The sequence below is a fragment of the Deltaproteobacteria bacterium genome (genome assembly GCA_026129095.1).
Lineage (GTDB): Bacteria > JAGRBM01 > JAGRBM01 > JAGRBM01 > JAHCIT01 > JAHCIT01.
In genome coordinates, this window is sequence record JAHCIT010000008.1 from 115,344 (window position 1) to 173,014 (window position 57,671).

The window sequence follows — 57,671 nt, forward strand, 5'->3', positions numbered from 1 at the left end:
AGGCCGGTCATGATCCTCCTCCATGAACGGGCCAGTCCCGCTGCCACTGTGGGAATATCCTTCGCCGTCAGCTTTCCGCCCGGATTGATGGAGGCGATGCTGCGCCCCGTCCGCTCCAGCAGCCAGTAGTCCATGGCGAGATGACGGGATTCATCGATGTCGATCCGGCGGAACACCTCTGCCTGCAGCGGATCGTTCATCATGGTCTTGAGAGCTGGTATCAGGATCGCATCAAGACCAATCTCGAACAGGATGATCTGCGAGCTGGTGAATTCATACAAATCCCTGGTGGGGTTATCAAAATTGCCCCGGAGGTACCGGAACATGATCCGCACGGAGAGCGGCAGATCCTTCCAGCCGACGCCGTACCGCTTGGCCATCAGCATCTCGGCGTCGGCGTGGCGGGTCTCGTCCCGCTCAAACAGACGGTAGATTGCCTTGGCGCGCGGATCGTCCACGTAGTCGGCGCACAGGGCGAATATCCGGGCAGCCTGGCGCTCAAGTCCCGCCGTGAAGACGATCATCAGCGCCGCATCGCGCAACTCCTGCTTCGACAGGCCTTCAGCGCCCTCCAGCGGACGGGACCAGTCGAAATCGTGGACGTCCCACTGTCCCTTGCGCGTGGCCTCCAGGATGTGGTCGAGGTCGATCTCGGCCGCTTTGGCTTCTGAAGTGCTGGCTCCCATGCCTGGTACTCCTGTTTCCGGCTGATTTCGTTCCGCCCCTCTGGAACGACCGTTACAGCACTACTGTAGCGATCGTTCCAGTTACCCGCAACAGAAAATAATAATTAGCTGTAATTACAGATATTTAGACGATATTACCCGGTGACTGGCGGGCGGTATTCACCTTTTTCGCCAGCGAACCAGGTTTCCCACAGAACGCACCACGCCGTGACCGCAAGCCCGCCCAAGGCAGCAAGAAACCCGGCCAGAAACAGCACGCCAAACACCGGCGACAGGTACCGGATCAGCCACAGGCTTGCGAGAAACGCCGCCAGCCCGCCGAACATCGCCGCGATTACCCAGACCTTGAACCGCTCGCTCCGGGCCGTGAGCGTCAGCATGTGCCCGTAGATATAGAGCAGCATCCCCATGCCGAACGCGTGAACATGGGTGATCCGCAGAAGGGTTTCGTAATCAATGGCGAAGTAGAGCTGGGTTCCCTCCGCCAGTTCGTCACCGCCGGCATAATGGGCCGTAAGCCCCTCGATACTGAGCCCGTTCTGCTTGTGGGCGAAGAAGAATGTGATGATGATGCCGATAAGAGTCAGAACCAACGCACCCGTTGTGAGCACCTTGATGGCCGGCGAGGCCCGCCCCAGCCGGTAGTGAACCACCGGCGGGCGCTTGCCGGAAGGATTCACCGGCGAGGCTCCGGACGGAGATAGCGGGCAAACCCCGGCGTCATGACCCGGCCGCCGGGAAGCGATGCGTCGGCAACCAGAAGCTCCCGGCCGGGAAGCGATCCGATCAGTTCCAGGCCGCGGGCCGCACCCATCACGAATACCGCGCTGGAAAGCGCATCGGCTTCAGCGGCCACCGGCGCGATGACAGTGACGCTGGCCGGGGGAGCCGCGACTGGTTCCTTCGTGCGCGGGTCAATAAGGTGCGACCGGCGTTTTTTTCCGAACCACAGGCCCTGTTCGTAGTCGCCCGAAGTTGAAACAGCCGCATCATCCAGTTCCAGCACTGCAAGGCTGCCGTCCGGGTCGTGCGGATCCTGTATCGCCACTTCCTGAACCGGCAGCCGGCCCACAACACGGATGTCGCCGCTCACGGCAACCAGCGCGCTTTCCACCCCAAGGGATTTCAGCGCTTCCGCCGCGCGGTCTGCGCCGTAGCCTTTCCCGATGGCACCAAAGTCCAGCCGGACCTGCGGGTTCGTAAGGCGCGCCCGCCGGTTCGCGGTTTCCAGTTCCAGATGGTCAAAACCCACCGGTTGCGCGGCGATCTCTGCCGAATAAGGCTCGGCACCACGGCGGGCGGCGGCCTTCCACAGCCTTACCGCCGCCCCGGCGGCCGGATCGAAAGCCCCGCCGCTCGAACGGTTCAGACGTGCACTCATACCAGATATCTCGATGAATCCGGCAGAAACATCCGTCCAGCTTCCATTGGCAAGAGCGAGCCGTCCCACGTCGCTCGTATCAGAAAAGTGTGACAGTCCCCTGTCCACGGCACGGAGCGCATCGAGAGCCGCCTCGGCGGCTCGTACGGCAAATCTCCGGTCCGGGTGGCGAATGAATATTTCGGCGATGGTTCCCATCACCTGATCGGCACGGGCAACCACTTCTCCGGTGATTTCAGCCGCCGCCAGCAGCCGGAAGGGACGGGCCGCAATTGCGCAAACCCCTGCGCTTGCAGCAAGTCCCAGAAAGTCGCGGCGGTGAAAGGACTTTTTCACTGGACGGTTCCTTTCGTTTCTCCCGTGACGGTTGTTCCTGCCCGGTACCGGGGGGCCGCCTTGAGAAACATCTCCTGGGTGAGAAGCAGAGCCTTCTTCACTCCCCCTGTCATCACCTCCGCCGAAACCGTCGCTCCCGATACGGAGCGGATCGACCTGCCGACTCTCAGTTCGTCGTCAATAGTCTTACCCTCATACTGCGCGTTGAACCGGCGAGCCTTTACCTGTTCACCTCTGGGTTCGCGGTATACCACCACCGCCGTGCGCGTGATTTCACCGGCAGGGCTTACCCCCACAATGAAGGTAATCGGCCGGAAACGGGTCTTTTCCGTGAGCAACCAGGCGTATCCGGCCAGTTCGCCGGTTTCCGGATCACGCCCCACCCGGACGGTCACTGTCTCGCCGGGCTCCACGCCCAAACCTGTAAACTCGAAAAGCCGGGCCGCCAGCTCGGCATCAATAGTCCGGCTTTCGGCGGTAACCTCCACCCCCTCACCGAGGGCGAAATGCACGGCTTCCTCATCGGACATGTAGCGGATTGCCCATGCCGGACGTACCGTCCCCACCACGGCCAGAAGTCCCAGCACTCCCCATAGGGCAGCCAGCATCTGGACCGTTCGCTTTCGTCTTGCTGGAATTACGACCGGCATCCTCACCACCTGTGCTGCACCGGGACGGGCCCAAACATTCCAGCGGGAATCCGCTGGTTTTGAATATAATTATCAATTTCCTGAGATTAAGTCAAAGAGCCGTCACAGAATTATTGCTGGCAGCCGCCCTACCCGTTTCCTGAAGAATGTGGAACAGTTGCTGGGGAAGCCGATTTAGCCCTAACCGTGTGAAATTGTCTCGTTATCCGGTAACTTCAGGCTGTGAAAAACGTTCCCTGTACTGAAGTCCAAATAGCTGAAACCGGCATTTGGCCTTTCCTTTCCAGCCCTTAGCGACTGTCCGCAGGAGCCCCCCTTGCCGCGCGCAGAAACACCATCAGCAGGAAACCCGGTCAGGCACCTCCGGGGAACGATTCGCGTACTGGGCCTTCTGGCGCTCCCGGTTGTCCTCCTTGGCGGTTGCAAGGGTGGTGACAGCACGACCCAGAAGGGCCCGCAAGGTGTCACCTACCCGGTCGAGGCAATCCGGGTGGAGGCCCGGGATGTCCAGTATTCAATCTTTGCCGTGGGCTCGGTGGATGCCTTCGAGCAGGTGGAAGCGACTTCCAAGGTCGAAGGCGTCGTGGAAAAGGTGCTGTTCACCGAGGGTGACACCGTGAAAGAGGGTCAGGTGCTGGTTGAGGTTGAACCCCAGCGCTACCGGCTCGCCGCGCAAGCGGCCCGCGCCGAATTCGACCGGGCACAGGTCGAATACCAGACGGCCGAAAGCATGTACGCCCGGCGGCTGGAACTGAAGGAAACGGCACCGGATATCATCTCTGAGGACGACCTGGACAGTCTTCGCCGGGAAGCGGAATCCAGAAAAGCTGCTGCCATGGCGGCCCGGGCCAATGCGGAACTGGCGGAACTCAAGTACCGTGACTCGCATGTCCGGGCCCCCCACAGCGGAACCATCGAAACCCGGTCGGTCCAGACCGGACAGTACGTGAAGTTCGGACAGGTGCTGTCCACGCTGATCCGGCGGGATCCGCTGCTCCTCCGGTTCCAGGTTCCGGAACAGGATGCGGGCCACCTTCGTCCGGAAATGACAGCCACGTTCAGCGTCCGCGACAACAGCTACCGGTTCGAAGCGGTCCTTGTGCATGTCGCAACCAAGGCCGATGAAACGACACGAATGACAGCCGTGATAGCCCGCGTGACCGATGCGAAACGCGATCAACTCCGTCCCGGCGCCTTTGCCGAAATCACCGTCCCCGTGGCCGCTCCCCAGCCCATGCCGGTCATCCCGCAAACGGCGATCCGGCCCACGGCACGAGGCTTCCTCGGATTCGTGGTCGAGGACGGCAATACCGCCCGTGAACGGCTCCTTACCCTGGGGCTTCGCACGCCGGACGGATGGGTTGAAGTTCGCTCCGGCGTGAAGCCGGGAGAGATGGTCGTGATCCGCGGATCGGAGGCCCTCCGTGACGGCGTAACCGTTTCCGTCGAACAGCCGGCACCCCCGGCCGGCACCGGTACACCCGCCCCTGCCAAAGAAAACCTCTAGGCCATGAACATCACCGAAGTCTGCATCCGCAAGCCGGTACTCGCGTGGATGATCATGGCGTCCACGGTGGTGTTCGGCATTGTGGCGGCCACCCGGATCGGAATCAGCCAGTTCCCGGACGTGGACTTCCCGAATATCTCGGTTTCCGTGACCTGGGAAGGGGCCGCGCCCGAGGCGGTCGAAAACGACGTTGTCGAGATTCTCGAAGAAGCCCTGGTCCAGGTCGAAGGCGTCCGGTCGATCTCCTCCAGTTCGCGGCAGGGTTCGGCCTCAATTTCCATCGAACTCGACCTGGCCCGCGACGTCGATGTCGCCATGCAGGAGGTCCAGTCGAAGGTCGTTGCTGCCCAGCGCCGGCTCCCGCGCGAAATCGACCCGCCGGTCATCTCCAAATCCAATCCCGAAGACCAGCCAATCATGTGGGTGGCCCTTTCTGGCCCCTACTCCCCGCAGATGCTTGCCGACTATGTGCGCTACCGGCTCAAAGAACGGCTCCAAACGATCCCCGGAGTCGGAGAAATCACCCTGGGCGGGTTCCTAGAACGGAACATCCGTATCTGGGTGGATGCTGCCCGGCTGGATGAAAAGGCAGTGACGGTCACCGAGGTGATTGATGCCATCGGCCGCGAGCATGTGGAACTTCCCGCCGGGAGGATCGAGACCGAAGGACGGGAGATCAACGTCCGTGTCATGGGCGAAGCCCTTGATCTGGAGGCATTCCGCCATATCGTCATCGCCCAGACTCCGGGCGGGCCGGTTTACCTGTCGGACGTGGCGCTGGTCGAGGATGGCTTCGAGGATATCCGGCGCATCGCCCGCGTAGGCGGTGTCCCGGCCCAGTCGCTTGGCCTGCGCAAGCAGCGTGGCACCAATGCGGTTGCCGTGGCCAGTGCGATCCGGGCAGAACTCGACAGGATCCGGCCCACGCTTCCCGAGGGAATGAACCTCGGCATCTCCTTCGATTCGACCCGGTTCATCGAGGAATCGGTGCACGAAATCCGTTTCGAGCTGATCCTTGCCGTCATCCTCACGGCATTTGTCTGCTGGCTGTTCCTGGGTTCTGTCTCCACAACGATCAATGTGATTCTCGCCATCCCCATGTCACTCATGGGGACCATTGCCATCGTCTATTTCTGCGGATTTACACTGAACACATTTACCCTGCTTGGGCTCGGGCTCGCCGTCGGCATCGTCGTGGACGATGCAATCATGATACTGGAAAATATCGTCCGGCGGTCAGAAGAAGGCGCTGACCGGGTAACGGCCGCCCGCGAGGGGACCGACGAGATCAAGTTCGCGGCGCTGGCGGCCACCCTCGCCGTTGTGGCCATTTTCCTGCCGGTCGTTTTCATGGGCGGAGTGATCGGCAAGTTTTTCATCCAGTTCGGCGTGACACTCTGTGCCGCTGTGCTGCTGTCGTACGTCGAAGCCATCACGCTGGCTCCCGCCCGGTGCGCCCAGTTTCTCAACACTTCCCGCGAGGACCGGAGCCGGGTCGGCAAAGCCGTGGATCATGTGCTGGACCGGAGTGCGAAGGTCTATACCAGGGCCCTCGACTGGGCCCTGAAGCGGCCGGTACCCGTACTCGCCGGAGCCGCATTCCTGTTCGCCGGAAGCCTGTTCGTTTACCAGCAGTTGCCCGGCGAGTTCGTGCCGTCACAGGACCAGAGCCGGCTGCTGGTGCGCCTTCAGACGGCCGTCGGTTCCGACATCACTGAAACCGACCGGATGTTCCAGCGGGCCGAGGCTTTCGTGAATGCACAGCCCGAGGTCGCCCGTGCCTTCGCCGTCGTCGGCGGATTCGGGGGTGGCTCGGTCAATACCGGCGTCATGTTCGTCACGCTGGTTCCGCCAAACAAGCGCAAGCTCACCCAGAACGGGTTTGCCGCCGTCCTGCGCAAGGAACTCAACTCCTATGCCGGACTGAAAGCGGTCGTGCAGGATCTTTCCCAGTCAGGCTTCACGGCCCAGCGCGGATTTCCCGTAGAGTTTTCCGTGCGCGGCCCCGACTGGGACAAGCTCGTCGAGCTGAGTACCGATGTCCAAGGCCAGATGGCTGCGAGCGGCCTCGTGATCGACCTCGACACCGATTACCAGCTCGGGATGCCGGAACTCCGGGTGATTCCCGACCGTGCGCGTGCCGCCGACCTGGGGATTCCCGTCGAACGGGTTGCCACCGCGGTCAATGCCCTGGTGGGCGGGCTGCGGGTAGGCAAGTACAACGCCGGCGGCCGCCGGCTGGACGTCCGCCTCCGGCTCATGGCTGGCCAGCGTTCGCGTCCGGAAGATCTGGCACGCCTCAAGGTCCGTACCGGCAGCGGCGCGCTGGTTCCGCTTTCGTCCGTGGTCACCACCCGGGAAGTCCCGGCCCTCCAGGCGATCACCCGCAAGGACCGCGAACGGGCCATCACCCTGTTCGCCAATATCGCACCGGGGCATTCCCAGAAGGATGCCATCGCCCATGTCGAAACGCTCCGCAAGACAATGCCGCCGGGCTATTCGCTGGTGCTTGGCGGTTCGAGTGTCGCATTCCAGGAGTCGATGGGAAGCCTGATATTCGCACTCGTTCTGGGCGTCCTCGTCGCCTACATGATTCTGGCCTCGCAGTACAATTCGTTCCTCGACCCGGTGACGGTTCTTACCATCCTGCCCCTGTCGGTCACGGGTGCGGCGGCCGCCCTGTGGATCGCGGGCAAGAGTCTCAACATCTTCAGCATGATCGGCCTCTTGCTGCTGATGGGACTGGTGAAAAAGAACTCCATTATTCTCGTGGACTATACCAAGCAGGCCCGCGAACGCGGACTCAGCACGCTGGAGGCGCTGAAACTCGCCGGGAGCGTCCGGTTCCGGCCGATCATCATGACCTCGGTCACGACCATGATGGCATCGGTCCCCGTGGCGCTTCAGCTTGGCGCCGGATCGGAAGTCCGCAGCCCCATGGCGATCTCGGTGCTGGGTGGCATTTTCGTCTCGACGCTGCTCAGTCTCGTCGTCGTTCCTTCCTTCTATCTGGTCTCTGACCGGATCAAGGAACGGCTGACCGCCCGGCTGTTTCACAAAAAGAACAGCGCCTCCATCCCCGCACCCCGCACCGGCTCTCCCCAGGAGAACTGAGCCCCTTCGGCATCTGGCTGCCGTAGCGCTATGCTGCACGGCACACGATGAAACCCGCCGCCAGCCCCTCGCTTCCTTCACGGCACTACTGGAGTCCACGTCTCTACCTGCGAGGGTTTGGCGCCCTGATGACCTGCGTTTACCTGTCGCAACTTTCACAAATCAGCCTGCTGATCGGCCCCAATGGCCTGCTCCCTGCCGGTATCTACCTGGACCGCCTGCGGGATGCGGGACTGAACCCGTTCATGGATGCTCCAAGCCTCTTCTGGTGGACGGGAACATCGGACTTCGCCATTCATCTCGTTGTTTGCATGGGTCTCGCCGCCTCCCTGTGCCTCCTTGCCGGTCGGCTCACACACCTTGCCCTGGCGGTGCATCTGGCCTGCTACCTGTCGGTCGTCACCGCCGGACAGCGGTTCTTCACCTTCCAGTGGGACAACCTCGTTCTGGAGGCGACCTTCTTGTCGTTCCTCCTCCCCTCTATCCGGAGCGGCAAAGAGGCAAACCGGCTGGTGATCTTCCTCTTCCGGTTTTTCCTGTTCCGGCTGCTGTTTGAAAGCGGTGTTGCCAAGCTCCAGGGCGGTACCAGTTCATGGCACGAGTGGATAGCCATGGACCATTACTACGAAACAGCCCCGATCCCGACAATCCTCGGCTGGTGGGCGCATCAGCTGCCGCATGGTTTCCACCGCTTCGAACAGTGGATGACCTACGTGGCCGAACTGGCCGTGCCACTCCTGCTGTTCGGCCCCGCCGTGGCGCGCAGGCTTGCGTTTGTCCTGTCGGTGGGCCTTCAGGCGGTGATCGTCGCCACCGCCAACTACGGGTCTTTCAACTACCAGTCGGCGCTCCTGTGCCTGTTCATTCTCGATGACCGCGACTGGCGCTGGACCCGGAAGCTCGTCACCCGTGCCCTGCCGCTGCTCTCAATGCTCTGGCCTCACGCACCCCGCACTGCCACCATCCGCCGGGGTATCCGGCGGATGGCGGTGATGGCCGGAGCCTCCGTGATGATGCTGGCCGGCCTGCAGTCGAATTTGCGTTTCGTGAGCCGGGGGATCGAAGCCATGCACGAGAAAATCCCCGTGCTGCCGGAAACTTTCGGTTCCTTCCTGCGTTCCTGGCGGGTCGTCAACAACTACCATCTCTTTGCCGACGTGACATTGACCCGGCCGACCACCGAGATCGAGATCCAGACTGCCGGCGACGGATGGTATCCCGTCTCCTTCCGGCACCAGGCCACCCGCCCCGACTGGCGGCCGGAGTTTCTCGCCCCGCATCATCCCCGGATTCCGTTCCAGCACTGGTTTCTCGCACTGGGGGCGCGGCCACCGGTTTCCGAGCCATGGTTCGCCTATCTGCTGGAAAAGATATGCCTTGATCCCGACCGGGTGGCTCCGGTGTTCGATACGCTCCACCTTGCGCCCGGAGAACGCCCGAGGGCGCTGCGCATCCATGTGCGGGATTACCGGATGACCACACCGCCCGAACGGTCTGCTACCGGAAACTACTGGAAGCGTACTTCGGCCGGAACGCCGACCCTGGTTTCCTGCTCGTTTTTCAGGTCAGAGCGCTGGGAGAAGATGCGGGGGAAGTGAGGCGGGCGGGATTCCAGCGATGCCGGGTTCAGGGCCTGCCTGCGCGCACGATACGGTTCGCCACCTGGCCCTTGCGGAACAGGCCGAGCACCAGTTCCTCCGCCTCTTCCAGAAGCTCCATCGAATCCGGGATCTCGTGCAGCGCATAGCCGATCGCATCCAGGCGTCCGAAGCGCGCAGGATCGAGTTCAAGCGCAACCGGCAACTCTTCCAGTGCGGCTTTGGTCAGGGATATGTATCCGCCGGACATCGTCTGCGATCCGTACAGTTCCCTGAATATCCCCTCGATGGTCCGTGAATTGAGGAGCGCCGACAGCGCGCCCAGACCGATACCGGTCCCCTCACGGGGCTGGACCACAAACACGCTCACGGCAGGAGCAGCTGCGCCGTCCAGATCAAGCGCCGCCTCAACCTTGCGGCCCATGCCACTTACGAGAAGTTTGGGCGATCCGGCTACCAGGCGCCGGCGCTCACTGAGAGCACCGGCTGGAATCCGCGGATGCTCCATCTCCCTGCCGAGGAACCGTTGCCGCCCGCTCTGCCTGATCCGGTGGGGCTCAATCGCACCCGCCGTCACCAGATGATAATCCCCGGCCTCGCCTACATGCGGACGGAGCGCATAGGCCTCACCCGTCGTCTGGCCTGCATGAACGGTGGCAATGTCGCAAAGCCGCACAGGTCCGGCTTCGAGCAGTTCCATCGCCGAGGCGGACAGGGCAGCGCCCCAGCTCCGCCCTTCAAGCAGACGCGTCTGCCAGTGGAACATTCCCGACGGCTGGCCATTGGATGTCCGGCCCTCACCCCGGCGGTCGCGATCCAGGGTCAGCACCACGGGATACACCGACACGGAGGCGAAAGGCTTTTCCCTGCTGAAATCCCTCAAGCGGACCGAGTCTCTCCGCCGGATGGCCGCGTCCCTCAGCCTGGCGGTATATCCAGCCGACAGAAGGCGGTTGGGAACGATCAGCACCGTGCGGCTGCAGCACATCTCCTCGCCCAGCGCCCAGAATGCCGCAGCGAGGTCAAACGGGCCACGAAGCAGGGGGAACCTTTGCCGCAGAACTTCCCGCTCTGCGAGAACTTTCTCTCCGTGATCCGCAACGCCCCGGACGAAAGGAGGATTCGTTACCATCACGTCTGCCGCAATCACCGGGGTTTGCAGTGAATCTCCCGAGTCCACCTGGAGGCAGATACGTTCCCAGTCCATTGGCCGCCCGCCCGCGGCAAGCCAGAGGTTCGTTCGCGCGAGGAACGCCGCCGCCGGATCCAGTTCCCGTCCAACCAGACGGGCCGCGGGGATACGGCCAAGGAGAACCAGTGCCGCCAGCAGGTTGCCAGTTCCGCAGGCAGGGTCGAGGAAGGTCGAACGCTCCCGTCCGGCGGCCGCCTCAAGCGCCGCGTGGCGGGCGACCACCACCGGAGTGAAGTAGCTCCCGCCGGACCTGCGTCCATCTTGATCAGTTGCCTGAAGGGCTGCTTCATACAGCCGTCCGGCCCGAAACAGACGGTCCAGCGGATCGCCGGCACTCGCGATGCTGGCAAAGACCGACTTTTCGATGCGCCGGGCGATGAACTGACCGGAGGTTTCCGGCTTCTCGGGCAGCGCCTTCCCAAAGGCCCGGGCCGCCGCCGCAGCTATCGCGCCAGCCATCAGCATCCGGAACTCACCGGAAGCAGGGACCAGTCCAAGTGTTCTGGCCGCACCGCGAACGAGCGGGCCGATCAGTCGGCTGGCTGCTGTGGCCGGTACGGCAGTGGAGCTATCCGTCATTCATCAGGTCCGTTGATTCAGGAGGCCGCAAAATGCCGGCGGGCGACGTCCAGCAGTTCGTCGCTCTTCCGCCGGAACACCGGGAGGGTTTCCTTGTGGGCGTAGACCAGCTTCCCGTCACGGCCAACGAGGAAGTTGCCCCGGTCGGTCATGCCAAGAAAGTTCCGCATGCCGTAGGCCTTGGCTATCCGGCCATCCTCGTCGGCAAGCAGCGGGAACGGGAAATGGTGTTTCTGCGAGAACTTGTCCTTGGAACTTGCCGATCCACCACTGACGCCGACGATCTGGACCCCGAGCTTCCGGAACTCGCCGTACTGGTCCCGGTAGTCGCAGAGCTGGGCCGTGCATACGGCCGTTTCGTCTTTCGGATAGAACACGACCATCACAGGACCGTTTTTCAGCAGTTCGTCGAGCGATACGCGCTGGCCATCACCAGACACGCCTTCAAACCGGGGAGCCAGCTCCCCTTCACGCGGACGCGCCATTTGCATTCTCCCACACACAGATACAGGCGGGCCACCACGCCCGCCAGCCGAACCAGAGTCTACTGGCAGAATTACCCGCTCGAAGGCGGTTCGTCTACTGGTCCTGCCCGTAGTTCGCGGTGGGCAAAGAATGCCCGCACCACAAGCAGTACAATAAGCAGAACCGCCGCTATCAGGATGTAGTTCTGTATTTTCCGGGCGAAACCAAAGCCCTCATCGATTTCCGGACCGAAGTAATAGCCGACACTGACGAAAAACGGCACGCTGATGCAGGCGCCCAGACCATCGGCAAGCAGAAACCGCCGGGGCGTCACGCCCAGCATGCCGGCCGTCAGGAACACCACGAACCGGAACCCCGGTGCGAACCGTGCGAACAGGATCGCCTTGTGCCCCCAACGATCGAAGAACCGCTTGGCCCGCTCGACCTTTTCGGGACGGGCGAACTTCTGGACCACCCGGAGATAGAATACCCGCTCGCCGTACCGGCGGCCGATGAAGTACGTCAGGGTATCGCCTCCGAGCACACCCGGAAGAACCCCAAAGATGGCCAGATAGTAAGCCGCATTCGGCCCGCCGAAACCCGGGTGCAGGCTCCCATGGTAAGCCGCATAGCCGGCAATAATGACGAGCGCGTCTTCCGGAATGGGGGAACCGATACCGCACCAGACCAGCATCAGCGTCAAGACGGTAAGAATAACGACGGGCGGTTGATTCTGAAGGAAGTCGATCAGAGCGTCGATCATCTGGGGGTTAACACCGTCCGGGCCTTCTCTTTAGCTTGGCGGCAGGATTACAGCCAGCGGCCAGCCACCTTTTTCCAGAAGCCGGGCCGTCCCGGCTCCACTTCATTAACACCCTCGGGCTTTCCAGCCAGCCAGCCATGTACAAGTGCGATCCGCCCCGGTTCAGGCGCTGTGCCATCCCGGCTTTTCCAGAAAACAGTCTCAACCGGCAGTCCGGCCGCCTGAATCCGGACCCATTCAAACCGGCGGCCAGTCAGGCTGTTAATGAGCGTCCGGTGCTCCACGATCCGTCCGGCTATCAATGCCGATGCCATGTCCGAAAGGCGGGGCCGGGCCCCGGATTCTCCCAGAGATCCTGTTGGCAGGAGAAAATCCGGCGGCAGATCGAATGCCTCGCCCCTCTCATTTGGCCCCCAGAACTCATGCTGGGCCGCGTGAAACTCCTTTTCACCCGGAAAAATTCGGACATCGCCGCCCATTATCGCCATTTTGAGATCAAACCGGGTGCCTGCCTTGAGTGCCGGCCGGAATGGACCGAACTCCCGGAGCTGGACGATGACCCCTGAAACGGGACCTGCCGGGGCATTGATCCTGAACCTTCCGCCTGACCAGTGCACGGTTTCGGCGTCGATCAGTTCACCTTCGGCCTCTACCGGCCAAACCGTCCCGGATTCGAACCACGGTGTCATGCACACCAGCCTTCGCTTTTCCAGATGCACGGCGATTCCCGCGCCGCTCCCGTCAAGCCACAGGCGGTGCTGCTCGCCACCAGAAGTGCCCCAGACGGGCCGGGACCGCTCGGCTGCAACTGACAGCAATGTATAAAGCTCCTGGTCGTTTCCTGGCCGGAAACCGATGGCGGCAAGCTGGAAATTCACTTCCCACCGCGGACCTTGTGGAAGCGTATCGTGTTGGTTTCTTTCCCCTCGCCGAGGGGAATTGCCGCCACTACGACCACCGTGTCACCGGGTGCTGCCCATCCGTCCTGGACCAGAAACCGGTCGGCTGCCTCAAGCTGGCGTTCCATGCCGGCCCGCTCGCCGATCGCCACCGGAATAACCCCGCGCAGCACATTCATGCGCCGGAGTGTCGGCACATGGGCGCTCATGGCGAGGATCGGAAGCCGCGGCTTCCATTTGGAGACGAGCAGCGCCGTCAGCCCCGACCCTGCCAGCGCAACAATGGCCCTCGCATTGAGACGTTCGGCCGCGCTCACCGCCGCTCCGGCCGCCCCGGCGGCGAACGACATGATGTCAGCTTCGAAACTGACGCTCGCCGTGTGTGTCACCGTTTCAGCCTCGCGGGAAATGCGTGCCATCGCCTCCACCGATTCGACCGGATGATTCCCCGCAGCTGTTTCCTCTGACAGCATCACCGCATCGGCGCCGTCAAGAACCGCATTGGCTACATCCGAGACCTCGGCACGGCTCGGGCGGTGATTCAGCACCATCGAGCCCAGCATCTGCGTCGCCACGATCGCCCACTTTCCGCGCACGGCCGCCCGCGACAGGATACGTTTCTGGAGTATCGGAACCCGCTCGAAGTCGAGTTCCACGCCAAGATCTCCCCGCGCCACCATGACGCCATCGGAGGCTTCCAGGATTTCATCCAGATGGTCGAGCGCCTCGGGCCGCTCCAGCTTGGCCATGACCGGAATCTTGGAATTGCCCAGGAACTCGCGGGCCCGGTGGATGTCGGCCGCCGAACGGACGAAGGAAATCGCCACCATGTCGAGCCCATTCCTGCCGACATAAGCCAGATCCCGCTCATCCTTGGCCGTCAGGGTTTCCACCGACAGCCTTGTTCCGGGCAGGTTAAGTCCCTTGTTCGAATACAGCCGGCCGCCGGTCATGATCCGGCAGATCACATCCGGTCCCTCGATCCGCTCGGCCATCAGTTCGATCGAACCATCGGCGAGCAGGATGCGCGACCCCGCCTTCACGTCCCGGGTGAGGAACTCATAGGGAGAGTGCACCTCATGCACGCTTCCCTCGACCGGGCGTTCGGTCAGGGTTATCCGCTCGCCTTCGAGGAGCGTCACCCCGTCCTTGGGCATCTGGCCAATCCGGAGCTTGGGCCCCTGAATATCGGCCAGTATGGGGATGTGCGCCTTCGCCGTTTTTTCAGCCTGCCGGACCGCTTCGATCAGCGGCGCCAGTGCCGGACCATCGCCGTGTGAAAAATTAAGACGGAAACCGTCCGCCCCGGCCTGGATGAGCTGCCGGATGATCTCCACGGTACCGGACGCTGGTCCCAGCGTGGCGACGATCTTGGTCTGGTTAAACGATTTCATGCGGCGTATTGCCAAAGCTTACACAGGTGAAGGCGGTAGGCCCAACTGGAGGCGGCCTAAATCCGCCTGATTCCTCCACTTTTTCCCCGTTTGACCACGGGCTTTGAACGGTGCTACCAGCGGCCAGCCTTTTCGGGCCTCTGGCCCTATCTGCTTGCAGGGAAAAGGTATCCGCTGCAGAGCGCCATTCGTTGAAAACGCTGCTTTACATCCTGCTGGCCATCCCCGCCGTGGTAAGTTCCGGATACTGGCTCGTATCGGCCGTGACGACGGGGCTGTTTCTCCGCCGGAAGCCGAAACTGGCCGCGGATGCGAAGATATCTCCGCCAAAAGTTTCCATTCTCAAGCCGGTCTACGGGCTCGAACGGGGCGCCGAGGAGAACTTCCGGACTTTTCTTGAGCAGGACTACCCCGACTATGAAGTGATCTTCGGCGTCCAGCGTGACGATGATCCGGTCCTGCCGGTAGTGAAAAAGCTGGTTGGCAAATATCCGGGCCGGGCCCGTTACGTGGTCGATTCACATGCGGTCGGGCCAAACGGCAAAATCAACAATCTCGTGAACTGCTACCGCGCCGCGAGTGGCGAGATCATCGTCATCTCGGATGCAGACACCCGCGTGGGGCCTAGTTACCTGAAAATCATCACCGGCCCGCTCGCTGACCCCGAAACCGGCGCCGTCTCCACGCTCTACAAGGCGGCCGACGCCCTGACGATCCCTGAGAAACTCGAACTTTTATCCTTTAATACGGAGTTCATCCCCAACGTCTGTTTTGCCAGCCTGTTCGGCTTTGGCGATGCCTGCCTGGGTGCGTCCATAGCCCTCAAGCGGGCGATCCTCGACCGGATCGGCGGATTCGAGCCCCTGGCCCACTATCTCGTCGAGGACTTCGAGATGGGACGCCGGATTGGCGAATTGGGCCTTGGGGTATCGATCATCCCTTATGTCGCCGACACGACGGTGGACCTCGCCGGCTACCGGACCTGGTTCGAGCATCAGATATACTGGGACCAGAATACACGTGCCGCCAAGCCGGCAGCATTCGCCTGGACAATCCTCCTGAAGGGGATTCCGGCTGCACTGCTGCTCTGGCTCGTGAGTGGATTCCAGTCCTGGGCGCTGGCGTTTCTCGGAACTGTCATTGGCATACGGCTCCTGACGGCGGGAATTATTCTCGGCACCTTGCGCGACCAGACCGGGCTGAAGGCGCTCCCGATGCTGCCACTCCGCGATCTTGCCGCACTGGCGACCTGGTTCCTCAGCCTCACCCGCAATCACACGACATGGAAGGACCGGCTGTTCCGGCTTGAGGCGGGCAAGCTCGTCGAAGTGGGGCGTATTCCAGACCGCGCATCCGCATCACCCGCATCTTCCCCGGCGGCACCAGTAAACCCGGCAGGATCGGAGCGGGCATGAACTCGCTGGTGGTGGTCGGGGACGATTTCGGCCTCGACCCCGTGGTCAATGAGGGGATGATCCGCGCCCACACGGAGGGGATCCTGTCGGCCGCCTCGCTCATGGTGAACGGCCGGGGATTCGCGGATGCCGTGAGCCGGGCCCGGGAGACACCCTCCCTTCGCGTCGGCCTGCACCTCGTTCTGGTGGAAGGCAACGCCACACTTCCCCCATCCGAAATCCCCGACATCGTCGACAGTGAAGGCCGCTTTGGCACACAGATCATCCGCACCGGGATCAAATACTTTTTCAGCCGCCGGGCACGTGAGCAGCTCCGCCGGGAAATCCGCGCCCAGTTCGAGCGCTTCCACGCCACCGGCCTCAGGCTCGACCATGTGAACGGGCACAACCATTTCCATATCCATCCGGCAGTCCTCGACGCTCTGCTGGAAGTGGCGGCCGACTACGGCCGTCCCGCCATCCGGGTGCCGCTGGAGCCGCTCATCAAATCGCTCAAGGCGGCACCGGGGCATGCCGTCGAAAAGATCATCTCGGCGCTCATTATCTCCCCGTGGGCGGTGCAGCTCGCAAGGCGGCTTCGCGCCGGGGGGTTCCGCACGGCGCAGGAGGTTTTTGGCGTCTATGACTCCGGCCGCGTCACGGAAGGTTACCTCCTGGAAATCATCCGGCGCCTTGGCCCCGGCCTTACGGAGATATATACGCACCCGGCGGCCGGGCGATGCCCGGAGATCGACCGGTTCATGCCGGACTACCGGCATGAGGAAGAACTGGCGGCGCTGTGCAGTCCGCATGTACGCGCCGCCCTCGAGGAACGGCGTATCCGCACCGTGGGGTTTGCTGATGTCTGCTAGTGCATCCGCATTTTCCGGACCCGGAGGAATGAAAGGAGCCGGCATGCTCACCATCTTCATCATGCTCGCCATCTCGGTGACCTGTGCAGCCCTGGGGCCCGTCGTGCAGGCCAAGGGAATGGTCGCCCTCGGCGCACACGACGACTGGCTGTCTCTGGAAACCTTCCGCTACTTCGGCCGGGCGCTCACAACGCCCACCGTTATCGTTGGCACGCTGCTCCATGCAGTCGCATTCTTCCTGAACCTGGCCCTGCTCGCCCGCGCTCCGGTGAGTTTCATCGTTCCACTGACAGCCATGGAATATATCGTTGGCGTGATGCTGGCCCGGATGATACTCGGCGAGATTGTCGAGCCCATGCGCTGGGCCGGCGTCGGCGTTATCGCCATTGGCGTCCTCATGATGTCAATGACCTGGAAACCAGACTGAGACCGCCGGAAAGCCTCCGGCACGGCAAAACCGAACATCCCCAAAGGAGACCCCTACACACATGTCAGCACAACCCGCCCCTGCCACCGCTACCGACAAGCCGCTCGTCCCCGCCGCGAAACTCTATTTCCCGGACGAGGACCGGAAATGGATACTGGAACAGATTGATCAGGTTCTTGCCTCCGGACAGCTCACGCTGGGCAAGCACGGAAAGGAACTGGAGCGCCGCTGGGCGGAATACTGCGGCGTGAAATATGCCGTCGCCGTGAACTCGGGCACAAGTTCCATTGAAATTCCCCTCAGGGCCATGGGAGTCGAGGGCAAGGACGTGATCTGCCCGACCAATACCTTTTTCGCCACTGCGGCGGGAATCATCCACGCGGGCGGAAACGCCGTCCTGGCCGACATGGATCCGGACTACTACTCGCTCACGGTCAAGGAGATCGAAAAGCGGCTGACGCCAAAGACGGCAGGCGTCGTGATCGTCCACATCGGCGGCTTCGTGACTCCGCACATCAACGAGATTGCCGATTTCTGCAAGAGCAAGGGTATCTGGCTGTTCGAGGACGCGGCCCACGCCCACGGTTCATCCTACAAGGGAAAAAAGGCGGGTGCCTTCGGCCGGGCGTCGAGTTTCTCGTTCTACCCGACCAAGGTGATGACCAGCGGCGAGGGCGGCATCATCGCCACCGATGACGAGCACGTCTACAATGAGGCGCTCATCTACCGCGACCAGGGGAAGGCCAGCTTCACCGTCAATGCCCACACGCGCCTTGGCTATAACTGGCGCATGTCGGAGATCCACGCCGTCATCGGCCTCAAGCAGATGGACCGGCTGGAGTTCATGATCTCCGAGCGCCAGCGCGCCGCCCGGGCCTATGATGCGGCCTTCCGGAATGACCCGCTGGCGCGGCCCATGCTTACGCCGGATGGCGGAACCGCGAACTACTACAAGTACCTGCTCATCCCGGCGCGGCCGCTCAAGGACCGAAAGGCGATGAAGATGGCCGTGCGTGAGAAGTTCAACGTCGGCCTCACTGGCGAGGTTTACGAGGAACCGCTCCACAAACAGCCTGTCTTCAAGAACCTGGACAGGGGGAACTACCCGGTAGCCGACGAGGGCTGCGCCCGGCACATCTGCCTGCCGCTGTTCCCCGGCATCACCGACGAGATGATCCAGCGGACCATCGAAGGTGTGAAGTGGGGTCTGAAGGAGTTCTCGTCCTAAGAGGCGAAACCGTCAGAGCCCGAGTTCCTTTTCGAGGGCGTCCTGTTCGTCGCGGAACTTCTTCTGCTCCTCGCCGCTCTTGATGGGCGGCGGAGTAGCCTTCTCCTTCAGGGATTGCTCCGCCAAACGGGCGGCTTTCTCCGCATCTGCTTCGCGGCCTGAAAGGCTGTAGAACCGGGCGGCGACAGATGCCTCTCCCGTTTTCATGGCCGCGTCGCCAAGTTCCCCGGCCCGCTTCCGCAGCTTTTCCGCCTTCTTCTCCGCGCCTGAAAACCGGTAGTACATGAGCGCGTGCTGGATGGGATCGGGATGATCCGCACCGGCGGCGATCGAATCCCCCCGCTGGTCGGCCCTCCCCGTCACCTGCGAAATCCGCCGGTCAGCGAACAGTTCCCACCAGCGGCGGGCATCCTCCAGCGCCTTCAGCGACCGGTCTTCCCGCGTCCCGCCCGCGCCGATCCCCGGCTTCTGGAACTCCGTTTCCTCCCGGGCGAGAGCCGCCTCGCCGCGGGTTGCCGCCAGCTTCCGGAGTTCTTCCAGATAGTCTGCCGGCGGACGGTACGAATCGACAGGCTGCGCCGTCCGGCTTTCCAGATGGTTCTTCAGGTTCCGCACGTCCTCGACCGTGCTCGCGTATTTCCGCATGTATTCCATCCGGACCCGGTCCTCATCCGCCCAGTTCCGCGAGGCGGTATACCAGGCCACCGCCCCGGACTGCGGATGAAGGGAAAGCCGCTCGCCGTCCTCGCAGTCAGGCACTGCGGGGTCATTACGTCCGGTTACCCGTTTGCATTCGGCATCGGCCCGGCGGCTGAACAGGTCCGCTCCGGTCATCAGCCGCCCGGCCTTTTCCGCGTCCTGCCCGATCCGCTTGCCCACCCGGCGCAGGCCGGCGGCGGCCACCGGCGAGCACATCTCGCCGGAGCGGAACCAGAGGAAGGCAGTAGCGAGCTTGCCAGTCCGTTCCGCCTCGGTACCGCTTCGCACGAGCGCGTCCCAGTTGCCGCCTCCGCAGGGGTCATCGGCCCGTGCCGGCCCGTGCGCCGGGCCTGCAACCAGGGCTGCCAATAGCAAGGTGTGCCGTATCTTCATCGCTCTGTCTCCTGAGGCCTACTGGCCCGCCTGCTCCATCTGCTTGCGGATCATCTCCTGCATTTCCGGGGGCAGGTTTTCGAAACCGGGCGGCATCTGCCCGGACGCGGGCGGCTGGCTGTAGGGGGATTCCGGCGGCATCCGCTTTTCACGGCCGCCGCGCTTCTGGGCCGGATCGGCTCCGCCTTCAGCGGGTTTTGCTGATGGCCTCGCCCCCGGCTGCCCGCCCGTCATGCCGGGAAAAGAGGGCATCTTCTGGTAGCCGGGCGGTATCTCGAACAGGGAGTCTGGCTGCGGGCCCACTTTCAGGTTCTTCAGTTCACGCCTGAACCGGTGTTTCTTGTCCTTGTCCACGGCGATGGCGTCGATCTTGAGGAGAATCCCCTCCTTCTTCGTCATCCACATGAAGCCGCCCATCTTCGTGCCGTCCTTCCGGTGGGTCATGACAACCTTGGACTTCTTCGTGGGTATACCGTCGATCGTCTCCTCGCCAGCGTCGGTCCACTCGACCTGGTAGTCGTCCATCCCGTCCGGGGAGCTTTCCGCCGTACCGAAGGCATGCTCCATGTACATCCGCTGGTCGGGGATCAGCATCCAGGTGACCTGCCTGTCCCTCCGCATGATGGATATCTGGCTGGAGCCGCTGACCGACATCTCCATGCGGGATTTCTGGCCTGACTCGTAGACCCGGCCCTGGATCGACATCTGTTCGGTTTCCATGACCTGATCGGCCGAGTAGCTCGCTGCCGGCTTCGGAAACCCTTGGGCGTCCGCCGGTCCCGCCACCATGAGCACGCAAACCGCCGCGCCCAGCAGCACCATCTGGATCTTCATACCGTTATCTCCCCCATGCGGCTCGCTTGCCACGTTCATGCAGGGGAAGCCTAGGCGACCGCCGGGCGGCGGGAAAGGAGAGAGGGGCAAAGGTTGGTGCCCCGGCCCGGACTCGAACCGGGACGGCCGGGTTAGGGCCTGCGGATTTTAAGTCCGCTGCGTATACCAGTTTCGCCACCGGGGCATCGGGTGAGTAGTAGCCGGAATGGCGCAATTGGGGAAGGTTGCCGTCTGCGTCATCATCCGGTTAGGGTGGCCGGAACCGGAACAACACTGGCTGGCGGCCTTCTCCAAAAGGGCGCGCCGGCAATTCGCAGGAGGATTGGGTGCTGCGCAACACGCCAGATGGACTATTATTTGCCAGGATCATGCTCGTCGTGATGGTTTTCGAGTTCCTGGTGCTTTTCGACATGCGGCCCGCCACCAACGAGTTCAAGAGCATCGGGACGACCGTCTTTTTCGGCTACCTGCTCATGGCCGCGCTCGTGCAACTCATCGGGCTCCTGCTGGTGAAGGCGGGGCACTACAAGGCGGGCGGCGCCCTGCAGATCATCGCCAGCGCGGGGCATATTATCGACCTGATCGGTATCATCGGGATCTATGGCGGGCTGAAGGCCTACCGGTTCACGGAGGCCGGAGAGGCCGCTCCATCGGCGGCCTGAACACCCCGCCCCATCAGACTGCACGGGCCTGACGGTCAATCAGGGGCTCTCAGGAAATCTCCCGTCCTTCCGGCAGGAGCGCCTCGACACGGATAATGTCCCCCTGGGCGAGAAAAAACGCCCCGATGGCACCGATGGCGGCCGGGACCGCAAGCACGGCCGCCAGCAGCACGGTCAGGGCCGACTCCACCGGGCCCGGGGCGTCCGCGCCCGGTGTCGAGCGGATGAGGACATGCAGGCGGTTCGGCCGCCGGGTGACGAGCGACATCAGCGACTGCAGGAAGCAGAAGAACGAATACTCGACCGAGAAGTTGGCGAGGATTCGCACCCTGAAACCCATCTTCTCCAGCATCGCCGCGAGCGACTTTTGCGTGAAATGCACCAGATGGCGGGGCGGGTCCAGGTGCCACCACCAGCGGCCGAACAGGCCGCGCTGGAGGCGGCAGTAGTTGGGCACCTCGATCACCATCCGTCCGCCGGGCCTGAGATGCCGGGCGAGCTTGCGCACCGTGGCCCTGGGATCTGACAGGTGCTCCAGAACGTGAAACAGGGTGATGAGATCGAACCTCGCCCCCCCGAGCTGCTCGATGGCGTCCGGTCCGTGGAGCACGTCCACGCCGTACTCGGCCTTGACCAGCGCCGCCGACTGCTCGGAGAACTCTACGCCCCTCGCCTCCCAGCCGTTCTCGCGGAATGACCCGAGCATGACGCCACGCCCGCAGCCGAAGTCGAGCACCGAGGGCAGTTCGCTACTCCCCCTGCTGTTCCGGCGGGCTTCCGTCCCGATGCGGTCAAACAGCACATGGAACCGCCAGCGGCGGAAGGCATCCGACAGCCGCTGGAACACTCCCCGGTATTTCTGCTGTCTGCTACCGTAGTAGTCGCCGGGGTAGTAGTGGGCGAGCGGATGCGGCAGCGAGGCGGTATCAATGAACCGTGAACCGCACGCGCCGCAGGCGTAGAGGCGGAACCGGTCCGGGCTCGTGAGCCAGGCATCCTGCTCGCGGACTTCCGTCTCGAACCGGCCCTCGCCACCGCACACCGGGCAACGAAGGGCGGCGGTTTCAGGACCGGACGTCTGGCGTTTGGACAAGGCGGGAGTCACCGTTCAGCAGGATATTGATGCGGACTGACGTTAAATCATCCCCCGGCACCCCGCAACGGCTCGCCCGCCTCGCCGCCGTTCCGGCCGCCATCCTGGGCTGGAACATCCTCTTCTTCAGCCAGATCTGGAACGGCGCGGGTGCGTTCTGGTTCCGCGACACGGTCATCAGCTTCCTGCCGCTTCGCCTCTACCTGCGCGAGCGGCTCCTTTCCGGCGAGTGGCCCCTCTGGACACAAGCCGTGAAGGCCGGGATGCCGTTCTGGGCCGACCCGGTGAATGGTGTGCTCTACCCGCTGCATATGGTCCTCGTTGCCCTAGACGATCCCGTTCATGCCTATGGACTTCTCGTCGCCGGACATTACGCGCTCGCCCACGGCGGCTTTTACGTCTGGCTCCGGGGGCTGGGACGGAGCCGCACAGCCGCATTCATGTCCGCGCTCGCCGTCGCCCACGGCGGCGCATTCCTGCAGAAGCACGAAAACCTCCAGTTCCTCTACTGCTGGTCGTGGCTCGGCTGGTACCTGGCGACGGCAGGATTTTTCCTGAAAAACCCGTCATGGCCGAGGTTCGCCCTCTCCGCCGCCGTCATGTGGAACCTCGTCACGAGCGGCGATATCCAGACGTTCTACCTCGCCAGCATCACGGGCGTGGCTCTGGCGCTATTAAAGACCGGCGGCGACGCCGCTCTCAGGATCCGACGCGCCATCCAGACCGGCTGGGCCCCCGTGACGGCGGCGCTGCTCGCCGCGCCATGGCTCCTCACCGTGCATGAGCTTTCCGGCCGGACCCTGCGGGCCGCGCAGAACTCCTTCGAGTTCGCCGCCCAGTGGTCGTTCCACCCGTTCCGGTGGATCGAATGGCTCGCGCCGGGCGTGTTCGGCTTCACCTTCCAGGAACCGGGCTGGTGGGCGGGCGGCATCGCCCGTTCCGGCTGGCAGGGTTTTTACACGCCGTCGTCGTACTTCGGCGTGCTGCTGATCCCGCTGGCTGCACTGGGCCTGTGGCGCGGGCGGGGAGAGTTCCACGTCCGGTTCTGGGCAGCAGCGGGAGTTGCCGGGTATCTTTGGTCCTGCGGCGACTACCTGCCCTTCTACCGGATTCTCTACGACTGGCTCCCCTTCTGGAGCCAGTTCCGGTTCCCTGAACGGCTTCTCCTGTGGGTGATGCTCGGCCTTGCCGTGCTGGCGGCGCGTGGCCTTGACGAGCTTTGGCAGTGTGGCATCCCCGGCCTGTGGCTGCTCCCGGCAGTGTGTGTGGCGGTTTCCGGGCTCCTTCGCCTTGCGGGCTATTCCACGCTGAACCTCTCGCCCTGGATCAACGGCATTGCCGGAAAGGCAGCGGGCCCGGAGGCTTACAGCACCGTCACCCGTACGCTGGAATCGGCCTCCGCGGTCTGGCTCGCAGCCGCCGTCACGCTACTTCTGGCGATCCGGCTTCGACCGCCTTACGCGGCCGTCCTGCTTCTCCTTTTTACGACTGCTGAACTTTACGCTCTCAACCGGCCCCTCGCACCGGTCCGGGATTCGGCCATCTACCGGGAGAAACCGGCCCTTCTCGCCCGGCTGGAGGCGGACTTCCCCGCGCTCGCCAGCGAGACACCGGTCCCGGCCCGCATTTTCCCCAACAGCGAGAGCAGCCTCGTCCGGTGGGAGGGAAGCGAGACGGCCGATGTCTCGCGGCAGATGTGGAATCTTCTTTACGGTAACGGCGTGATGGCGACACCCTACTCCACGCCGACGGGCTACAACTCCTCGGAACTGGCCACCATGTACAGGATGATCCGCTCGGCACACTGGCGAAACTACACGGCGCTGGTGGATGCGCCGGTCTGGGGAATCCTGTCCGGATCCGCCCGCCAAACCCCCGGCTGGAAGTGCGGCGAGGTGGATTCCGGAACCGGCATGGGCTGGTGTTCGGACGGAAATCGCCTCGGCCCGGTCCGATGTCCAACCGGGTGGGAAGTGCCGCCTTCACCGGAAGCGCTTCTGGACAGATACCGCCGGACCCGCTTCGCCAGCAGGCCGGAGTTTGCCCTGCTGGGTTCGTTCGATCCCCATGACCCCGCCCCGCCAGCAGCTGCCATTCCCGATCCGGCAGGCCAGTCTGCACCGGCAGCCACCGGTTCCGCCCTGCCTGCGAGCCGGTGCGAAGCGGTCCGGTGGAACGAGGACGCATGGACTCTGGCTATCGAGCGGGAAACGGCGGGACCGGTCATCCTGCGCGACAACTACTATCCGGGCTGGAATGCCTATCTGGACGGGGAAAGGCTGCCGGTCTTCACCGCCAACGGGGGGCAACTGGCAGTCTGGACCCCGCCCGGCAGCCACGAAATCAAACTCCGCTTTGAACCGCCACTCATCGACCTCGGTACCACGATCGCCGCCATCACCCTGGTGTTCAATCTGGGACTGTGGTGGTGGGGAAGAAGGGAAAACATCCTCCTTTGACGATTCCGCCCCGCCGGTCATACTTGCGCCTTTCCGGCGGAGCGGCTGCGGAGGCCAGCTCCGTGTGAAGGCGAAGGAGGCGGGAACCAGGATGGCACGCAAGGCAGGCAAAAAGTCCGTGCAGCCGCTCGTCGCCGTTATCATGGGAAGCCGGAGCGATCTGGAGCATCTGGAGCCCGCCTGCGAACTGCTGGAAGCATTCGGCATCCCCTACGAAAAGAAGGTCGTCTCCGCCCACCGGACCCCGGACTGGCTCTTTGAATACGCCGAGTCAGCCGAAAAACGCGGGCTGATGGTGATTATCGCGGGCGCGGGCGGCGCGGCACACCTGCCCGGCATGGTGGCGTCCAAGACGCTGGTCCCCGTGCTGGGCGTCCCGGTCCCGGCGACGCTCCTGAACGGGATGGACGCGCTCATGTCGATCGTGCAGATGCCGAAAGGGGTTCCCGTCGGCACACTCGCCATCGGAAAGCCGGGCGCCGGCAACGCCGCCATCCTCGCCACCGAGATCGTCGGCCTGAAATACCCCGAATACCGCGAAAGGCTGAGGAAGTGGCGGCGCTCCCGCACGGCCGAAGTGCTCAAGCAGCGCGACCTATGACCGCAACGATTCCTCCCGGCTCGATCATCGGAATCCTGGGCGGCGGACAGCTCGGCCGCATGACCTCGATGGCCGCCCGATCGCTGGGCTACCACCTGCACATCCTCGACCCCGACCCCAACTGCGCGGCGCGGTATGTCTCGGACCTGTGCGTGACGGCGCCTTTCGATGACGCTGTTTCGGCGGCCTATCTTGCCAGCAAGTGCCATGTGGTGACGCTGGAGATCGAAAAGATCGGCGCCGAGGCGTTGCAGGCGGTGAGCCGCCACACCCCGCTCCGCCCCGGCGCGGAAGTCCTCCATGTCATCCAGGACAGGGCCCGCCAGAAGAACTGGATCGCCGGAAAGGGGTTCCCGTCGGGACCGTTCCGGTGCGCCTCGTCGGCGATGGAGCTTGCCTCTGCCGTTCGGGATCTCGGCGGCGACTGCTTCGTGAAGTCCTGCACGGGCGGTTATGACGGCCGGAGCCAGGTGCGTGTGAAACAGGAGGCCGAGGTCGCCTCCGCGTGGGAAACGCTCGGCAGCGCACCCTGCGTCGTCGAAAAGGCACTCGACCTGGAAGCCGAGCTTTCCGTGCTGGTCGCCCGGCGGCCCGGCGGCGAAATCGCCGTCTACCCGCCCGCCCTCAATCATCACGAGAACCGCATTCTTGCCTGGTCGGTACTGCCCGGTCCTCTCCCCGAACGGACCAACACCGGGGCGGTAAAGATCGCCGCCGACCTTGCCGGCGCCCTGCAGGTCGAGGGACTGCTGGTCGTGGAGCTCTTTCTAACGAAAGACGGCAAAGTGCTGGTAAACGAACTTGCTCCCCGGCCCCACAACTCGTTTCACCAGACCGAGCGGGCGTGTGTCACGAGCCAGTTTGAACAGCATGTGCGCGCCGTCTGTAATCTTCCTCTGGGGAGCGTCGAAGTGCTGCGCCCGGCGGCCATTGTGAATCTGCTCGGCGAGGTGTGGCTTGGTGAACGGCCTCCGGATTTCAACGCCGCTCTCTCCATCCCCGGTGTCCGCCTGCATCTTTACGGGAAGAGCAACCCCCGCAAGGGCCGCAAGATGGGCCACCTGTCGGCCATTGGCCCTACCCCCGGCGATGCCGTCAAGGCCGCGCAAGAAGCCTATAAGCGCCTGGCTGGATAGCTGTTTTCCCTGTCCCGTTGTTCCTTCCTTCCGTATAGAATGGGTTTCATGGGCAGTTTCCTGCTGAAGCATATGGGGGCCCCCGTCGCCCTTCTTTTTTTGCTTCTTCCCGCCTGCGCGGAGAAGCCTGTCCAGACCACTTCCGAGTTTGCGGTCCCGGCTATTTCCGCCGGGGCTGAACCTCCCAGGATTACCCTTCTTGCCCCAACGGGCGAGGGCTTGCTCGACGTCGGCACCCTGACTGTGGCCGGTGTGGTATCCAGACCGGCATCAAAGATAACCGTCACCGCCGGAGACGTGTCGACTCCGGCACGAACCTGGCCGGACGGCCGGTTCGTCGCATCCTTTCCGGTTCCCGCCGGTGACCTGAAGATATTCGTCAGGGCATTACTGAAAGACGGACAAACGGCTGAGCGTGAACTGTCTGTCCGGAATATCCCCGCTGACCGGGCCATCCTCGCGGACATTTCCGATGAGCCAATCCTTACCGGCAATGCCATGCAGGAACTGAGGGGGACGGTGGCCGAGGGCGTCCGGGCACTCGTGCTGAATGGCGATCCGGTCCCGATGGATGGAAGCCGGTTCAGCCGTACTGTGGTCCTGCCGGGTGACGGCCCTCAGACAATCCGGCTTGAGGCCCTGACAACGTCCGGCCTCACGTACGAAAAAAATGCCGTATTCATCCTGGACCGTACCCCGCCGTTTTTGACGGTTTCAGGGCTGCCGGGACGCACGAACCAGGCCGAAGTAATGGTCAGCATCGAGGCGTCCGAACCGCTGGAGAGGGTGGAACTGATTGGCCAGACCATCTCGCCCGTCGAGAACGGCCGCTATCAGTCGGCCATCTCCCTTATTCCGGGCCGGAACGAAATAACCATCCTTGCCGCCGATCCAGCGGGGAACATCACCCGGCTCGACTGGACCACGGTCCGCGACAGCGAGCCGCCGGCATTTTCCTGCCAGCCGTCCGGTCCGGTGAAAAACGATCCCGTGGAAGTGGTCTGCACGGCCAATGAACCGCTGCTCGGGGCCGTGATCGGCAAGAGTCCCGCTGTCATCCGCGACGGCCACACCGCCGCAGTCCTGCTCGCAGGAATTACCGAAGGCGAACAGTCGATTCCTGTCCGGCTCGCTGACCTTGCAGGCAATGAGGCCACAGGTGTGGCAAGATTCACGATAGACCGAATAGCCCCGGCCCTCACGATCCTGGAACCTGCAAATGGCCGTACGCCCCTTCCCTCGTTCCGGATCACCGGGACGGTGGAACCCGGCAGCACGGTCCGCATTGGCGGCAATCCGGTGCAATCACTCCTGGGGCTGTTCAGCGCCGATTTCGTCCGGGCCGAGGGCCGCCATGATTTTGAAATCACGGCTGATGATGCCGCCGGGAACCGGGCGTCGCTCCGGCAGAAGATCGATGTCCGGGACGATCCGAAGCGGTTCCTGCGCGCCACCGGAGAAACGCGGGGCAAGGCAACTTCCGACTCTCCCCTGTCGGCGACACTCGCCCAACCCCTCGAAGGCCGCGCCTACGGCGCTGAGGTGCCCATCAGCCTGAATGGTCTCCGGGGGAAGTCGCTTTCCGTTCTCCTGAATGGCGAACCGCTGCTAACCGAAGCCATGCTTCCCGCACCGTCTGGCAATCCGGCCAACGCGCAGGCTCTGGCAGATATCCTGCCGTCCGCGAAACTCCATGAGGGCGGAAACCATCTCGCCATCACTGTCACCAGCGCCACCGGCCACCAGATGCAGATCACCCGGAACTTCACTGTGGACCGGCAGCCGCCGCAGGTGGCGATCATCAATCCCCTCGATGGAGAACTGGTGCAGTCGGTTACGCCAGTGGCGTCAGTAAACGATGTCTCCAGCTTCAGGACCGAATGGACACTCGACGGCAAGCCCCTTGCCGCCGAAAAACCGGTAGCAGTCCGGGCACACGGCCGCGGTTCCAGGGTTCTCTGTCTTCGTGCCGTTGATGCCGCCGGAAACATCGCCTCGACATGCCGGACTGTCATTCTCCACGACGCGCCGCCGCTTGGGCGCCGGGGCTCCACCGATCCCCGCCCTGCCGCTACTGCCCCGATCCGCCGCGATCTCATCCAGCCGATGCTGGCCGACCTCGTGGCGACCGGCCTGCTGGCCGACATCCTGCTTGGCAACCTGACGCTGCTCGGGGACGCCGCCGGTACTTTCTATCCCGACCTGTCGGGTGATCTCGATGAACTGGCGCAGGTGCTGGCCGAGCAGGCCCGGTCGGGGGAGCTCGCCGCCGTACTCCGGTCCCTGACAGTTTTCCGCAAACGGGGCTGGTGGGAAGATGCCGAAGCCTTGCTTGCCGGCCTGACCCGGCCACCATCAGGCCCGGCGGACAAGACCCTCCGGGGCAGGCGGGTTCCCCTGGCGGACGCGACCTTTGCCCTCGACGGCTTCCTGCCGCAATCTGCCGTGCAGTTTGCAGCACTGGACCGGCTGGTGGCCGTCGACCTCGGCCGTGGGCGCACGGCCCTGGATCTGCCCTCGGCAGCGATCGAAATACTCACCCGGCTGGACAGTGCCGCCTGGTCAGGACTCTGGACCCAGACCAGGGCCGGAACTGAAGGGGAGCTGGCCTCCGCCTTCGACCGGCTGGGACAGGTAATGGCGAAACCGGAACCGGATGGCGTCACCCCGTTCGACCGGCTGGAACCAGTTTACCGGAATCTACTCGGGACTGGCCGGGATGCGCCGCTGGGGCTCCTCTTTGACACCTATCTGGAAGCAGTCGCGAAACTCCCCGATACGCGGGACCGGGAGACGTTCCGGTTGCTCGCCGGGGTTCTACTCGAGGTGCTGCTTGATCCGCGAACCGCCCGCGCCTTCGGACGCATTCTGGATACCCCCTACCTTGAGGCCAATGCCGAATGGCTCCGTGAAACCATCGACCGTGGCGACCTTATCCACCTGCTCCGGGTTCTCTCCAAAGCCTCTCTCGAATCCGACCCACGGAATCCCACGGCACCGGTACTGGCCGCGACAGTCCGGCTGCTCCAGATGCTCTGGGAAACCGACCGGCGCAACCGTTCGCGCACCTATGCCGAAAGCATGGCCATCGCCATCGGCGAACTGTTGCAGGCAGGAAGCGACGGCACCTCCTCCATCGCCGACTTCGTGAACTACCTCGGCACGATCAGCGATAACGACCGCCAGCAGCTTGGCCGCATCTTCTGGCAAAGCTCGAAGAAGAACGAACGGCCTGCCGATCCGTTCCCTGCAAACGGACCCACCGATGCCGAACGGCTCATGCGGCTTTTCGCCGTGGCAAACTCCCCGCTCAACTGCGGGGCTCCCATCCCGTTCACCAGCCAGGTGGTCCCGCTGAACGTGCCGGGGCTGCCGCAGCTCTTCCCGACCGACAACTTCATTACCGAACTGTTCGAGGCGAGCACCTATTTCAAGCCCGACACAGTAATCCAGCTGGCCAGGCTGATGCCGAAGTTCATCCATGTGCTGCGGACAGGCGACAACTTCTGCGAACCGGAGATCGTCAAGGAACTGCTGTCCGACACCGACGTGATCGAGGCAAGCATCGCCCATCCGCTGCTGCCCGACCTGCTGCGTCTTGGCCGCCAGATGGTGCTCAGGCGTCAGCACCATGCGGCAATCCGGCTGCTGACCATCTTCTCAGACTCTGGTGTGGTCCCGCATGGAATCCCGCTCCTCGCCACCTTGTACAAGACGGACGGGGCTGAGCAGTTATACCAGTTCGTCGAACGGCAGAAATCGTGGGAACTCCGCAATAGGAACCAGCTGACGGCCTTCGAGCATTCGCTCAGGTCCGGCGCAGTCCTCCTGGCACCGGACCGGGATCATGTGGTGCCGGGTGCCGAGCTCGCCGGGCGCCTGCACCCGTTCTTCCGGAAGGACCGGCTGATCCACCTCGAGCGGGCATTCTCGCACGTGGGCCGACGCCTCGTTTCCGGGGAACAGGCGCCGGGACTGGGGCGCATGGACCTGGTGGCCTCCCGCTGGATTGCGGCCGATCCCGATGGACACGGGATTCGCCAGCTCCGGGATTTTCTGGATGGAAGCCCGGAGAACGGCGACCTTGTGGCGGTGCTGGCGGCACTGCCTCCAGCATCCGGTCAGCCTTCGGTGATTGCGGCGAGTCTGCCCGGCCTCGCCGTGAATATGGATGAAGCTGGACTGGTGGATGCCGGGCTCAACCTCGGACGCCGTTTTTTCACGATCAACCGCCAGACCGGTGCCTCCCTTTCGTGGACATTCCATAAACTGTTTTATCCGCGTCCCGATACCGGCCAGACGCCCTTTTCCCATACGATGCCGGCTTTCTCCGCACTGTCCGGGCACATGACGCCGCGGCAGGCTGTCTGGAAGGCATGGGCCGGAAGTGGAACTGCCCGGCCGCTCGAACCACTCCTTAAATCCGTCCGACACTGGACTCGCGCCCGCGAATCCGGTCCACCGCATGCTCTCCGGGTACGAACGCTGCTAACCCGCCTCACCCGGCTTCCCGCCCCAGAAGGCCGGGGACTGCTGGTTGACCGTGCTGCCGAACTGGCAGGAAAATCCCGCGAGAACGGTTTTGCACGGACCCTGATTGAAACCCTCGAAATGCTGGAAGTCCGGGGGTACCTCGATACCCGCAATCCGTCCATTATGGACTGGGCTGCCAGCCGGTTACATAACCGTGATTTGGACGACGGCTTATAAAATTACCCTCTCCCTTTAGGCCAAGGAAACATTAGACTTCATCCCCATGTTCCGCTGGAGTGGACTCATAGCCGGATCGGCAGTGCTGTTCGCGGGTTTCGTGGTGCTGTGGTTTACCAGCTACACGTTCGCCCCGCCCGCGGCCATCGTGGGCGGCGTCGAGCCCGGGAGCCCCGCCGCACAGGCGGGGCTGATATCCGGCGACGCCATCGCGGCAGTCAACGGCCGGGAGATTTCCAACTTCACGGAGTTCCTGGAGATAGCCGGTTCGGCCCAGGTGGGCGAACCGCTTTATCTGACCCTGTACCGGGAGGGCACCGCACTCGACCGGCGTACCCTGATCCGCCCCGCCCCGCTCCCGCACGAAGACCCGGACAGCCTGTACTGGACCGGCATCGATCCACCCCACCGGGCCGTCATTGGCGCCATCGCGCCGCGGAATCCCGCCGATCTGGCGGGGCTGCTGCCGGGCGATGTCATTCTCTCCGCCGGTGGTGAACCGGTCGATTTTTTCTCCCAGCTCGCACAGATCACAGCCGCCGCCAGCGGGCCCATTGACCTGAAGGTCCGGCGGGTGGGCCGCGAATTCACCGTTACCGTCACGCCGATGGATGTCGAACTGAAAACCGCCGCGGGTGAGCCGTTCCTGGACCGGAACGGACAGCCCATCCGGAAGAAGATCATTGGCGTGGCGCTGGATCCGTCCCGTTACCTGTATTCGCCGGTCACACGGTTCTCGTCCGCGGCTGAAGCGATATCGAGCACCATCAGGGCGCCACGCCACACCATCACTGCCCTGACCCTGCTGGCGGGTGGAATCTCCGGCGACCCCCTCCAGGACCGTACCGCCGCGCTGTTCCGTTCCATCGGAACGCTGGTCGCCTGTCTCGGGTGGCTGACGCTTGCAGCCGGGGTTGGCATCGTGTTCTGGCTGAAACCGGAGAAACCGGCCAGCTAACTGCCCAACAACCCGGCTGTTTTCGCCCTGAATTGAGCAATTTTCATGGATCAGGGCCGCTTGTTGGCCTTGGACGCCGCTGGAGCCGTGGCTAGACTCGTTTCCAGCATGAGTTTCTTCTTTATATTGATAGGCATACTGGCGATCGGTTTCCTGATCTTCGTTCATGAACTCGGCCATTTCCTCGCGGCCAAGTGGTGCGGCGTAAAGGTTGAGCGGTTCGCCATCGGCTTCGGCCCGAAACTGGCCGGGTTCAACTGGGGCGAAACCGAGTACGCCCTGTGCGCCATCCCGCTCGGCGGATACGTGAAGATGCACGGCGACGCCTACGAGGAGTTCGAGGGCAAGGAGGCCAAGGGCCTCGAAAACATGGGGTACGGGAAGGACGAAAAGCCGGAAAGTTCCGAACCGGAAGCCCCGCCGCCGCCGCCCGTGGACCCCAGCCGCAGTTTTCTCAAGAAGTCGATTCCCCAGCGGATCCTCATTGCGCTGGCGGGCCCCGCTTTCAATATCGGCTTCGCACTGCTCCTTTTCGTCGGCTACCACATGGCAACGCCCCTGCCCGAGCCGGTAGCGGGCGGTGTTGCTACCGGCTCGCCGGCCGAACTGGCCGGCATCCAGGCTGGCGACCGGATTGTCAGGATCGACGGCAGCACGCCACGCAATTACGAGGAAGTGCTCCTTTACGCCGAACGGGCGGTGACCGGCCCCGTGCCACTAACGATTCAACGTGGCGAAAATACCTTTGATGCCGTTGTCCAGAAACCCCAGATCGCTCCGGCTGACGACATGGGCCAGTTCAGCTGGCTGGGGATTTACCAGCCGTTCGAGGCGCGTATCGGCCGGTTCTCGGCTGAGTCCGCCGCACAGGCCGCCGGGTTCAAGGTGGACGACGAGGTGATCGCCATTGACGGCCAGCCAGTTCACTACTTTTTCCAGATGGCCACCATCGTACGCGGATCGGGCGGGCGCGAACTCAATTTCACCATCCGGCGGGGCAATGAGACACTTCAGATCGCCGTGAGCCCCAGGGCGGTCAGCGAGAACGGCCCCTTCCTCATCGGCGTCGAGCCCAACGTGAGCCGCTATACCCGCGGCGCACCGATGTCCTTCGACTCTGCCGTAAGGTCGTCCGTCCAGCAGACCCTGTACCTGTCGGCCATGATCCCCCGCGTGTTCTACCAGATGATCACGCAGCAGCGCTCGGCCAAGGAACTGGGCGGGCCGATCGAGATCGTCAAACAGATCGGGCATCAGGCCGAGCAGAGTCTCGCGCAGGTTGTGCGTCTTGTGGCTCTCATCAGCGTCAACCTCGGAATCGTCAACCTGTTCCCCATCCCCGTGCTCGACGGCGGACATATCGTCATGTTCCTCATGGAGGCAGTGAACCGCAAACCGGTCAGCCTCCGTGTGCGCGAAGTCATGCAGGGGTTCGGGCTCGTGTTCATCCTGGGCCTGATGGTGATCGCCCTCTACAACGACATCGTACGGAACTTCGTCAACTGAAAACGCTTGTCTTCGACACCTCTGGACGGACCTTCAGCGCGGCGCTGGCCGACGGCCCTCAAATCGTAGCCCGGTATGCGGAGCGCGAACCGGGCCAGGTGTCCGAGCGGCTGCTCCCCATCGTCGACCGGCTTCTTGATGGGGCTGGATGGAAAAAAACGGACCTGGAAGCCGTGGGGTTCGTGGACGGGCCAGGCAGCTTCACTGGGCTCCGGATCGGACTGTCCACGGCCTTGGGACTTCAGGCCGGGCTCGGCCTGAAACTCGCGGCTGCCGGAACATTCGAGTCGCTGGCCGAAACCGCTTCCGGCCAGGGGAAACCGGTAATCTGTCTTGAAGATGCCCGTATCGGCCAGTTCTATGCGGCCCTCTATGATGCCGCCGGAACGCCAGACTCCCGGTTGCCCGAGGGCGCCTATCCGGAAGCAACAGTCCGGCGGTTCATCGCGCCGGATGTGCTGCGTGCCGGGCGGGGCTGGAACTCCCGCAACGGTGCCGTGTTTGGCCCGCTGCCCGCAGATATTGACGCCCCCGGCATCGCCGCCATTGCGCGGATCATTCACCGGAAGGCCGGGGCCGGAGCGTGGTCCGGGCCGGACAGTGTGAGGCCCCGTTATCTCGGCATCTCGCCGGTAGAGGCAAAATAGTCATGCCCTCCAGCTCCAGAACATCCCCATCGCAAAAGCCGGGAAGGCGGATTGCACTGTTTGGCGGCAGCTTTGATCCGCCGCACTTTGCGCATGTCCTGGCCGTGGCCCATCTGGCCGCAGGACCGTTCGACGAGGTGTGGGTGATCCCCTGTGCAGGCCATCCGTTTGGAAAACAGCTTGCTCCCTTCGCGGACCGGATGGCCATGTGCCGTGCGGCATTCGGATTCATGCGTAATGTCAGGGTGATTCCCATCGAAGACCGCCTCCCCAAGCCAACGTTGACCCTGAATACCCTTCGGGAGCTGAAACGCCTCCATCCCCATGTGAACTTCACGCTCGCCTTCGGAGCGGACGTGATCGCCCAACGCCGCCGCTGGCACCGGTTCGACCGTATTGAGAAAGAAGCCGAGGTCGTGTTTTTCCGGCGCCCAGGCTTCGGTGGCGGCAAGGGCATCAGTTGGATCAGCAGCGTGGAGTTCGGGGATATCTCCTCCACGAAGATACGCCGGGCGCTCGCCACTGGCAGGAATGCCAGCCACCTGGTACCTGCCCGGGTGCTGGAAGAAATCGGTCGCCGCGGGCTTTATCGGGTTCGACGAAACCGGACGAAAAGGCCACACTAACACTAGAAGACGATATGGATCAGGAACCGGCAGCCGGAACTACCGCCCCCCCTCGGGGACCCACCCGCCATGCAGAAGCCCATGTGCCGTGGCCGGTATGGGCGGTTCTGTACGAAGCCCGCTGGCGCCTGAGGGGTGCCGCGCTGGTCCGTACATTCCTCGCCCTCATGATGGGAACCGGCATGACCGCAACCGGCCTGTTGCTGGCCTACCCATATGCCCGTGACACCCGGCTGGGGCTCCCGCTTCTGGTGGTAATGGCATGGATAACGGTCTGCGCCGGTGCGGGTCTGGCAATCTGGTGGTTCCTGCTCGACCGGTTTTCCAGCCGGGATATCGCCCGACGTATCGAGGACCGCCACCCGGAACTGAGTGGCGCCTTTTCGAATACGATCGAGTTTCAGCATTGGCTGTCGGGCAAGCAGAAACCGCCGGAAGGCATCTCCCTTGAACTGGCCGCGGAGGAGTTCGCAAGAGCCTCGCATGAGGCTGGACGCCTCCGCATGGGGAGGCTCAACAACTGGAGACAGGTTGGATGGCTGGCACTGGCCTCGCTGGCACCCGTTCTGATTGCCGGCAGTCTCATTCTGGCTGACTCTTTCCGGGCGCGCCGGGCATGGATCGCCTTCCGTGAGCCCCGGCAGGCCGTTCAGGAAATCAGGGCCGCGCTGGAAACCACCGGTGCGCAGTTCGATCCGGCCAAGATCGCCGCTGTCCGGGTCGAGCTGCACTACCCTGACTATCTTGCCCTGCCACCGACCATCATCGAAGCAAGCGACGGTTCCATCGAGGCCATACGGGGAACCCGCGTCATACTGGATATCCGTACGCTGGAGAATGTCCGCGCGGCCCGCATGGGGTTCGCTGATGGCGGGTCTGCGTTCACCAGCGGCCCCGCTTCACCCAGGCCGGCCGTGGAGGTAACCAGCAGCCGTTCGCTCAAGGCCGAGTTCATCACCGGCACCAGCGGCGTCCTGTATTTCTACTATCGCCGTCCCTGGCGGATCGGAGAGAGCCGCTCCCAGGCGTTCCGGATCACCGTCACCGACGATCTCACGCCACGGGTCGAGATGCCCGAACCCGCCGGAGAGAGGAAAGTGAAACCCGGCGATGAGTTCACGGTTCGCTACCATGCCTTCGATGACCACGCCCTCACGAAGCTCCAGCTGAGGCTGAAGGGGCGGCTGGTCGATGAAACCCGGGAACTCCCCGCGCCTGAACCGGGTTCCTCCAGTGCGGGCGGGGAATACAAACTGGAACTCGGTTCGGTGGATCTCACGGGAGAGGAAGAGGTCGAGCTCTTCATCGAAGCGCTCGACAACGATACCGTATCCGGCCCCAAGACCGGTGTTTCGCCCAAGGCACGACTCCTGCTCCGGGCCGACGAACGGGAACTGCTCGCCATCCTCGACAACCAGGAGCGGATTCTCGCCGGAATGATCGACTGGCTGGGCGGGAATCTCCAGTCCTACCCGCGTTCGGACTCCCCGCAGGCAGAAGCCGTTCTGGCCGATTTCATGATGCTGGTTCGGCGCGGGCAGGATGTGGTGACAGCACTCGACGAAACCGTCACTGCCATGCGGAATAATCCGCTGGCCGACGAGAACGCCACCGAAGCGCTCGATAATATCTACAAGGATCTGTCCGAAGGGGCCCGCCGGTTTGAACAGGCCGGAACCCGGATAGGGTTTCCAAAGCAGCTTCCGGGCACGCCCGCAGCAGCGGCCGGCAGCCTGACGTCAGTGGCCGGCGAACAGGTGCCCCCGCTGGAAAAGCACATCCTCTTTCTGGATACACTGATCTCAAAACAGCGGCTTGACGAGGCCCTGAGGCCCCGCGAGGAGATCGATGCGATCAAGAACCGGATCCGGGAACTGATCGATGAATACCGCAAGACCGGCGACAAGGCACTGCTGGAGCAGATCCGCAAACTCAGCAACCGGCTCAAGGAACTCGTGAGCCGGACCATGATGGATGCCGCCCGGCGGTTTGATGATCTTCCTGATGAATACGTGAACAAGACTGAGCGCAAGAAGGAGATGGAAGAACTCGAAAAGCTCTCGGACCAGCTTGCTGGCGAGCAGTTCGACGATCTCTCGGCGCTGGAGAACTATCTCAACCAGCTGGACGACACCTTCGACAACATGGATCTCGCCCGGTCGGCGTTCGCCAGTGAGGCATTCTTCAAGGAACTGGGCAGGCTCACGGAACTGGAACGGAAGGTGGCCGCCCTGGAGAAGGAACAGAAGGAAATCGTCCAGGAAATCGAGAAGCTGCGCGGGAACGAAAGCGACAACCCGTTCACCAAGGCAGAACAGGAACAGATACGGCAAAGTATCGAGGCCGCCAGCCGTCACCTGGAAAGCGCAGGCCGCCTGCAGGGGAACCGCGAACGGCAGCTTTTCCGCGAGCTGATGGAAGCCCGGCAGCAAGGCGACCAGGCGCGGCTGCAGCAGATCCAGCAGGAACTCCAGAATGAGCAGATGCAGCGGCTCAACCAGCGGCTGTCGAATGCCTCCCGGCAGGCCGAGAGCGCGAAAAACGACTTCGAGGCGCTGAATCTCGGTGGTGCGATGGCCAGTCTGAAAGGCCTTGAGCGGGAAGCGGCCAACCTCGCCCAGCGGACGAGCGAAAAGGGGAGCGAGCCGGGAGAACCCGGGCCCAGGGGCGACGCGCAGAAGGCCTCCGAACATATCCGGAACGCCGCCCAGCTTCTCGAAAGAAAGCTGGCAGAAGCAGCCCAGCAGAAACCCGGCCGCCAGGCACGGCAAGGCCAGTCAGACCGGCTCGGCGAACGGCAGGGGCGGGCCCAGAAGCAGGCACAGGAACTGGCCGAACAACTGAAGGAACTGGCCGGAGGTTCACCCATGATTCCCGGCGAAAGCGGCCCCGAGATGGATTCCGCAGCGGGCGAAATGGGAACGTCATCCGGTCAGCTCGGCCAGGGCCGTCCACAGGCGGCATTAAGCCCGTCCGCTTCGGCCAGCAGCCGGCTGCAGTCGATCCGCCAGGGTCTCAGCCAGGCCCGGCAGCGGATGGAAAACGGCATGCAGAGCGGCGGCCGCAGTGGGATGGCATCCGGCGGGATGCCTGGTGGCGGCCGCTCGCGTGGCCGCGAGGGCGGGGATGGAATCTGGCAGAGCGACCCGAACGTGGAAATCCCTGGCGCCGGAGAAGCCCGCGCCCCGAGCAAGGACGAGATCATCAACTCGATGAAAGAGCCCGCCCCGAAGGCGTACACGCCCCAGAACCGCGACTACTACAAGAACCTGATGCAGAACTAGGCCGGGCTAGAGTCCCATCTGCTTGGCGATGATCACCTTCATGATCTCGTTCGAGCCGGCAAAGATCCGCTGCACGCGTGCGTCCTGGTACATCTTGGCGATCGGATATTCGAGCATGTAGCCGTATCCGCCGTGGAGCTGCACGCCGTCATCCACGACCTGGCAGAGCATGTCGGTAATCCACCACTTCGCCATCGACACTTCCTTGACAATGTTCTTGCCCGCCATGTGGTCAACAATCAGCTTGTCCACAAACGTACGGCCGATCTCCACCTTGGTGGCCATCTCGGCCAGCTTGAACTGGCTGTGCTGGAACTTCGAGAGGGGCTTTCCGAACACCTGCCGCTCCTGTGCGTACTTGAGCGACTCCTTCAGCGCCACTTCCGCCCCTGACTGCGCCCCCGCGCAGACCATGAGCCGCTCCTGCTGGAGCTCCTTCATCAGGATATAGAAGCCCGACCCCTCGGTTCCGAGTATGTTCGTCACCGGTACGCGGCAGTCCTCGAACGACATCTCGGAGGTGTCCTGGGCATGGAGGCCCACCTTCTCCAGGTTACGGCCCCGCTTGAAACCGGGAGTGCTGGCCTCGACCAGGATGAGCGAAATGCCCGCATGCGGGGGATTCGCCCTGGGGTTGGTCTTGGCCGCGACGACGATGAGGTCGCAGTGCTGGCCACTGGAGATAAACGTCTTCTGGCCATTGATGATGTAATGGTCACCGTCGCGGACGGCTGTGGTCTGGATCGAGGCGAGATCCGAACCCGTATTGGGTTCGGTCATGGCGACAGCCAGCACGATCTCGCCCGACGCGCACTTGGGCAGGTACTTTTTCTTCTGCTCCGGTGTTCCCGACCGGAAGATGTACGGCCCCACGATGTCGTTATGGAGTGAAAGGCTGAGTGCGGTTACACGGGCCGCGGCGCACTCCTCTGTCATCACGATCGAGTAGAGGAAGTCCGCGTCCACACCGCCATACTCCTCAGGCAGCCACGGGCAGAGAAAGCCATTCTTCCCCGCGCTGTTCCAGATCTCCCGCGGCGCAATACCCGCCTTTTCCCACTGGTCGTGGAACGGAACCACTTCCTTCTGAAGCCATTTGCGGAACGATTCGCGCAGAAGCTCGTGCTCTTCCTTGAACTGGACCAGACGGGGCATGACGGGGACTCCTTCACCTTGACTGGATGTCAGCAATTCAGGGCCGCCGCTGACGGCCCTGTCAGCGGGGAATAGGCGCGATTGACTGGTGAGTCAATGAGCGGCGGCCTAATCTTCCTTATCCGCCTCCACCTCGCGGCTGAACAGGACAAACGCCATTGTTGGACGCTTGCTCGCCTCGGTCCGGACAAACTGGATCGAGTCGTAATGCCACCCCTCGGCCGTAACCGTATTGAGGATTTCCTCCAGCCGGTCATCGGTGACGGTACTGGTCTCGACCACCTTGTAGCGGATGGTGCTCTTGCCCTTCGGGCGGACTGGGGGCAGTTCTGAACGTCTGCTCATGGAACCGGAAGCATAACGCCCGGCGGCCCCACTTGAATAGAGCCACAGAGACCATCGCCAAAGGGGCAACAGAGAACTAGAGAGCCGACCTGGACGCCTTTTTGGGCGGGGCCTTGTTCTTGCGGATCTTCTTCTTGATGAGGGTCCGTTTCAGCATCGACAGGTGATCGATAAAAAGCGTCCCGTCCAGATGGTCAATTTCGTGCTGGAAGATAACGGCCAGGAAATCCTCCGCATCGATCCGGAGGTCTTTCCCGTCCAGGCCTTGCCCGGTCACAGTGACTTTCTGATAACGGTCCACTTCCTCGTTGAAGCCGGGAACCGACAGGCATCCTTCCTCGAAGGTGATTTCGCCACTGGCCTCCGTGATGACGGGATTGGCGACAGCGATGAAATTTCCGGCCTTTTCCCCGGCCGTCGGGTCCACAACAATAAGCCGGATACTCTCGCCCACCTGCGGGGCGGCGAGCCCAACCCCCGGCGCCGCGTACAGGGTTTCGCGCATGTCATCCACGAGTTTTTTCAGCCGCGGGCCAAACTCCGCCACCGGATCGGCAATCCGCTCAAGCACGGGGTCAGGGAAGGTCCGGATATCGATAAGCGCCATGTCCATCACCTTATTAACCACGTCCGGCGGGACCGGCAAGCATGATGGCCTGTGCTGGCTGCCGCCAATCCGTTACTCATGCTCCGCCGGTTGAAACCGCACGGAACCCATATTAAAAATCGTCCTTTCATGGAGCGGCTTGGAGTGCGAGACAATGACAATTCTTAAACGGCTTGGTTTCACGGTGACAGCCCTTTCCATTGGGCTTCTGCCTGCCTGCGGCAAGGAAGAATTGATCAAGGAAAACGAGTCGCTCAAGGCCCAGCTCACTGAAAAGGAAAAGGAGCTGTTCCAGGCCCAGTTTTCGCTGGACAAGTGCAATAGCGACAAGAAATACCTCCAGGACGAGATCCGCAAAATCCAGAGGCTTCCCAAGAACGAACGCCAGATGCGCGACGTGGACCTGAAGTAACGGGGCCCCCTTGGATCTGGACCAGGCGGCTGACCTTTTTCTGACGCACCTGAAAAGTGAACGGGGCCTGTCGGCCCATACCGTGTCCGGTTATGCGCTCGATGTGCGGTCCTTCGTGGAGTTCGCCACAAGGAACGGCATCCCTGACCCGAAATCGGTCACCCAGGACATGGGTAGCCGGTGGCTCGAAAGCCTCCACGCACAAGGACTTTCGGTCCGGTCGGTGTTCCGGCGGCAGGTGGGAGTGCGCGGTTTCTTCCGTTTTTTGCGCCGCGAGCGGATCATCGACAGCGATCCCTTCACAGGCCTCCCTACACCGAAACTGCCCCGCGCCCTGCCGAAGGCCCTCGGATACCCGCAAGCGGCGTCGCTGCTTGGAACCGCCTCCCGCACCGGAAAGAAGGGCAGCGCGACAAAGGCTTCACGCCCGCTGACACCCGCCGAAGCCGCCCGGCAGCTTCGCAATCTCGCCATGATCGAACTGCTCTACGCCACGGGCCTGCGCGTCTCGGAGCTGGTCAATCTGCCTGCCGGGGCTGTCGATACCGGTGAACGGATCCTTCGCGTCCGGGGCAAGGGGGACAAGGAACGGCTCGTTCCTGTGGGCGATGCCGCCTACGAACTTCTGGACGCCTACGTCAAACAGGCCCGGCCCGCACTTCTGAACGGCCGCGAGAGCCCGGCCCTGTTTGTCACGGCCCGTGGCCGGGCCATGACACGCCAGATGTTCTGGAACCAGGTCAGGACCTGGGCAAAGGAAGCAGGCATAAGGGCGAGCCCGCATACGCTGAGACATACATTTGCCACACACCTGCTTACCGAGGGCATTGATCTCCGCACCCTCCAGATGCTTCTGGGCCATTCGAACCTGACGACCACCGAGATCTACACCCACGTGAGCCGTGACCGGCTCCGGCAGCAGTACCAGCAGGCCCACCCCCGCGCACGGGTAAAACCCGGCCGTCCAGCAAAATCGTAACAAACGCCTGCCAGCGCTTGTCACATGGCCCACAAGCGGTGATGTTTCCGGGTCAGGAAAGGAACAGCCCGGTCACCCATGAGCGTCTTCGCGGCCATCGACTGCGGCACCAACTCCTTCCGGCTCGTGACGGGCCGCAAGGATCCCGATACCGGTTACCGGTTCCTCAGCGAACTGAAGGAGCCAGTGCGCATCGGCGCGGATCTTTTTACCGGAGAGGTCATCACCGAAAAGGCCATCGAGCGGGGCATCGCCGCCCTCAACCTCTTTCAGAAGGAAATCCAGCGCGAGCCGGTGTCACGGGTAAGGTGCGTGGGGACGAGCGCTTTCCGCGAAGCGAAGAACAGTGCGGAAGTGATCGAACGGTTCCGCAAGGAGACCGGCCTCCAGCTTGAAATCATACGCGGCACGGAGGAAGCCCGCATCATCTCGCTCGGCATCCTCAAGACGCTCCGCAAGGACGGCTCGCGCTTCCTGCTGGTGGATATCGGCGGCGGCTCGACCGAGCTGACCATCGTTGAAAACGGTGAAGGCCACTACATCGAATCGGCCCAGGTGGGAGCCGTCCGGCTGACCAACCTGTTCCTGAAGAATGACCCGCCCTCGGAAAAGGAGCAGAAACTCCTCGCCAACTTCATTGACGACAAGCTCCGGCGACCCCTGCGGCGAATACTCGAGTCCGGGTTCGACGAGGTGGTGGGGTCTGCCGGCACCATGACCACACTGGCCAAGATGAGCCGCGAGGGCGCCAAACTCGACCGCTCCAACCTGTATACGGTGAAGACCGTCTTCGTCCGGCAACAGCTCGAACGCATCCTGGAGATGAAAACCTCCGAGCGGGCGAAACTCCCCGGCATGTCGAAGCAGCGGGCTGAAATCGCCATCGCCGGTTTTTCCATTGCCAGCTACATTCTTTCCGGGCTGGGCGTGAAACAGTTCAAGGTGTCCGGCCGGGGGCTGGTGGACGGGCTCATGATCGACATGATCGAGGACGCCGAAAACCACCCCCTGTATTCCCAGTACCTCACACGCCAGCACCGGGCGGATTTCAATGACCTGGCCGCCCGTTACCGGCTGGACAAGATCCATGCCGAGCGGGTCCAGGGGTTTGCCCTCGACCTGTTCGACCAGATGAAGGATCTGCACCACCTGGGAGAGCGCGAGCGCAACTGGCTGTCGGCGGCCGCCTTCTTCCATGACATCGGTATGCTGATTGCCATGAACAGCCACCACAAGCATTCCGAATACATCATCCGGAACATGGATATTTCCGGCTATTCCCAGACGGACCTGGACATGGTGGCCCGTATTGCACGGTTCCACCGCAAGGCCGAACCCACGCCCAAGCGCCCGGAAGTGGCTGTACTGTCGTCGGCCGACCAGCAGAAACTGATGTGGCTCGCGGCGATACTGCGTACTGCCGACGGCCTCGACCGGTCCCATGCCTCGCATGTGAAATCTGTCCGGGCGATCATTACCAAGGATCTCATCACCATCGAACTCGCCACGCCGTTCGATGTGGACCTCGACATCTGGGCCGCCGAAAACAAGGGCGAAATGCTGGGCAAACTCGCCGACCGCAAGGTCAAATACCGCGTGATGGACTCCGGACCGGGCGGGGAATGAGGGCACCCGGCCCCTGCCCTTGCCCGCCACCCAATCCGGTTTAGACTGTGTATAAATGGGATGGGCCTTCTGCTGATGAAGGGCCGTCCGGAAGCCGTATAACCGCATGAAATATCTCATTCTTCTTGGCGATGGCATGGCCGACCTCCCCCACCCGAAACTGGGCGGGAAAACGCCGCTCGACCTGGCCAACAAGCCCCTGATCGACCGGTTTGCCACCTATGGCGAACTGGGCCTGTGCGACACCACGCCGAAGGGGTGTGAGCCGGGTTCCGACGTCAACAACATGGCGATCCTGGGCTACGACGCCGGGAATCTTTATACCGGCCGTTCACCGCTGGAAGCGGCGGCGATGGGATATGAACTGAAGGATGACGATGTGGCCTTCCGGTGCAACCTCGTCACACTGGACGGCGACGGTCTCGACTCGGTGATGAAAAGCTACAGCGCCGGGTCCATCACCACCGAGGAAGCCCGTGAGGTCATCGAAACCGTCCACGAAAAGCTGGGCGGCGACCAGGGCAGATACGGACGGTTCACCTTCCGGCCGGGCATCGCCTACCGGCACCTTATGGTCTGGCACGGCGGCAGGGAGCGGCACGACCTCAAGCCCCCGCACAACATTGCCGACAGGCCGGTGAAGGAATGGTTCCCGGTGGACGAGTCGCTGCGGTATCTCATGCTGGAGAGCCGCAAGTTCCTCAAGGAGCACCCGGTAAACCGGAAGCGGGTCGCTGCCGGAAAGCTCCCTGCCAACTCCGTCTGGTTCTGGGGCCAGGGCAAGCGCCCCCGCCTGCCGGAAATCACCGGCCAGATCGGCATGTCCGGGGCGATGATCTCGGCCGTGGACCTGCTGCGCGGCATCGGCAAGCTGGCCGGAATGGAAGTGATCAGGGTACCAGGCTCGACCGGTGAGATTCACACCGACTGGGACGCCGAGACCCTCGCCGCCATTGAGGCCCTGAAGCGGCATGACTTCGTGTTCCTCCACCAGGAGGCACCCGATGAGGCCGGCCATCAGGGAAATCCTGAGGACAAGATCAGGACGATCGAGTACCTGGACTCAAAACATCTGAAACCGATCGTGGATTTTCTGGATCAGAACCATCCGGACTACCGGGTACTGATCCTGCCAGACCATCCAACGCCATGGGCCACCAAGGACCACATTCCGGACCCGGTTCCTTACGTGCTTTACCGCTCCGGTGATGCCCGAAAGGGCGGCGTCACACCCCGGAAATACACCGAGCGCGATGCAGCTGCTTCAGGGATATTCATCCCACACGGCAAGGAGCTCGTTCCGAGAATGATGGCAGGCTGACCCTGCCGGTCTGCGCGGCAGTATGATCAGCGACTGGTGGCGATGAGGCTGGAAAGCCGTGCGATTTCCTTTTTCGTCCACAGTGACGGATCATACTCTTTCAGTCCGTTCGGAGCGGCGGCGTTCAACGCTGGCGGCTTGCCAAGTATCGTTCGGGCTGCCTCGCACGCTCCCGCAGGGGTTCTGCCGTCCAAACAACCCGGTATGTTCACAGTCCCGGCCACATGCAGCCCATAACGAAGCGCTTCCAGTGCCATCTTGGGCAGACCGTCATGAACCGTGGGCCGGAACAGCACGGTGGACGCGGCGTAGAGTTCGCCCAGATGGCCCCGGCTGACTTTGCCCGCATCAGTCACGTTAGATGTCGCGTTTCCGGGTAGCCTCCCTCCACCCACAGCCATGAACGGCACCGAAGGAAACTCATGGGCGAGGCTGAGGAAATGGCCAGTGCCATAGAACTCCTCCCTCCCGGGGGCCGAGTAAAACAGGACCTGATGCCGCACAGGCGCTGGACGGGAGACAAGCGAAAGATCGGGAGGCGTGAGCGGCATCAGTTCGGCCGCAATTCCCAGGACCTTGAGTTCTTCCACCAGATGCGGCGCGACAGCGGCATGCATCGTGACCGGCGAGCGCAGGACCAGTAGCTGCCGGCGCAACTCATCCCGGTTCAGGCAGTCATGGACATCGGTCCCGGCCCACAGCAGGACTATGGGACGGCGGAAGGCCTTCAGGCGTGCGAGCAGTCTTGGTGATCCCGCCATCAGGATAGCGACGAGAACGTCCCGCCGGGCGAGCTTCCATACAAGCGGGAGCAGCGATGGCCGGGCAAAGGACACGTCCACGGTGACATGGGCCCGCCACATCTCCCCGAGGGCTTGGCATATACCACTATCGCCGGTGAGCAGGATTCGGGGATCTGATTCGGCGGCCACCATCTGGGCGGAAGTGTAACCGCTTCCCGGACCTTTTACCGCAGGTGATGATGTCCCTCGACAAACCGGATCGTGCGGGTAGCCGAGCGCATGACGATCGAATGGGTAACGAGGCCATGCCGGGTGTATCTGACACCCTTCAGCAGGTCGCCATCCGTGACGCCGGAGGCGGCGAACATGGTCTGGCCCTTCGCCAGTTCGTTCAGGGTATAGACCTTGTCCGGGTCGGCAATGCCCATCGACTTCGCCCGCTCTTTCTCGGCGTCGTTCCGCCACCAGAACCGGCCCTGCATGTCGCCGTCCATACAGTTGAGCGCGGCAGCGGCGATCACCCCTTCCGGCGCACCGCCAATCCCGAACAGGATATCCACGCCCGTATCATCGAAGGCCGTGGCAATGGCGGCTGCCACGTCACCGTCACCGATCAGCTTGATCCGGCAGCCGGTGGCCCGGACCTGCTCTATCAGCTTTTCGTGGCGGGGACGGTCAAGAATGATGGCCGTGATATCAGTCACGGGTTTTCCCAAGGCCTTCGACACCGCCTCGAGGTTTTCCTTCGGCGGCCTCAGGATGTTCACCTTTCCCTTGGCGCGGGGACCGACGGCGATCTTCTCCATGTAGACGTCGGGCGCATTCAGCAGATTCCCCTTTTCAGCCATGGCGATCACGGCTAGCGCGTTTGGCAGCCCGCGGGCCGTGATGGTGGTGCCTTCCAGCGGATCCAGGGCAATATCAAGCTCGGGGCCATTACCGGTGCCAACCTTCTCTCCGATGTAGAGCATCGGGGCCTCGTCGCGCTCGCCCTCGCCGATCACCACAGTCCCCCGCATCTCGATGGCGTTCAGCCTGGAGCGCATGGCGTCCACGGCAGCCTGGTCGGCGGCCTTCTCATCCCCCCGGCCCATCAGGCGGGAGGCGCTGATGGCGGCGGCTTCGGTAACGCGGACTAGTTCAAGGGCGAGATTTCGGTCCATTGGCACAGCGCAAACTCCCTGGCCGGGCATACCGGTCAGCTGGTGGGGTAGCGCAACTGGCGGGGCAGGGGCAATGGAGCGGGAACGCTGGCGGCAGGATGCCCTCCGGCCTATCCCTTCAGGACGATCTTCTTGCCGTGGACGCGGATGTAGCCGTCCTTGGAGAGATCGGAGAGGACGCGTGAGACCGTTTCCCGCGAGGTGCCGATCATGGAGGCAATTTCCTGATGCGTGGGACGGTTCTCGATGACGATACCCTCGTCGGTAACAACGCCTTCGTTCTGGGAGATTTCGAGAAGCACACGCGCCACACGTCCATAAACGTCCAGCAGTACGAGGTTGCCGATCTTTTCGTCCGCCCGGCGCAGACGGCGGCTCATTTCGGCAAGGATATTGAGCGCCACGGACGGGAACTTCTGGACGTGGCTTACGAAGTCATCGCGCTTGAGCTGAAGCAGCACCGCGTCTTCCTTGGTGGTGACATCCGCGCTCCGGGGTTCCTGGTCGAGCAGCGACATTTCTCCGAAGAAATCCCCCGGCCCGAGCGTCGAGAGGATGATTTCGCGTCCATCCTCGCCGTACAGCGACACTTTCACCTTTCCCGAAGCGATAATGAACATCGAATCGCCCGGGTCCATCCGGTGTATGATCGGCGTGTCCTTGGGGAACTCCCGCACGGCTTCAAGCCGTGCCAAGGTTTCTATCTCCGAATCCGAAAGATCGGCGAAGATTGATACCCTCTTGAGCAGTTCCGCTTTGGTCCGGTCATCCATACGCTAGCAACCCACCCCCAAAACCACGGGTCCTCAGAGTGAACTTCATCCAGTTCCAAGCCGGGTGGTTATCACAACCAACTGCCCCTTATCAATCCGTTTCTTGCAATATCGACCGGCTTACTGCGGGGCGGCTTCGCCGGTGGTTCCCGGTTGCACAGGCGCACTTCCCTGCAACCGGATGCGGCTTGGATTGTTGTACCGCCGGAACGCCGGCGCGGGTCTCCCGTCAACGGTAACTGTCACGGCCGCCGGATTACCCGCCGTCAGTTCAGCCTCGCCGTCAAACCTGAACTCAAGCTGCTCTCCACTCCTCATCAGACGCTCGTAAACGGTCTTCCCGTCCTGGTAGATGAGAACCCAGCTCTCCCCGCTGGTAACCACTTTCACGCTGCGGGAACCGAATCCCGCAACGACCGGCGCACGTGGGAGCACCGGCTTTTGAGGTGCGGCCGCCGGTGCCGGTGCGGGCGGACTCGCTACCACAGGAGCAGCCGGGGCAGTTGCTTCCGTTTGTCCAATCCCCTCGGCTGGCGTTTCTTGCGCAGTTGCAGGCTGACCGGCCTCCGCGTCATCCGCTGACTCGCCCGTTATCGCGTCAACAGGCGGACCAGCCGGTTCTTCCGTAACCGCCATTTCCGGAGGCCGGATCACCGGGGCCGGCGCAGACGGAGCGGGCGGCGTCACCGGACGGCCAGCCAGACCTTCAAGATCGACATAACGGGTGACGACGACCAGCCCGACGATCATCAGGAGAAAAAACAGGAACGCGATTCGTCCCCGTGCCTGCCGCTGGGCTCCGAACGGTTGGGTCCTGCGAAGCTTGAGCGCCGTGTTGGCCTGCAGTTTCGGCGGAACGGGCGTCTCCGCCGTCACAGCCGCTGCCAACGGCGCCCCCAGGGCCTGTTCCACTTCGTGCCGGAGCGCGTCCATTTCGAGGCCCACGCTGCGGGCATACGACCGGACAAATCCACGCACGAACACATCTGCCGGAAGGTCAGCGCGACGGCCCTCTTCCAGAGCCAGCAGCAGTTCCACCCGGACCCGTGTCTGGTCCGATACATCCCGGACCGACATCCCCAGCGCCTCGCGGGCCGCCCGCAGCCGCGTACCCAGCCGCGCAAACGGAGACTGTCCCGCTGGGGCGGCCGGTTCTGGCGTTTCCGGTTCCATCAGGCTTCCTCCGGCAGGCAGCTACTTCCCGCGGCGGGCGGGACGTTCGTCTAGATAGTCCAGGTTCATCGCGGGCGGCAGTTTCTGTTCAGCCTTGGGAGGCTCCTTGCATTCGATCTGCTTGAGCAGGCGGAGCGTCCGGTCGCCGATTTCCGAATCGGGAGCGATCTCCTTCACCTTGAACAGGTTGTCGCAGGCCTTGGGGAAATCCTTGCGGCCAATATACAGGTTCGCAAGCTGGAAATACGGCTGCGGGAACCGGGGACCATGCCGTATGGCCGATTCGTATGCTTCGATTGCCTCCGGAATCCGGTCCATCGCCACCAGCACATCTCCGGTCTTCATGTGCCCTTCCCATGAGGCACGGTTCGACTGGGTTGCTGCCCGGCAGGCATCGAGCGCGGCGCGGTGGTTTTTCGTCCGGAGGTGAACCTCGCACTTGTTGATGTGGACCACATCCGGCTTGGTATAGAAAGCGAAGGAAAGCGCCTTGTCGAAGGCCTCGATCGCCTCCTGGTTGCGGCCAACTTCGGAATACACAATCCCCAGGTTGGTATAGGCTTCCGGCAGATCTCCCTTGATCTTGATCGCCTTGTTCAGACGGGAGATCGATTCGGGATAGTTGCGCATCCCCCGGTAAATCAGTCCCAGCAGGATCTGGGTGTCGGGATCGTCCGGGCCGACCCGCTCGGCTTCCAGGCACCGGGTCAACGCCGATGGATAGTCGGCCTTCAGGAAAAACTCCGAACATACCTCCTTGACCGACTGCGCCTGCTGTCTCTGCTTGGCCTTGTCGCCACAACCGGCAAGCGCTGCCACGAAAACCATGATGGTGGCGGCAACGGTAATGGCTGGTGTTTGCTGCTTCACGAGATTCTTATCCACCCTGGGCATCAGTCCCTTATAGCGTAGCCAGAAGCTTCCCGTAAGCCTTGAGGCGTCCGGCCCTTTCCTCGGCGGTCAGTGAAGGCGTGGAGGCGGCCACCGGGGCCGCCACGGCCGGAGCCTGCCCGGCAACGGGCATCTCAATATCTATATCGACCCCGGCCTCAGCCGCAGGTCCGGCCGCTGTCGCCTCATTGCCTGCGCTGTCGCCCAGGGATGGCTCGTCGATCAGCTCTTCCGTGCCGTCTGGCTCACCCGCGCTGGCGGCGGCAGGTGGCGACGAGAGAATATCATCAAGCGATTTGTCGAGATCGGCGGCCAGATCCTCTCCGTCCCCGAACAGGCTGTCCGAACCGCCAGCCACATCGGGGCCGTCCAGTCCCGCATCCAGCTCGCCGAACTCGTCACCGCCGGACAGTTTCATGAAGTCGTCATCGCCGGTTGCCTCGGGAGACGTTTTACCGGTGTCTGGCTCGTCCGGCATGAACTCACCAAAGTCCGCCCCGCCACCGGCAGCGGTATCCTCGTCCGCCAGTGCGCCGAAGTCGGTCGTCTCCTCTCCGGCCGGAGGAGGTGAGGGTGGCACTTCAACCTCCAGGTCAACCATATCCTCGCCGGCGGTGCCGGTGTCTTCCATCTCGGCCGTTTCGCCCAAGTCTTCGACCTCGACCGCCTCCACCTCGACACCAGCGTCACCGAGCGCCGAATCGAGCTCTCCCGACAGGGCTTCCAGGGCTCCCGCTTCTTCATCCGGCGGCTCAACCAGCTCGGAAACCATGCCGCCCGCCGTCGGCGCCGGCTTCGCCGGCGTACCCAGGTCCATTACCGGCTCGTCGTCACCAAACGGTGCATCTGCCAGCTCGGAACCGGCCGAAGAATCGAAATCATCAAACGGATTGGCGGGTTTATCTTCCCCTTCGGCGCTGGCATCCACTTCAAAATCGTCGAACGGGGAGTGCCGCTTTTCCTCCACGCCAGCCTCAAAGGCATCCACGTTCACCGTGGTTACCACTTTCTTTTCCTCTTCCGTGAATGCTTCGGGGTTATCCTCGAGGTCGACGATGTCATCGGAGAGATCCAGCAGTGAAGGATCCTCCTTGCTCTCCAGTTCCTGCCGGTAACTTCCCCCGCCAGACGCAAACACTGGAACCGATTCAAACACCGATTGCCGTTCTTCAGGCTGGAGCTTGCGGAACTGCGTGTTGTCCATCATGAAGCCCATCGACTCGATGAAATTGAGCGCCTGCATCTCGACGTCGGCAAAACTGGCGCGAGTCACCTTTGGACCATCCCAAACATAAACCCGCGGGGTGAATGTCCGCTCGTGGTACAGGTAGGCGAAGAGCTCGTACTGGTCCGGTGTGCGCTGGACGCCGACAATAAACGCTTCGGCCGGTTCCGGCTCACCGTCGCCGCCGTCCTGCGGAATGAGGTCGATCTTGTTCAGTGACCGGATCAGCGAGACGACCCGATCGGGTTTGGCCTCCACATGGTCACGATTGAGGTCGCAGGAGAACATCTTACTCCGCGCTGGACGCGCTCCGGATTCTGGGCCTAGCCAAATCAACACCCCACTGGCTGGCCTGGAAACGCAAAATTAAACGTCCTGCAATCCCGGAGTCAATGCGGAATGCTTATGGAGGAAACCGGCTAAAGCCTCGTAAACCTTACGAAATCGTTGAACCGGCGGCGGAGTTCGGCCGGACCCAGCGAAGCCGTACCGGCAGTGGAAAACCGCTCCACGACAAACGAGCCCATCACGCTTCCCCAGACGAGCGCCCGACGGAGCGCCGCATCCGAGAAGTTCCGCTCCTTCGCCAGTGCGCCCATCAAGCCGCCCGCAAAGCTGTCCCCCGCGCCGGTGGGATCGCGGACGATCTCCAGCGGATAAGCCGGTTGCGCAAAAAATGTCTGGTCCCGGGTAAACAGGTTCGCCCCGTACTCGCCCCGCTTGATGACCACCGCCTTGGGACCCATCCTGAGAACCCTCCGGGCAGCTTGGGGAAGCTGGTCACAGCCGGACAGCAGCCGCGCCTCGCCCTCATTGATGCAGACGAGGTCAACCTTCTTCAGCACCTTGTCCAGCACCGGCCGGGTTTCGGGCAGATTGATCCACAGGTTCATCGTATCAAGGGCCCTGAACTTCGCCTTTCTGGCCTGGGAAAGCACATGGAGCTGGAGCGCCGGATGGATATTGGCGAGAAACAGCACCTCGGCCTCCCGGTAGTGGGCCGGCAGGTTTGGCCGGAAGGTGGCAAACACATTCAGTTGTGTGTCGAGGGTTTCCGCCTGGTTGAGATCCTTCAGGTACGATCCTTTCCAGCGGAACGTGTCTCCGCTGGAAACTTCCAGCCCTGCGAGATCGACACCGCGCTTTTCGAGATGCCTGATCGTCTTCGCCGGAAAATCCTTCCCGGCAACCCCGACGAGTCTCACCTTCGTGAAGTAGCTGGCGGCTATCGAGAAATAGACCGCTGCACCGCCCACGGCGTCGCGCACACGGCCCGAGGGCGTCTCCACATCGTCCAGGGCGACCGAACCCACCACGCAGATATCGTACGGAGATGCCATGAGAGTTCCTTTCAGGATGAGACAGGTGTGAAAACGGTCAGCCCAGGTATTTCCCGATCAGCGGCTCCAGCCGGCGGCGGGTTTCCGGCGGGATCGCGTCGCGGCCGGTGACGATGGCCGTCTTGAGCGCGCCGTGGGCCGCACAGGGCTCGTCCGGTTTCATCCGCTCCAGGACCTTGCGAATCACCGACTGCGCGTTCCTGGCATTCTGGAGCAGGACCGCCACCACCGCATCCGCAGTCACTTCCTCGTCCTTCCAGCAGTCGTAGTCGGTCGAGAGTGCCAGCGTCGCGTAGCCCAGCTCGGCCTCGCGGGCGAGCTTTGCCTCGGTCGCGTTCGTCATGCCGATCACATCCACGCCCCAAGAGCGGTAGAGCATCGATTCGGCCCGGCTGGAGAACTGCGGCCCCTCCATGCAGACATACGTGCCGCCATCATGAACGGTGAGCCCGAGTTCACGGGCCGCCACGACCAGATGCCGGGCCATCCCCTCGTCAACCGGATGGCCGTAGCTCACGTGCGCCACGCAGCCGTCACCGAAGAAGGTGCTTTTGCGGTGTCTGGTGAGATCAATGAACTGCCGGGGCACGACCATGTGGCCGGGGTGGATCTCCTCCTTCATGGAACCCACGGCCGAGATGGCGAAAATCCGGTCTACGCCGGCCGCCTTCATCGCCCAGATGTTCGCCCGGTAGGGAACTTCCGTGGGGAGATAGCGATGCCCGCGTCCATGCCGGGCGAGAAACACCAGTTCGCGGCCGTTCAGCACCCCGGCCATGAGCGCGTCGCTCGGGCGGCCAAAGGGCGTCTCCACCTCGATCTCGTTCAGGTTCTGGATTCCATCCATCTGGTAGAGGCCGGAGCCGCCGATGATGCCGATGCGTGCCATAGGGTTCTCCCTTTTGTCCCCGCGGCGGGGATCAGTACTTGATGAACTGGATGAGCGGCCCCACCCGAACGGTGATATGGCGCGGAGCGGGCTTTACCTCGCCGTCCAGCATGAAGTCGTAACCGTCATCCTTCAGGTCAATGGTGAAGGTCCGCACCAGCTCGTCATAGACCGCGCCCTTGATCTTCGTGCCGAAGTAGATCGCCGGGAGCTGCGCGACAATGTTGAGCGGATTGATCGCCGCCGCGATGATCTGTGCCTTGCCCGGCACCGCCAGCGTGCGCCCCAGCGGGCTGAAGCCGAGGCCGATTTCCGACACCGTGGAGGCCATGATGACGGTGTAGTTCTCGTAGGGCGAAGGGTTCTCGTCGCCCACCACCCGCGCCCGGACGCGGGCGAAGATTCGCCGGGCGTAGGGCCCCCACCGCAGCGTGGAGAGCACCGCCCGCCCCAGCACATAGACCGCCTTCATCGGGCCCGTGGTTTCGCCCTCGTAGTAGAGCTTCAGGAACGAGGCCGCGAGCCCCAGCCCAAAGATGAAGCAATGTTCCTGGCCGTTGATCTCCAGCGTGTGCCGCTCGACGATGGCGAACCGGTCCTGCTTGCGGAACTTCGACACCACGCGGTCGAGGATCGACGCCGGTGAACCGGTCATTCCCCGGAACGAACGGCTGATCGTGTTCATGGTGCCGCCGCAGAGAAGCACCACCAGCGGCAGTGGTTTCCCCGCCGCCTGGTAGATGGGAATGGCGCGTGTCAGGGTATGGTGCAGCGTGCCGTCCCCGCCATTCAGGGCGAGGATTTCGATATCGCGGTCCACCAGTTCACGGACAACGCCCTCGATCTCGCCGAGCGTGTTCGTCTCGCGAACGACCCCGTGGGGCCCCAGGACGAGCTTCAGCTCCTCGCAGATCACCGGACGCCGCCGGTTCATGCGCGAGTTGGGATTGGAGATAACGCCGATTCCAGCCACCCGAAACTCCCGTTCCCCTGCCGGAAGGCCCTGTTGGACCCGCCGGAAACCATCGTATACATAACGGGACGTGGGCCGCCAACCTGATACCTGCCGTTTGGTCCGTCGTGGACACGTTCTGGCCGCGTTCTTCCTGCTGCCACTCGCCCTCTCCGCCTGCGGCGCCAAGGGCCGCCCGGCGGTGGAGCTCGACGAGTACGAGAAATACCGCGGCCAGACTGTAACGTCGCTGAGGCCCTCGCTCCTCAACTACTATTCCGAGATGCCGCGCGGCCTGCGCCTCCAGTGCCTGGAACCGCCACCCCGCTACTCCCTGTTCCAGACGTTCACGGCCCGCGGCGGGCCGGGCCCGGCCACCGTGGAGCGCAAGATCGACGCCGGCGAGACGGCCACCATCAGCAACGTGGTCCGGTACAAGGAAGCGCCGGGCGTCGTTTACCTGGAGGCCCGGCTCGACCGGGACCGGACCGAATGCATCATCCCGCTGGCCGAGGGGCTCCAGTACCGGCTCGTTTTTACCCGCACGGAACTGGACGACTTCAACCGGCTCCCGCCCGAACTCCGCGGGCAGATTGTCTCCCGCCAGCTCCGGCCAGGCATGAAGACCGAACACGTGCTGCTCACGCTCGGCGTCCCGCACGAGCGCATACCGGGCGCCCTGCCCGGCACCGAGACCTGGACCTACATCCCGCAACTCAACAAGCTCATCTATCTGGATTTCGATGGCGGCGAACTGAAGGGAATGCGGGAGTAGGTAGGAGGCCTTACTCCACCTTGAACAGCCAGACCGGTCCCCATTTCTGCTCAAGCTGTAAGCGCGTGTCATAAACCGGCGCGAAAAGTTGTCATAAACGCCTTTCCGGCGGGTTTCACTTTTTGAGTCGATTCGTTTCACTTTTTGAGGGTCAGGGACGGCGCGGGTTTCAGTTTTTGCTGGGGCCGGCTCCGCCAGGATCGCTGGCTCGGCCGGGGCACTTCACAACACAACGGTGTTCTTTTGATGGATCAGGCCGGCGCGGCGGCGGTCTTGCGGGCCTTCGCCCGCGCGAGCCGGGCGGCCTGCCTCGATCGCACCGCCTCGCGCTTCTGCTCCAGTTCGGCCTTCACCGCCTTCCGGTAGGCCGGGTCGCGGAGCATCCGGATGATTCGGTCGTAGGGTCCGGGCCGGACTGAAACCGGCGATGAGGGGGTAAGGTCTCCCGGGAATGGGGGCCGCGACAGTGGCGCCTGCTGTGACGAACTCTCCTGCGGCCGACAGCCGCCCAGGATGCCCGCCCGGCGGACTCGTTCCCCGGCCGTCAGCGGCTCGCCAGGCTTGGCCTGCCGGCGCGCCCGTGGCCTGGCCGTGGGCGGACCCGGGGAGGCCTTCCGCCTGGCGGCCAGCCGTTCGCGGAGGCCGGGCCGCGAAGCGCGGCCTTTTGGTCCGTTCTTTCGAGTTAAGATTCCCATGCGCTTTTCCTCCGTCACTCGCTCAGGTGTCGAGCGTCACGGTTTCCCAGCCGCCCGCGCCGTCGCTGACCCTCAGCTTCCCGCTCGACAGGTCGAGCCGGATGTAGGCCGCCGGAGCCCCTTCTGGATCATCCATACTGTCTCCGAGCCGGTCCGGCGTCAGCGCCGAGACCGTCCCGCTGTAACCCGCGTGCACCGTGCTCGCGCGTGTCTCCTGGGTGAGGTGAACCACTGTGAGACCCTGGGAATCGTCATCGATCCCCACGACAGCATCATCGGCCAGAACCGACTGGCCGTCCAGCAGGACGAGCGGCGCCAACCCGTCGTCGTGATGGAAGCTGCCCGGACCCAAAACGGTCCGCCCACGGCCGATCACCACGGTACCGGCGGTGGTGATCAGACCGCCGATGACACCCGCTCCGGCACCGTTGGATATGGCGACATCATCCAGGACGAGCCGTGAGCCGGTCTCAGGATTACCTCCAGCAGTACCGGTAATGAGGAGCTGCGCGTCCTCGCCGGAGAGACCTTCGACCTCAAATGGACCCCCGCTGAACCGGGGGGTACCGGCCAGTATCGCCCTGGCGGTCTCCACCGACTCCTCCTCGGTAATTTCCAGCGTGATGACGATGGGGCTGGCGTTGCCCCCCGTCGAGTAGCTGTTGCGCGCATTCACGAACTCAATGCCCTCGACCGGCCATATCTGGAGTTCGCCGAACGGCACGCCGCCGACAGGGACGGAGATATTACTCCGGCACCGGATACGGGCGCCCGGCGCGCCCTCTGCAATGGCGTCCATGAGGAACTCCATCATGGACTCCCAGTCGCTGAAGACCGTGGAGCCATCCGGAGTCGCGCCGGAATCGAACACCAGCTCTACGATCCCGGCCGACGCGCCGGACGTGGGCCCCAGCACCGGCCAGCCGTCAGAGTCCACTGACAGCACACGCTTCCACATGCCTTCGTGAAAGGCTGCACCTGAAACTGGTGCCATCGGAAGAAATGGGCCGGGTGTTCCGAGCAGAGGACCAACGAATGCAGCCAACTCCGCGCCCGACTGCGTTCGGTCAAGCATGACCAGCGCCGGGCCGTCAGGGAGCTGAACCGCGTAGGTCGAGATGCGCGTGGAGCCGTCCTTGCCGTCGCGGCGGATAGCCGCCCGCCAGCGCCGGAGTCCGAGGGCGGTCTCGGCCGTCGGTGACCCAGCCGTGAACACCACCGCGACCTGCGGGTCCGAGTGGTCATACCAGCCGACGCTGAAGCCGTCGGTACCGGCGTCGCCATCGAGCGCCTGGATGTCTTCCAGGCGTGCCGCCTCGCGGGCCGTCGCGCCGGAATAGAGCGCGAACCTCAGGCTCGCCATCGCCACGCCGAGCTGTGTGCCGATGTCGTAGACCTCGCTCCAGCTCCCGCTGTCCTTGATATATGCCTTCCCGGCGGCGGCATCGACGGCGAGGTCCATGTCCTCGCCCGTGCCGTTGTCAGGAGGCCCATCCGTGTCGAGGATCGCTCCGCCGGCGGTGACGCCGAGAAGCTCCCAGCCGGTGCGGCCGTGCCGGTACCAGATCGCGTTCTGCCCGTCTCCGGCGGCGGTATCGCGGGCGAGGGAGCCCGGATTCCCGAGCTCAGGCGGCGGCGCACCCTCGTAGCTGCCCTCGAAAAACTCGATCTCGTAAGGGAGGATTTCGGCCGTCACCGTGTCCGGGAGCGGCTCGCCCTCTGAGGTGGCGTCGCCGAGGACGCCCTCGTCGAAGCCCATGAGCTGGCCGGTGTCCGCGCCGCCCTCGCCGACCGGCTCGCCGGCCGGGCCGCGAAGCTGGCCGCTGAAGGCCCACTCGCCGCCCGACTTGACGTAGAAATCGAGGCCGGGCGAGGCGGTGTCGACGTAGAACTGTCCATCGGAGCCGGTCTCGTTTCCGGGAGCGCCGCTCCCGGTGAGCCACTGGAGCGCGCTCTCGCCGGCCGGGACGGTCCAGACTCCGCCCTTCCAGATGCGGATGACCGGCGCGCCGTCGCCGGGGCCAGTGAGCACGACGCGGATGTCGCCCTCGCGGTTGCCGGCATCCGGCAGGTCCGGGACCGTCGCGACGGGATCCCGCCAGTTTCGTAGGGCCCCGGGTAGTCTCGTAATCTGCATCTCGTCTCTCCGTTCAGGCGACCCGGATCCCGTACAGGAACCGGCCGTAGACCGTGTGTCCCGAGCCGAGCGAGCCCGTCTCGCGCAGCCTGAGGCGCTGGGGCACCGAGTCGATCTGGAGTGTGCGGCGGCCGGCGCCCATCGTGATCTCGCCCTCCTGGTCCTCCATCGGCTCCCAGACCGATGTGGAGGTGTCCTGGTTCAGGGCCCCCTCGCTGGCGAAGAGCTGCTCGGCCGGGTCCGACGGCAGCGGCTGGCCAGGGTCGGTGTCGCACCCTTCGACCGCGATGACCGCGCCGCTGAAATCATCGAGGCCAGCACCCTCGCCGTAGATCTGGATCCGGACATCCTCGGCCTGCGGCTGCCGGAGCACCGCC

Annotated in this window: 49 protein-coding genes and 1 tRNA gene (2 of these 50 cut by a window edge); 22 read left to right on the forward strand and 28 right to left on the reverse strand. The window is 63.3% G+C overall.

Going from position 1 to position 57,671, the window contains the following annotated elements; translation table 11 throughout:
• The 4 genes from KIT79_12310 to KIT79_12325 all read right to left on the reverse strand — a co-directional run.
• Positions 1-686, reverse strand: partial view of a hypothetical protein gene (locus KIT79_12310; GenBank protein ID MCW5830084.1) — the 5' portion only. The gene continues 223 nt to the left of window position 1, outside the view; the window shows 686 of its 909 coding nt (coding positions 1-686); it begins with the start codon at positions 684-686; its stop codon lies beyond the left edge, outside the window.
• Between the two features lie 134 nt (positions 687-820).
• On the reverse strand, positions 821-1,366 hold the full coding sequence (locus tag KIT79_12315) for a hypothetical protein (protein ID MCW5830085.1): 546 nt from the start codon (positions 1,364-1,366) through the stop codon (positions 821-823).
• Positions 1,363-2,403: an FAD:protein FMN transferase gene (locus tag KIT79_12320; GenBank protein ID MCW5830086.1), complete on the reverse strand. Its 1,041-nt coding sequence runs from the start codon at positions 2,401-2,403 to the stop codon at positions 1,363-1,365. Before KIT79_12320 ends, KIT79_12315 begins: the two co-directional genes overlap by 4 nt.
• Positions 2,400-3,053 carry an FMN-binding protein gene (locus KIT79_12325; protein ID MCW5830087.1) on the reverse strand — a complete coding sequence of 218 codons (654 nt, stop codon included), beginning with the start codon at positions 3,051-3,053 and terminating at the stop codon, positions 2,400-2,402. Before KIT79_12325 ends, KIT79_12320 begins: the two co-directional genes overlap by 4 nt.
• Positions 3,054-3,369: 316 nt before the next feature.
• Between KIT79_12325 and KIT79_12330 the strand changes: the two genes are divergently transcribed.
• The 3 genes from KIT79_12330 to KIT79_12340 are packed head-to-tail and all read left to right on the forward strand — an operon-like array spanning position 3,370 to position 9,272.
• Positions 3,370-4,560, forward strand: coding sequence for an efflux RND transporter periplasmic adaptor subunit (locus KIT79_12330; GenBank protein MCW5830088.1), 1,191 nt, complete (start codon positions 3,370-3,372; stop codon positions 4,558-4,560).
• 3 nt (positions 4,561-4,563) lie between these two features.
• Positions 4,564-7,674 carry an efflux RND transporter permease subunit gene (locus tag KIT79_12335; protein ID MCW5830089.1) on the forward strand — a complete coding sequence of 1,037 codons (3,111 nt, stop codon included), beginning with the start codon at positions 4,564-4,566 and terminating at the stop codon, positions 7,672-7,674.
• 47 nt (positions 7,675-7,721) lie between these two features.
• Positions 7,722-9,272 (forward strand): lipase maturation factor family protein, encoded by a 1,551-nt coding sequence (locus tag KIT79_12340; GenBank protein ID MCW5830090.1) that lies wholly within the window; start codon positions 7,722-7,724, stop codon positions 9,270-9,272.
• A 28-nt stretch (positions 9,273-9,300) separates the two neighbouring features.
• Here KIT79_12340 and KIT79_12345 read toward each other — a convergent pair whose 3' ends face one another.
• The 5 genes from KIT79_12345 to pyk form a co-directional block, all read right to left on the reverse strand.
• Positions 9,301-11,043: an N-6 DNA methylase gene (locus KIT79_12345; protein ID MCW5830091.1), complete on the reverse strand. Its 1,743-nt coding sequence runs from the start codon at positions 11,041-11,043 to the stop codon at positions 9,301-9,303.
• Between the two features lie 17 nt (positions 11,044-11,060).
• Positions 11,061-11,528, reverse strand: coding sequence for a peroxiredoxin (locus tag KIT79_12350; protein ID MCW5830092.1), 468 nt, complete (start codon positions 11,526-11,528; stop codon positions 11,061-11,063).
• A 71-nt stretch (positions 11,529-11,599) separates the two neighbouring features.
• Complete coding sequence (locus KIT79_12355; GenBank protein MCW5830093.1) at positions 11,600-12,271, reverse strand: DedA family protein; 672 nt, start codon at positions 12,269-12,271, stop codon at positions 11,600-11,602.
• Positions 12,272-12,318: 47 nt separating this feature from the next.
• Positions 12,319-13,149: a hypothetical protein gene (locus KIT79_12360; protein MCW5830094.1), complete on the reverse strand. Its 831-nt coding sequence runs from the start codon at positions 13,147-13,149 to the stop codon at positions 12,319-12,321.
• Positions 13,146-14,564 carry a pyruvate kinase gene (gene pyk, locus KIT79_12365; GenBank protein ID MCW5830095.1) on the reverse strand — a complete coding sequence of 473 codons (1,419 nt, stop codon included), beginning with the start codon at positions 14,562-14,564 and terminating at the stop codon, positions 13,146-13,148. The genes KIT79_12360 and pyk overlap by 4 nt, the downstream gene beginning before the upstream one ends.
• Before the next feature lie 191 nt (positions 14,565-14,755).
• On the opposite strand from pyk, the gene KIT79_12370 reads away from it, so the two are divergent.
• From KIT79_12370 to KIT79_12385, 4 genes are all read left to right on the forward strand, one after another.
• The gene (locus KIT79_12370; GenBank protein MCW5830096.1) at positions 14,756-15,979 is read left to right on the forward strand and encodes a glycosyltransferase; all 1,224 of its coding nucleotides are present in this window, start codon (positions 14,756-14,758) and stop codon (positions 15,977-15,979) included.
• Positions 15,976-16,830, forward strand: a complete 855-nt coding sequence (gene hpnK, locus KIT79_12375; protein ID MCW5830097.1) for a hopanoid biosynthesis-associated protein HpnK — start codon at positions 15,976-15,978, stop codon at positions 16,828-16,830. Before KIT79_12370 ends, hpnK begins: the two co-directional genes overlap by 4 nt.
• A 43-nt stretch (positions 16,831-16,873) precedes the next feature.
• Positions 16,874-17,257 (forward strand): EamA family transporter, encoded by a 384-nt coding sequence (locus KIT79_12380; GenBank protein ID MCW5830098.1) that lies wholly within the window; start codon positions 16,874-16,876, stop codon positions 17,255-17,257.
• 61 nt (positions 17,258-17,318) lie between these two features.
• Positions 17,319-18,485, forward strand: a complete 1,167-nt coding sequence (locus KIT79_12385; protein ID MCW5830099.1) for a DegT/DnrJ/EryC1/StrS family aminotransferase — start codon at positions 17,319-17,321, stop codon at positions 18,483-18,485.
• A gap of 12 nt (positions 18,486-18,497) precedes the next feature.
• Here the strand turns inward: KIT79_12385 and KIT79_12390 are convergent, their stop codons facing one another.
• The 3 genes from KIT79_12390 to KIT79_12400 all read right to left on the reverse strand — a co-directional run bounded on the left by KIT79_12390 (position 18,498) and on the right by KIT79_12400 (position 20,595).
• Positions 18,498-19,577 (reverse strand): hypothetical protein, encoded by a 1,080-nt coding sequence (locus KIT79_12390; protein ID MCW5830100.1) that lies wholly within the window; start codon positions 19,575-19,577, stop codon positions 18,498-18,500.
• Positions 19,578-19,595: 18 nt separating this feature from the next.
• Entirely contained in the window at positions 19,596-20,411 is an 816-nt protein-coding gene (locus KIT79_12395) for a DUF4412 domain-containing protein (protein ID MCW5830101.1), read from the reverse strand.
• Positions 20,412-20,505: 94 nt separating this feature from the next.
• Positions 20,506-20,595: transfer RNA gene (locus KIT79_12400), tRNA-Leu, on the reverse strand.
• 142 nt (positions 20,596-20,737) lie between these two features.
• Here KIT79_12400 and KIT79_12405 point away from each other — a divergent pair.
• Positions 20,738-21,073 (forward strand): hypothetical protein, encoded by a 336-nt coding sequence (locus KIT79_12405; protein MCW5830102.1) that lies wholly within the window; start codon positions 20,738-20,740, stop codon positions 21,071-21,073.
• 49 nt (positions 21,074-21,122) lie between these two features.
• On the opposite strand, the gene KIT79_12410 is transcribed toward KIT79_12405, so the two are convergent.
• The gene (locus KIT79_12410; GenBank protein ID MCW5830103.1) at positions 21,123-22,166 is read right to left on the reverse strand and encodes a class I SAM-dependent methyltransferase; all 1,044 of its coding nucleotides are present in this window, start codon (positions 22,164-22,166) and stop codon (positions 21,123-21,125) included.
• Between the two features lie 29 nt (positions 22,167-22,195).
• On the opposite strand from KIT79_12410, the gene KIT79_12415 reads away from it, so the two are divergent.
• From KIT79_12415 to KIT79_12455, 9 genes are all read left to right on the forward strand, one after another.
• Positions 22,196-24,625 (forward strand): hypothetical protein, encoded by a 2,430-nt coding sequence (locus tag KIT79_12415; protein ID MCW5830104.1) that lies wholly within the window; start codon positions 22,196-22,198, stop codon positions 24,623-24,625.
• 142 nt (positions 24,626-24,767) lie between these two features.
• Complete coding sequence (gene purE, locus KIT79_12420; GenBank protein ID MCW5830105.1) at positions 24,768-25,226, forward strand: 5-(carboxyamino)imidazole ribonucleotide mutase; 459 nt, start codon at positions 24,768-24,770, stop codon at positions 25,224-25,226.
• Positions 25,223-26,362 carry a 5-(carboxyamino)imidazole ribonucleotide synthase gene (gene purK / locus KIT79_12425; GenBank protein ID MCW5830106.1) on the forward strand — a complete coding sequence of 380 codons (1,140 nt, stop codon included), beginning with the start codon at positions 25,223-25,225 and terminating at the stop codon, positions 26,360-26,362. The genes purE and purK overlap by 4 nt, the downstream gene beginning before the upstream one ends.
• A 48-nt stretch (positions 26,363-26,410) precedes the next feature.
• Entirely contained in the window at positions 26,411-31,072 is a 4,662-nt protein-coding gene (locus KIT79_12430; protein ID MCW5830107.1) for a hypothetical protein, read from the forward strand.
• Between the two features lie 46 nt (positions 31,073-31,118).
• Complete coding sequence (locus KIT79_12435; GenBank protein MCW5830108.1) at positions 31,119-32,030, forward strand: PDZ domain-containing protein; 912 nt, start codon at positions 31,119-31,121, stop codon at positions 32,028-32,030.
• Between the two features lie 87 nt (positions 32,031-32,117).
• A complete protein-coding gene (gene rseP, locus KIT79_12440) occupies positions 32,118-33,536 on the forward strand; it encodes an RIP metalloprotease RseP (GenBank protein ID MCW5830109.1) in 1,419 nt (472 codons plus the stop codon).
• Positions 33,533-34,183, forward strand: coding sequence for a tRNA (adenosine(37)-N6)-threonylcarbamoyltransferase complex dimerization subunit type 1 TsaB (gene tsaB / locus KIT79_12445; GenBank protein ID MCW5830110.1), 651 nt, complete (start codon positions 33,533-33,535; stop codon positions 34,181-34,183). The genes rseP and tsaB overlap by 4 nt, the downstream gene beginning before the upstream one ends.
• Before the next feature lie 2 nt (positions 34,184-34,185).
• Positions 34,186-34,809: a nicotinate (nicotinamide) nucleotide adenylyltransferase gene (gene nadD / locus KIT79_12450; GenBank protein MCW5830111.1), complete on the forward strand. Its 624-nt coding sequence runs from the start codon at positions 34,186-34,188 to the stop codon at positions 34,807-34,809.
• 14 nt (positions 34,810-34,823) lie between these two features.
• On the forward strand, positions 34,824-38,093 hold the full coding sequence (locus tag KIT79_12455) for a hypothetical protein (GenBank protein MCW5830112.1): 3,270 nt from the start codon (positions 34,824-34,826) through the stop codon (positions 38,091-38,093).
• Positions 38,094-38,099: 6 nt separating this feature from the next.
• Here the strand turns inward: KIT79_12455 and KIT79_12460 are convergent, their stop codons facing one another.
• The 3 genes from KIT79_12460 to def form a co-directional block, all read right to left on the reverse strand.
• The gene (locus KIT79_12460; protein ID MCW5830113.1) at positions 38,100-39,248 is read right to left on the reverse strand and encodes an acyl-CoA dehydrogenase family protein; all 1,149 of its coding nucleotides are present in this window, start codon (positions 39,246-39,248) and stop codon (positions 38,100-38,102) included.
• A 108-nt stretch (positions 39,249-39,356) separates the two neighbouring features.
• Positions 39,357-39,593 carry a DUF4177 domain-containing protein gene (locus KIT79_12465; GenBank protein ID MCW5830114.1) on the reverse strand — a complete coding sequence of 79 codons (237 nt, stop codon included), beginning with the start codon at positions 39,591-39,593 and terminating at the stop codon, positions 39,357-39,359.
• Positions 39,594-39,669: 76 nt separating this feature from the next.
• Complete coding sequence (gene def, locus KIT79_12470) at positions 39,670-40,200, reverse strand: peptide deformylase (GenBank protein ID MCW5830115.1); 531 nt, start codon at positions 40,198-40,200, stop codon at positions 39,670-39,672.
• 154 nt (positions 40,201-40,354) lie between these two features.
• On the opposite strand from def, the gene KIT79_12475 reads away from it, so the two are divergent.
• The 4 genes from KIT79_12475 to KIT79_12490 all read left to right on the forward strand — a co-directional run bounded on the left by KIT79_12475 (position 40,355) and on the right by KIT79_12490 (position 44,538).
• Entirely contained in the window at positions 40,355-40,612 is a 258-nt protein-coding gene (locus KIT79_12475) for a hypothetical protein (protein ID MCW5830116.1), read from the forward strand.
• A 10-nt stretch (positions 40,613-40,622) separates the two neighbouring features.
• On the forward strand, positions 40,623-41,591 hold the full coding sequence (locus tag KIT79_12480) for a site-specific tyrosine recombinase XerD (GenBank protein MCW5830117.1): 969 nt from the start codon (positions 40,623-40,625) through the stop codon (positions 41,589-41,591).
• 78 nt (positions 41,592-41,669) lie between these two features.
• Complete coding sequence (locus tag KIT79_12485) at positions 41,670-43,217, forward strand: Ppx/GppA family phosphatase (protein ID MCW5830118.1); 1,548 nt, start codon at positions 41,670-41,672, stop codon at positions 43,215-43,217.
• Positions 43,218-43,323: 106 nt separating this feature from the next.
• Positions 43,324-44,538 carry a cofactor-independent phosphoglycerate mutase gene (locus KIT79_12490; GenBank protein ID MCW5830119.1) on the forward strand — a complete coding sequence of 405 codons (1,215 nt, stop codon included), beginning with the start codon at positions 43,324-43,326 and terminating at the stop codon, positions 44,536-44,538.
• Positions 44,539-44,564: 26 nt separating this feature from the next.
• Here the strand turns inward: KIT79_12490 and KIT79_12495 are convergent, their stop codons facing one another.
• The 9 genes from KIT79_12495 to KIT79_12535 all read right to left on the reverse strand — a co-directional run bounded on the left by KIT79_12495 (position 44,565) and on the right by KIT79_12535 (position 53,708).
• Positions 44,565-45,473 carry a glycosyltransferase gene (locus KIT79_12495; protein MCW5830120.1) on the reverse strand — a complete coding sequence of 303 codons (909 nt, stop codon included), beginning with the start codon at positions 45,471-45,473 and terminating at the stop codon, positions 44,565-44,567.
• A 32-nt stretch (positions 45,474-45,505) separates the two neighbouring features.
• Complete coding sequence (gene glpX, locus KIT79_12500) at positions 45,506-46,444, reverse strand: class II fructose-bisphosphatase (GenBank protein ID MCW5830121.1); 939 nt, start codon at positions 46,442-46,444, stop codon at positions 45,506-45,508.
• Positions 46,445-46,554: 110 nt separating this feature from the next.
• A complete protein-coding gene (locus KIT79_12505) occupies positions 46,555-47,217 on the reverse strand; it encodes a Crp/Fnr family transcriptional regulator (GenBank protein ID MCW5830122.1) in 663 nt (220 codons plus the stop codon).
• Positions 47,218-47,337: 120 nt separating this feature from the next.
• The gene (locus KIT79_12510) at positions 47,338-48,390 is read right to left on the reverse strand and encodes a DUF4115 domain-containing protein (protein MCW5830123.1); all 1,053 of its coding nucleotides are present in this window, start codon (positions 48,388-48,390) and stop codon (positions 47,338-47,340) included.
• Positions 48,391-48,411: 21 nt separating this feature from the next.
• Positions 48,412-49,275 (reverse strand): tetratricopeptide repeat protein, encoded by an 864-nt coding sequence (locus KIT79_12515; GenBank protein MCW5830124.1) that lies wholly within the window; start codon positions 49,273-49,275, stop codon positions 48,412-48,414.
• Positions 49,276-49,291: 16 nt separating this feature from the next.
• Entirely contained in the window at positions 49,292-50,794 is a 1,503-nt protein-coding gene (locus tag KIT79_12520) for a hypothetical protein (protein ID MCW5830125.1), read from the reverse strand.
• A 131-nt stretch (positions 50,795-50,925) separates the two neighbouring features.
• Positions 50,926-51,846: a bifunctional hydroxymethylpyrimidine kinase/phosphomethylpyrimidine kinase gene (locus KIT79_12525; protein ID MCW5830126.1), complete on the reverse strand. Its 921-nt coding sequence runs from the start codon at positions 51,844-51,846 to the stop codon at positions 50,926-50,928.
• A 37-nt stretch (positions 51,847-51,883) separates the two neighbouring features.
• A complete protein-coding gene (gene mtnP, locus KIT79_12530) occupies positions 51,884-52,735 on the reverse strand; it encodes an S-methyl-5'-thioadenosine phosphorylase (protein MCW5830127.1) in 852 nt (283 codons plus the stop codon).
• 31 nt (positions 52,736-52,766) lie between these two features.
• Positions 52,767-53,708 (reverse strand): hypothetical protein, encoded by a 942-nt coding sequence (locus tag KIT79_12535; GenBank protein MCW5830128.1) that lies wholly within the window; start codon positions 53,706-53,708, stop codon positions 52,767-52,769.
• 70 nt (positions 53,709-53,778) lie between these two features.
• Between KIT79_12535 and KIT79_12540 the strand changes: the two genes are divergently transcribed.
• The gene (locus tag KIT79_12540) at positions 53,779-54,462 is read left to right on the forward strand and encodes a hypothetical protein (protein ID MCW5830129.1); all 684 of its coding nucleotides are present in this window, start codon (positions 53,779-53,781) and stop codon (positions 54,460-54,462) included.
• A gap of 251 nt (positions 54,463-54,713) precedes the next feature.
• Here KIT79_12540 and KIT79_12545 read toward each other — a convergent pair whose 3' ends face one another.
• The 3 genes in view from KIT79_12545 to KIT79_12555 are tightly spaced (at most 22 nt apart) and all read right to left on the reverse strand, a layout consistent with a single transcriptional unit that may run on beyond the window.
• On the reverse strand, positions 54,714-55,157 hold the full coding sequence (locus KIT79_12545) for a hypothetical protein (protein ID MCW5830130.1): 444 nt from the start codon (positions 55,155-55,157) through the stop codon (positions 54,714-54,716).
• A 22-nt stretch (positions 55,158-55,179) separates the two neighbouring features.
• On the reverse strand, positions 55,180-57,294 hold the full coding sequence (locus KIT79_12550) for a hypothetical protein (GenBank protein ID MCW5830131.1): 2,115 nt from the start codon (positions 57,292-57,294) through the stop codon (positions 55,180-55,182).
• A 13-nt stretch (positions 57,295-57,307) separates the two neighbouring features.
• On the reverse strand, positions 57,308-57,671 hold the 3' portion of the coding sequence (locus tag KIT79_12555; protein MCW5830132.1) for a hypothetical protein. Its footprint extends 47 nt past the window's final position; 364 of the gene's 411 nt are visible here — the last part of the coding sequence; its start codon lies off the right edge, out of view — the gene reads right to left on this strand; its stop codon occupies positions 57,308-57,310.

What these genes read in the sequence shown, in the direction of transcription:
- KIT79_12325 (MCW5830087.1), bottom strand. Translation starts at nt 3,053, where the DNA reads ATGCCGGTCGTAATTCCAGCAAGACGAAAGCGAACGGTCCAGATGCTG.
- KIT79_12335 (MCW5830089.1), top strand. Translation starts at nt 4,564, where the DNA reads ATGAACATCACCGAAGTCTGCATCCGCAAGCCGGTACTCGCGTGGATG.
- KIT79_12340 (MCW5830090.1), top strand. Translation starts at nt 7,722, where the DNA reads ATGAAACCCGCCGCCAGCCCCTCGCTTCCTTCACGGCACTACTGGAGT.
- KIT79_12345 (MCW5830091.1), bottom strand. Translation starts at nt 11,043, where the DNA reads ATGACGGATAGCTCCACTGCCGTACCGGCCACAGCAGCCAGCCGACTG.
- KIT79_12350 (MCW5830092.1), bottom strand. Translation starts at nt 11,528, where the DNA reads ATGGCGCGTCCGCGTGAAGGGGAGCTGGCTCCCCGGTTTGAAGGCGTG.
- KIT79_12355 (MCW5830093.1), bottom strand. Translation starts at nt 12,271, where the DNA reads ATGATCGACGCTCTGATCGACTTCCTTCAGAATCAACCGCCCGTCGTT.
- pyk (MCW5830095.1), bottom strand. Translation starts at nt 14,564, where the DNA reads ATGAAATCGTTTAACCAGACCAAGATCGTCGCCACGCTGGGACCAGCG.
- hpnK (MCW5830097.1), top strand. Translation starts at nt 15,976, where the DNA reads ATGAACTCGCTGGTGGTGGTCGGGGACGATTTCGGCCTCGACCCCGTG.
- KIT79_12380 (MCW5830098.1), top strand. Translation starts at nt 16,874, where the DNA reads ATGCTCACCATCTTCATCATGCTCGCCATCTCGGTGACCTGTGCAGCC.
- KIT79_12385 (MCW5830099.1), top strand. Translation starts at nt 17,319, where the DNA reads ATGTCAGCACAACCCGCCCCTGCCACCGCTACCGACAAGCCGCTCGTC.
- KIT79_12390 (MCW5830100.1), bottom strand. Translation starts at nt 19,577, where the DNA reads ATGAAGATACGGCACACCTTGCTATTGGCAGCCCTGGTTGCAGGCCCG.
- KIT79_12395 (MCW5830101.1), bottom strand. Translation starts at nt 20,411, where the DNA reads ATGAAGATCCAGATGGTGCTGCTGGGCGCGGCGGTTTGCGTGCTCATG.
- KIT79_12415 (MCW5830104.1), top strand. Translation starts at nt 22,196, where the DNA reads ATGCGGACTGACGTTAAATCATCCCCCGGCACCCCGCAACGGCTCGCC.
- purE (MCW5830105.1), top strand. Translation starts at nt 24,768, where the DNA reads ATGGGAAGCCGGAGCGATCTGGAGCATCTGGAGCCCGCCTGCGAACTG.
- purK (MCW5830106.1), top strand. Translation starts at nt 25,223, where the DNA reads ATGACCGCAACGATTCCTCCCGGCTCGATCATCGGAATCCTGGGCGGC.
- KIT79_12430 (MCW5830107.1), top strand. Translation starts at nt 26,411, where the DNA reads ATGGGCAGTTTCCTGCTGAAGCATATGGGGGCCCCCGTCGCCCTTCTT.
- KIT79_12435 (MCW5830108.1), top strand. Translation starts at nt 31,119, where the DNA reads ATGTTCCGCTGGAGTGGACTCATAGCCGGATCGGCAGTGCTGTTCGCG.
- nadD (MCW5830111.1), top strand. Translation starts at nt 34,186, where the DNA reads ATGCCCTCCAGCTCCAGAACATCCCCATCGCAAAAGCCGGGAAGGCGG.
- KIT79_12455 (MCW5830112.1), top strand. Translation starts at nt 34,824, where the DNA reads ATGGATCAGGAACCGGCAGCCGGAACTACCGCCCCCCCTCGGGGACCC.
- KIT79_12460 (MCW5830113.1), bottom strand. Translation starts at nt 39,248, where the DNA reads ATGCCCCGTCTGGTCCAGTTCAAGGAAGAGCACGAGCTTCTGCGCGAA.
- KIT79_12465 (MCW5830114.1), bottom strand. Translation starts at nt 39,593, where the DNA reads ATGAGCAGACGTTCAGAACTGCCCCCAGTCCGCCCGAAGGGCAAGAGC.
- def (MCW5830115.1), bottom strand. Translation starts at nt 40,200, where the DNA reads ATGGCGCTTATCGATATCCGGACCTTCCCTGACCCCGTGCTTGAGCGG.
- KIT79_12475 (MCW5830116.1), top strand. Translation starts at nt 40,355, where the DNA reads ATGACAATTCTTAAACGGCTTGGTTTCACGGTGACAGCCCTTTCCATT.
- KIT79_12485 (MCW5830118.1), top strand. Translation starts at nt 41,670, where the DNA reads ATGAGCGTCTTCGCGGCCATCGACTGCGGCACCAACTCCTTCCGGCTC.
- KIT79_12490 (MCW5830119.1), top strand. Translation starts at nt 43,324, where the DNA reads ATGAAATATCTCATTCTTCTTGGCGATGGCATGGCCGACCTCCCCCAC.
- KIT79_12495 (MCW5830120.1), bottom strand. Translation starts at nt 45,473, where the DNA reads ATGGTGGCCGCCGAATCAGATCCCCGAATCCTGCTCACCGGCGATAGT.
- glpX (MCW5830121.1), bottom strand. Translation starts at nt 46,444, where the DNA reads ATGGACCGAAATCTCGCCCTTGAACTAGTCCGCGTTACCGAAGCCGCC.
- KIT79_12505 (MCW5830122.1), bottom strand. Translation starts at nt 47,217, where the DNA reads ATGGATGACCGGACCAAAGCGGAACTGCTCAAGAGGGTATCAATCTTC.
- KIT79_12510 (MCW5830123.1), bottom strand. Translation starts at nt 48,390, where the DNA reads ATGGAACCGGAAACGCCAGAACCGGCCGCCCCAGCGGGACAGTCTCCG.
- KIT79_12520 (MCW5830125.1), bottom strand. Translation starts at nt 50,794, where the DNA reads ATGTTCTCCTGCGACCTCAATCGTGACCATGTGGAGGCCAAACCCGAT.
- KIT79_12525 (MCW5830126.1), bottom strand. Translation starts at nt 51,846, where the DNA reads ATGGCATCTCCGTACGATATCTGCGTGGTGGGTTCGGTCGCCCTGGAC.
- mtnP (MCW5830127.1), bottom strand. Translation starts at nt 52,735, where the DNA reads ATGGCACGCATCGGCATCATCGGCGGCTCCGGCCTCTACCAGATGGAT.
- KIT79_12545 (MCW5830130.1), bottom strand. Translation starts at nt 55,157, where the DNA reads ATGGGAATCTTAACTCGAAAGAACGGACCAAAAGGCCGCGCTTCGCGG.
- KIT79_12550 (MCW5830131.1), bottom strand. Translation starts at nt 57,294, where the DNA reads ATGCAGATTACGAGACTACCCGGGGCCCTACGAAACTGGCGGGATCCC.